Origin of the sequence: Lacrimispora sp. (assembly GCF_036758025.1) — a bacterium.
In the GTDB taxonomy this organism is placed as follows: domain Bacteria; phylum Bacillota; class Clostridia; order Lachnospirales; family Lachnospiraceae; genus Lacrimispora.
On the sequence record NZ_DAIOXM010000001.1, the window covers coordinates 115,343 to 173,013 of the forward strand.

Below are 57,671 nucleotides of genomic sequence, written 5' to 3' on the forward strand. Positions count from 1 at the left end.
AGACAGTTAAGCACAATCTTATTCCATGGCACCACAGTATCGCTTCCCTGAAGCCCCAGCACCGCAATCTTGCCGCCGTTGTACATGTGGTCGATCATGGAAGTAAATGCCTGACCGTTGCCGGACATCTCAAGCCCGATATCAAAGCCCTCCTCAATATGAAGCTCCCGCATCTTATCATCTAAGCTCTCTCTGGATACATTGACCGTGTGGACATTGCATATTTCCCTGGCCAGATTCAGCCGGTAATCATTGACGTCTGTAATCACCACATGTTTGGCTCCCACATGACGGCAAATCGCCGCAGCCATAATGCCGATAGGACCGGCTCCTGTGATCAGCACATCCTCACCCACCAGATTATAGGATAAAGCTGTATGCACCGCATTGCCCAGAGGATCAAAGGAGGAGCATAATTCCTCAGGAATTCCCGGCTCACAGATAATGACATTGGTCTGTGGAATCACCAGATACTGTGCGTATGCTCCATCACGGTTTACCCCTACGCCTACAGTGTTTTTACAGAGATGACGTTTTCCCGCTTTGCAGTTGCGGCAATGGCCGCATACGATATGGCCCTCTCCCGATACGATATCGCCGATTTTAAATTCTTTCACCAGGCTGCCGGTCTCCACGATTTCACCGACGAATTCGTGTCCGATGGTCATGGGCGGTTTTATGGTTTCCTGGGACCACTTATCCCAGTTATAGATATGCAGATCCGTACCGCAGATTGATGTGTAGTGAATCTTGATCTTCACATCATTTTCTCCTGTCATGGGAATAGGGACTTCTCTGAGTGCCAGACCTCTCCCCGCCTGTTCCTTTACAATTGCATACATCATGTTTTCTTTCATTGTAACCTCCACCTTTCACATTATTTTATATGTCTTTGTGAGACGTAAAATGTCTTTGAGTAAAAGACATTCCCCCTTTATCGTCCCTCTCTCAAAGACATAATATCATGAATGGCTTTAGATTACAATCTTTTTTCTTGTGATTTATACCAGAAAATTTAGCGTGAAACAGTAAAAAGCATAGTAATTGAACAAGAGGCTTTTGTGAGAAATTTCTCATAGAAGGAAGCTTCTCATACCTGCCAAAGAATATCCCTGTTAATGGTTTGGTAAAACAGCTCCCGTATTTCTTCCCCATCCCGGGTCTGTCCCAGAATCCACATCAGTTTAGTCACTGTGGCCTCCAGGGTCATATCATAGGCTTCCAAAAGTCCTAGTTCTTTTTTTATGGAGTGTCCTACCTCATAGACGGACATATTGCTTCCTTCATTGGTTACCTGAGTAGCCATGACCACAATTTTTCCATGGGAAATCCATGCTTCAACAGCCTTATAAAAATCCCCGGTGTCATAGGAGGGCAGGCCGCCTACTCCGAAGGATTCTATAATGACCGCGTCATAATGCTCCGCCAGATAATCCAGAACATTTGACCCCATAGAAGGAATCAGCTTCATCAAAGCCACACGCGGATTTAAGGTCTTGAAAAATTTCACCTGTCTGGGGCAGGACGCTTTATCATCTAAGTAAAACACCACTTGTCCATCCTGAACTGTGGCAATATAAGGGAAGTTGATGCTGGAAAAAGCGTTGTAGCTTTTACTTCTCTCTTTTTTACCCCGTGTGCCTGCAATGACCTTGCCGTCAAATACAATGGTAACCCCATGGGCTTTTTCCTGGCTTGCAAACCGGAGGCTGTCTGATAAATTGGTGCGGGCATCAGTATTTTCCATATCAATGGGCCTTTGGGCTCCGGTGATCACGATGGGCTTTTCCGAATTCTGAATCAGGTAGGAAAGAGCCGAAGCCGTGTAAGCCATGGTATCGGTGCCGTGGCAGATGACAAAGCCGTCGTAATCGTTATAATGGGTTTCAATGGCTTCTGCCATAGCAAGCCAGTGGTTTGGCTGCATATTGGTGCTGTCTATATTCAATATCTGCAGGCTGTCTGCCTGGCAGAAACTTGCCGCTTCCGGGACATAGGAAAGGATTTCATCTGAGGTGAGAAGGGGCTTTAAACCTTGATCGCTTCTTTTACAGGCGATGGTGCCTCCTGTTCCAAGCATTAATATTTTTTTCATCTGTGATATTACCTCCTGAGGGACATTAATATATGATTGTAGCACTGTTTCTTTTATCCGTACAGGGGAATCATACAATTATTGCCAAAAAAGAGAGAGATTTAAGAAGTTAAATTCTGGCTTTAAAAGATTCACAAGGGGCAAATTTTGTGATAGAATAATTTTGTTACCGGAATAGGAGAATCAAAAAATGTCTAATATACCAAAAGACCCCGTAATATTACTGAGTTACATTAACACTCAGTTAAGAGACTATTACCCCTCTCTGGAAGAATGCTGCTTAAGCCTTGGAATTGAGGCTGGGGAATTGTCCCATGCCCTGGCAGCTATTGATTATTATTATAACAGAGAGAGAAATCAGTTCATATGAAAACCTTAGAGGGGCGTCGCTGAAGCGGTGGCCTTTTTGCAATAGGACCCGTAAACCTACCGCCAGGACAGGAGGAATTTATGATAGAGACAATTTGGAGACAGACGGCAGATATGTGGAACTGGTCCATCGATCATTTGATTTACATTAATCTGGTTCTTTCTGTTATTATTGTGTTTTTTCAGCGGCGCGATCCCAAGACGGTCTGGACCTGGCTGCTGGCCCTTTATTTCGTTCCCGTATTCGGGATTCTCATTTATCTGCTCTTTGGGCAGGATATGCGAAAGGATAAGCTGTTCCGGGTGAAGGAAGTGGAAGACCGGATGCGCTATTCCATAAAAAGTCAGGAGGAATTTTTAAAACAGAATGACATCAGGCTCATGTCCTCCTTATCCCGCGATTATGAGGATCTGGTGGTCTATAACTTAGAGACCTCAGGATCAGTGCTGACGGTTGACAACAGCATTGAGATATTTACCGATGGAGAAGAAAAGTTCAAAGATTTGCGGACAGAGCTTTCCAAGGCGGTTCATTTCATTCATATGCAGTATTATATCATCAAGGATGACGAGGTATTTGACTCCATCATCCCTGTTTTAATTGAGCGGGCCAAAGCCGGAGTTGAAGTGCGCATCCTCTGCGACGGTATGGGCGGACGTTTTATGGCAAAGGAAAAATGGAGAAGACTGAAGGAAAACGGCGTAAAGGTGGGAATATTCTTTCCTCCCATTCTGGGCAGGCTTCAGCTCCGGGTCAATTACCGCAACCACAGAAAGATCGTGGTCATTGACAACCAGATCGGATATGTGGGCGGCTTTAATATTGGCCGGGAATACATTTCCAAGGACCCTAAATTCGGCTATTGGCGGGATACTCATTTAAAGATACAGGGAGGCTCGGTGCTGAGTCTGCAGATCCGGTTTGCCCTGGACTGGAATTATGCCACTGGGGAAAACCTGTTTAAAAATATGAAGTATTTCTGCGAAGAAGAGGATGGAAGCTGTCTGGAATGCTATGGGATTGATGAAACCTGGGAGGTGGAGAAACGGCTCGGTATCCAGATTATTGCCAGCGGCCCTGATGCCAGAAGCCGCCAGATCCGGGACAATTACATCCGGCTCTTTGCCAAGGCAAGGGACCATATTTACATCCAGACCCCTTACTTTGTACCTGATGATGCAGTGCTGTCCACCTTAAAGATCGCGGCCCGTTCCGGTGTGGATGTAAGGCTTATGATTCCCTGCAAGCCGGACCACCCCTTTGTCTACTGGGCCACCTATTCCTATGTGGGAGATCTGCTGTTTGCAGGAGCCAGATGCTATACTTATGAAAACGGATTCCTTCATTCTAAGGGTGTTATGACCGATGGAAAAGTCAGCTCCTACGGCACAGCCAACATGGACATCCGAAGCTTTGAACTGAATTTTGAGGTAAATGCAGTAATCTACGACGAGGAGACTACCAAAAAGCTGGAGCAGCTGTTTTTGGAGGACTTAAAGTCGTGCAAGGAGATCACTCCTGAGATCTACGGAGAGCGGAGCCTCTTAATCCGTCTTAAGGAACAGGGAAGCAGACTGCTGTCTCCTCTCTTATAGAATTCTTTTACAAAGTAACATAATATCTCCATAACCGGCGCATAATGAAGGTTATGAAGACATTAACACAAAACTTAAAACAACTGCCTCTTGATTTCTGCAAATGCGGGATCACAGGCTGGTGCCTGGAGGTTATTTTTACCTCCACCGACTCCATCCTGCGCCAGGACTGGCGGCTGATGGGCCATACTTCCCTTCTCATGTTTCCAATTTACGGCTGCGGAGCCCTCTTAGGTCCCATTGGAAATCTCATTGACCAATGGGTCACTCCCGGCCCAGGACTGGCGATAAAACGGGCGGATACGGCTATCCGTCATGGGTTTCTCTACATGGTCCTGATCTTTGTGGCCGAATACTTTGCGGGAACCCTGCTGAGAGGACAAGGGATGTGCCCCTGGGATTATTCGGGACGCAGCACCAACATCGACGGGCTGATCCGTCTGGACTTTGCACCTTTATGGTTTGCCACAGGACTGTTGTTTGAACAAATTACAAAAAAGAAAGGCAGGTAGTATTGTAATTACAGATTTCATTCTATATAATAGATAGGATGGAGGACTAGACTAATGATACGTTTTATTCTTGTAGCAACAACAGTAATAGGTTTTTTAGTGCTCAGCATTCCTCTTATGTTAGTGGAATGGCTGATAGGAAGAAAAGACCGGCGCCTGCGGGATATGCAGAGTCTGAAAGTAGTTCAGGCATTGTTCCGGCTGTGTCTCTGGCTTTCCGGAGTAAAGCTCACGGTAAAAGGGCGGGAGAACATTCCGTCGGACAGTGCCGTTTTATATGTAGGAAACCACAGAAGCTATTTTGATATTCTGGTGGGATATGTGACGGTTCCCGGCCTTACGGGCTTTGTGGCAAAAAAGGAAATGGAACAAATTCCTCTCCTTTCCAATTGGATGCAGTATGTAAACTGTCTGTTTTTGGACAGGCATAATATAAAAGAAGGCTTGAAGACCATTCTGGAAGGCATTGATCAGGTGAAAAAAGGGATATCCGTCTGGATTTTCCCGGAAGGAACCCGCAATGAACAGGAAGACCTTCTGGATCTTCTTCCTTTTAAGGAAGGCAGCTTAAAGATTGCTGAAAAAGGAGGATGTCCGGTGGTGCCTGTGGCGATTACGGGAACAGCCGATATTTTTGAAAAGCACTTACCCTTTATCAGACCTTCTCATGTGACCATTGAATTCGGCAGGCCCTTTCTCATTAAGGAACTGGCGCCTGAACATAAGAAGTTTCCGGGGGCCTATGTGGGAGAGCAGATCAAGGCTCTGCTGAGAGAGGAACTGGTTTCCCAGGGAAAGCTTCCCCTGGAAGAGACTTATATACAAACAGATAAGACAAAGGAATACAAAAACCTATGAAAACATTAGATTTGCAGGAAATAAGAGAAAAGCTTGACCGGATTGACCGGGAAATCGTGTCCCTGTTTGAAGAACGTATGAAGGTGGTAGGCGATGTGGCTGAATTCAAGATCACCACAGGCAAGCAGGTTTATGACGGGGAAAGGGAACAGCAAAAGATTGAAGACGTGACCGGAATGGTGGAAGATTCGTTCCGCAAGCAGGCAGTCAGGGAGCTGTTCACCCAGATGATGACCATCAGCCGCCGCCAGCAGTACAGGCTTTTGGCAGAACACGGCCTCACTGTGAAAAATGATTTCCAGCCGGTAAAAAGCCTGCCTATGGATCAGGTGCGGGTGGTATATCAGGGAGTAGAAGGGGCGTATACCCATGAAGCTGCCCTCCAGTATTTTGGAGCAGCTGGGGAAATATACCACGTCCAGTCCTGGGAGGACGTCATGAAGGCAGTGGCAGAGGGAGAAGCCGATTACGGAGTGCTTCCTATTGAAAATTCCTCGGCAGGAGCCGTCATAGACAATTATGACCTTTTGATCAAATATCAGAATTATATTGTGGCTGAGACTTTTCTCACTGTAAACCACGCTCTGCTGGGCCTTCCGGGAGCGTCAACCGAGAATATTGAGACTGTATTTTCCCATCCCCAGGCGCTGATGCAGTGTTCCCAATACTTAAATGCAAACAGGCAGTGGAAGCAGATCAGTTTGGAAAATACGGCTGTAGCCGCCAAAAAGGTGGTTGAGGAAGGGGATTTATCCCAAGCAGCAGTTGCCAGCGAGATCGCAGGAAGGATTTACGGCCTGAAGGTCTTAAAATCTTCCATTAACCACAATAAGAACAATACCACCCGGTTTATCATTCTGTCCAGGAATCCGGTATACCGAGAGGATGCGCAAAAGGTCAGCATAAGCTTTGAGCTGCCTCATAAAAGCGGTACCTTGTACAACATGCTGAGCAATTTCATTTATAACGGGGTTAACATGAGGATGATCGAATCCAGGCCCATACCGGGAAGAAACTGGGAATACCGTTTCTTCGTGGATATTGAAGGAAATTTAAGCGACTGCGCCGTTCAGAATGCTTTAAAGGGCATATCGGAAGAAGGCCTTAACATGAGGGTACTGGGAAATTATTAAGAATACTTCAGGGTCCGGCTTAAGGGTTAAGCCGGGCCTGAATTTTATACAAGGGAGAGATAGCATGAAGTCTCAGGAATTGATTTTATACAGAAATATGAAACACAAGGAATTATTTGACAAGGTAGCCGGCCTTTTAACCCTGGAGCAGACAGAAGCAGCCCCAACCCTGCGGGCCTGTGCCGGGGAGCTGATTGAACTGGCGTCCTATTACGGCTTTGAGGGCAATTTATGGCATTGCTTTCTGGCGCTGTGTCTGGCAGGCGATGAGAACGCCTACAGTACCTCCTGCGAGATAACAGGAGCTTCCCGAGGCACCTTAAATGAACTGGCAGCCCATGATTTCCGGATTATGAAGGAGCTGTTTGACTATGATATCTGCGCTCTGGACAATCTGGATCAGGGACCGGGAATCTGGTCCGCCTTATCCTGCTATCAGGCGTCAAATGGCGGCAGCAAGGTCTATAACAAGCACGTCCGGGATCAGATACTGGCCCTGGCTTCCTCTCTGGAAAAGGCCGCTGACGAAAAGGAATTTGCAGCAGAGGTGACGGAGTTTTACCGCAGGCTGGGCGTGGGAAAGTTCGGCTTAAACAAGGCCTTCCGCATCGAAGAAGAAGGGCATGAGCCCCGCATCCTGCCCATTCCCAACATCGAAGACACCCACCTGGACGATATCATCGGATACCGCCTTCAAAAGCAGAAGCTGATTGAAAATACGGAAGCCTTTTTAAATGGACAGCCGGCCAATAATGTCCTCCTGTTCGGAGACAGCGGAACAGGAAAGTCCTCCAGCATCAAGGCTGTTCTCAACGAGTACTATGACAGAGGCTTAAGGATCATTGAGGTCTATAAGCATCAGTTTAAGTCTTTATCAAAGATTCAGGAGCAGATCAAGGACAGGAAATATAAATTTATTATCTATATGGATGACTTATCTTTTGAGGATTCTGAGCTGGAATACAAATATTTAAAGGCAATCATCGAAGGGGGACTGGGCATCAAACCGGGCAATGTGCTGATTTATGCCACCTCCAACCGCCGCCACCTCATACGGGAGAAATTCAGCGACAAGAGAGAACTGGATGATGATTTACATAATAATGACACAGTCCAGGAAAAGCTTTCTCTTGTAGCCCGTTTTGGTGTGACTATTTATTACGGCTCTCCCGACAGGGCCGAGTTCAGGGAAATTGTAAGAGGACTTGCAGAGCGTTATGACCTGAACATTCCTTTAGAAGAGCTGTATGCAAAGGCCAATATATGGGAGCTGCACCACGGGGGATTATCAGGCAGAACGGCCAGCCAGTTTATCACCCATCTCCTGGGAAAAGAAGCTGAAAAAAACGGGTAAAATTTTACAGGGAATTGACACAAAGGCTGGAAAGATGTGGTAAAATAATAAAAAATCTGCCCCCACTGGGTACAAAGGAGGACAATTATGGCCATAAAACTATTTGCAGCCATTGATGTGGGATCTTTGGAGGTGGAGCTTGGAATTTATGAGGTTTCCGTCAAATACGGAATCAGGAAAGTGGACCACTTACGTCATGTCATTGCCCTTGGAAGAGATACCTATAATAATGGAAAGATCAGCTACCGTCTGGTGGATGAGCTGTGCGGTGTTATCAAAGAGTTTTCTGAAATCATGAAAGCCTACGGAGTGGAAACCTGCCGGGCTTATGCCACCAGCGCCCTGAGAGAAGCGAAGAATAACCAGATCATACTGGACCAGATACGGGTCAGGACAGGAATTGAAGTCCAGATCATGAGCAACTCAGAGCTGCGTTTTATCAGCTATAAGGCCATTGCTTCAAAAGCAGTAGAATTTAACCGGATTATAGAAAAAGGAACCGCCATTGTGGATGCAGGATTCGGAAGCATGCAGATGTCCCTGTTTGATAAGGATGCCCTGGTCTCCACCCAGAATCTGATGCTTGGAGTGCTGAGAGTCAAGGAACTTCTTGGAACCGTTCAGGCTGACCTTCGGATGCAAAAGGCTCTGATTGAGGAAATGGTGGACAATGAGCTGCATACCTTCCGAAAGCTGTATCTGAAAGACAGGGAAATCAAAAATCTCATTGGAATCGGGGAAAGCCTTCTCTATCTTTCCCAGGCCACCCACGGAGGGATGCCTGCGGAAAAGATCACAGCAGAGGAATTCGTTAAATTCTACAGCACCATAGAAACCCTGCCCTTAGACCAGCTGGAAGACCGGTTTGACCTCAATGCTGAATACGCTTCCCTTCTCCTTCCCACTGCCATCATCTTTAAGCGGATACTGGAGCTGACGGGAGCGGAGGTGTTCTGGATTCCGGAAGTCCGTCTCTGTGACAGCATGGCAGCCGAATATGCGGAGGAGATCAAGGCAGTGAAGTTCGGCCATGACTTTTCCCAGGATATTCTGGCGGCTTCCCGGAACATGGCAAAGCGCTATAAATGCCATGGAGGTCATACAGCCATAATGGAAAAGCATGTTCTTGAAATCTTTGACGCCATGAAAAAGTATCACGGCATGGGAAAGAGAGAACGGCTTCTTCTCCAGATTGCCGCCCTTCTTCACGGCTGCGGCAAATTTGTCAGCATGAAGGAACCAAGCGAATCAGCTTATCACATCGTCATGTCAACGGAGATTATCGGCTTATCCCACATGGAGCGGGAACTGGTTGCCAATGTGGTCCGGTACAATGACTCAGAATTTGACTACACCAGGCTCAATTTAAACAAGGGAATTCTCCACGGTACCAGAAACACCATATCCCGTGAGGGAATCACCATTCTGACGGCAAAGCTGACCGCCATATTGCGGCTGGCCGATGCCATGGACAGAAGCTACAAAGGAAAGCTTTCAGACTGCCGGATCAGCGTCAAGGAAGGACAGCTTGTGGTGACTGCGCCCTATGAAGGAGACATGACCCTGGAAATTGTGTCATTTGAGCAGAAGGCAGATTTTTTTGAAGAAATATTTGGAATCAGACCGGTGCTGAGGCAAAAAAGGAGGTTATCCTGATGGCAGATATCAATGAACGATTTTACAATCCTGAAAATTATGTAAACCGGGAACTGAGCTGGCTGGAATTTAACTGGCGGGTTCTTGGCGAAGCCAGGGATAAGACCATTCCCCTTTTTGAACGCCTGAAATTTTTGAGCATCACTGCCTCCAATTTAGATGAATTCTATATGGTCCGGGTGGCTTCCTTAAAGGACCTGGTTCATGCAAAATACACGAAGCCCGACATTGCAGGCTTAAAGCCGTCTGAACAGCTGGAGCGGATCGGTGAGCGGACTCATGAGCTTACATCTCTTCAGTATTCCACCTATAACCGGTCCCTGATTCCTGCCCTTAAGCAGAACGGCTTAAAAGTAGTCTCATATCACGAGGACTTAAATGAAGAGGAGGCAGCCTATGCAGACCGGTATTTCCAGCAGAACGTATACCCGGTGTTGACTCCTATGGCTGTGGATTCCTCCAGGCCCTTTCCTCTCATCCGCAACAAGTCCTTAAACATTGCGGCTCTCCTCCAAAAAAAGAGCGGAGAAGAGGAACTGGAATTTGCCATGGTCCAGGTGCCCAGCGTTCTGTCCAGAATCGTGGAGCTGCCCCGAGGGGATGACGGGGAACGGGCCGTCATTTTGCTGGAGCAGATCATAGAACGGAATATTGGAAGCCTGTTTTTAAATTATAATGTAGTTACCGCCCATCCCTTCCGCATTATGAGAAATGCGGATCTGACCATTGACGAAGAGGAAGCGGTGGACCTTTTGGAGGAAATCCAGAAGCAGTTGAAAAAACGCCAGTGGGGAGAAGCCATCCGTCTGGAAATAGAGGAAAAGATGGATAAGCAGCTCTTAAAGATATTAAAGAAAGAACTGCGCATCAGCCCCGGCGATATTTTTGAGATTCCGGGGCCTTTGGACCTGACCTTCCTTATGAAGATGTACGGAATGAAGGGCTTTGACCACTTAAAGGAGGCGCCCCACATCCCCCAGCCGGTCTGTGCCCTGATGAATGATGAGGACATCTTTTCCAATATCCGGAACGGGGACATTCTGCTCCATCATCCTTACGAAACCTTTGATCCGGTGGTGAATTTTGTCCGGTCGGCAGCCGGGGATCCGGAAGTCCTTGCCATCAAGCAGACCCTTTACCGGGTCAGCGGAAATTCTCCCATCATTGCTGCTTTGGCAGAGGCCGCTGACAACGGAAAGCAGGTGTCGGTTCTGGTGGAATTAAAAGCGCGGTTTGATGAAGAAAACAACATCAACTGGGCAAAACAGCTGGAAAAGGCAGGCTGTCACGTCATTTATGGCCTGCTGGGCTTAAAAACCCACAGCAAGATCACCTTGGTGGTGCGCAGGGAAGAAGACGGCATCCGCCGCTACGTCCACCTTGGAACCGGAAATTACAACGATTCCACAGCAAAGCTTTATACAGACCTGGGACTTATGACCTGCAATCCCCTCATCGGAGAAGATGCCACCGCAGTGTTTAACATGCTGTCCGGTTATTCCGAGCCCCTTCACTGGAATAAGCTGGTGGTAGCCCCTATCTGGCTGCGGGCCAGATTTTTAAAGATGATCCGCAGGGAAGCTAAAAATGCCCTGGCCGGAAAGCCTGCGGGCATTATGGCAAAGATGAACTCCCTGTGCGACAAGGAGATCATAGCAGCCCTTTACGAAGCCTCCTGCGCAGGAGTGAATATTCAACTGCTGGTTCGGGGCATATGCAGCTTAAAGGCCGGTATACCGGGCCTCAGCGAGAACATAGCCGTTCATTCCATTGTTGGAAATTTCCTGGAGCATGCCCGTATCTTTTATTTTAAAAATGACGGAGCACCGGAGCTTTACATGGGAAGCGCTGACTGGATGCCTAGAAACTTAGATAAGCGGGTGGAAATCATGTTTCCGGTGGAAGATGAGGAACTGAAGGAACGGGTCAGGGAAATTCTGGAGATTCAGTTGGAAGACAATGTCAAAGCCCACATCCTGCAGCCTGACGGAACCTATGAAAAGCCGGATAAAAGAGGCAAGGCCCTGGTCAACAGCCAGGAATATTTCTGCCGGGAAGCCGTTTCCATGGTAAAGAAGGAGCTGGGCCGCTTAGACCCCCTAAGCAACCGGGTATTCTACCCCATAGAGGCAGCACCAACCTCCTAAAATATAGATTTTTTGTAAGAAAATAGTAAGGCAAAGATACTTTTCTTGTGGTAAAATGGATAAGAGTCTAGGCGGTGCAGAAATATTTGCATGGTTTGTGCGTGGGAGCTTTGCTCACTAAGCACAAATAATGCGGATATTTCTATAGGGCGGAACGCCCGTCATGAATAATTTGGCAACGCCAAATTATGAATGCACCGCCGAACCTCATACACAAAACGACAAGGGAGGTATTTTTTTCATGTCCGAAACAATAAACATACTGGTCGTGGATGATGAAAAAGAAATTGCAGACCTGGTAGAAATCTACTTAGTCAGCGACGGATATAAAGTACATAAAGCCAACAACGCCCAAGAGGGCCTGGAGATCCTGGAGAAAAACCCCATCCACTTAGTCCTTCTGGACATCATGATGCCCGGCATGGATGGATTACAAATGTGCAAAAAGATACGTGAAACCAACAACATCCCCATTATCATGCTCAGCGCCAAATCCACAGACTTAGACAAAATTTTAGGCCTGGGAACCGGAGCCGACGATTACGTAACAAAGCCCTTCAACCCACTGGAACTGACAGCAAGGGTAAAATCCCAGCTCCGCCGCTACACCCAGTTAAACCCCAACAGCGCGTCCAATGAGATGGCAAAGAACGAAATCTCCATCAGAGGCCTGACCATTAACAAAGACAATCACAAAGTAACGGTTTACAACGAAGAAATCAAACTGACCCCCATTGAGTTTGACATCCTCTACCTCTTAGCCTCCAACCCGGGCAGGGTTTTCAGCACAGACGAAATTTTCGAAAAGGTCTGGAATGAAAAGGTATATGAGGCCAACAACACCGTTATGGTACATATCAGACGTCTGCGGGGCAAGATGAAGGAAGATACCAGACAGAACAAAATCATCACCACTGTGTGGGGGGTAGGTTACAAAATTGAAAAGTGATATGAACCGCCGTTTCCACACCCGTGTCATTGCCAACATTTTTTACAGTGCAGTCGTCACGGTTCTGATCGAAATATTTCTGGTCACCAATGTTTCTCTCATCGCTTCCTATATGAGAAATACCCAGAGGGACAATGCGTTTTTAGAGATGCTCACCTCCTTTGATGTGGTGGTCATCTTGATTTACGTCCTTCTGGGCATCGGCGTGTTCACCGTCACATTTCTCATTCTTCAGGAAAAGTCCATGAAATACATAGCAAGGATTTCCAATGCCATGCAGAGCATTTCCGAAGGGGATTTAAATGTTACTGTGGACATTGAGGGAGATGATGAGTTCTCCGTCATGGCTGCCAGTTTAAACAAGATGGTAGGCGACTTAAAAGAGCTGATGGATAAAGAACGAGAGGCGGAGAGGACGAAAAATGAGCTGATCACCAACATAGCCCATGATTTAAGGACTCCCCTTACCTCCATCATCGGCTATCTGGAGCTTTTATCCGGAGACAGCAACTTAGATATTGAGATGCGAAAAAAGTACACCGGCATTGCCTATGTGAAGACAAAGAGGCTGGAAAAGCTGATTGAAGACCTCTTCGGCTTTACCAAGCTGAACTACGGAAAGATTTCCATGAACGTGTCCAGGGTGGATGTGGTAAAGCTTCTGAGCCAGCTTTTAGAGGAATTTTACCCCAGCTTTGTGGATAAGAACTTATCTTATGAGCTTCAGAGCAATGTTCCGGTTCAGGTCATCACAGCCGACGGCAATTTACTGGCCCGCCTGTTTGACAATCTGATCAACAATGCCATCAAGTACGGAGCGGACGGAAAGCGGATTCTGGTGAGGATTCACGGAGGCGATGAGCTGGTGACTTTTCAGGTCATCAATTACGGCTATGTGATTCCGGAAGAGGAGCTTCCTCTGATATTCAATAAATTCTACCGGGTGGAGCAGTCCCGTTCCACCAATACAGGCGGAACAGGGCTGGGGCTTGCCATTGCCAAAAACATTGTGGATATGCACGGCGGAACCATTGATGTGACCAGTGACTTATCCGGAACTGTTTTTACGGTAAAGCTGCAGGTCAATTTTGATGTGAACAAAGAGAACTTTGGAAAGATAGGGTGACAGAGGATGAGATTCAGACAGATATCCCTGGTCTGGGCCGCGGTCCTGACTCTCACGGGCAGTGCAGTGCTGCCTGCTTATGGGATGACAGGGCCTTATGAAACAGAGACAGGGAATTCCTATACAGAACAGTACCAGGGAGAAGGCAGCTCCCCGGTCTCCATGGAGGTTTCCTACGGCTATGAGGAAAATGCCAAAAGCGGGCGCTACGTGCCTGTGAGTGTGACCTTAAACAGCCAGTCAGAGGTGTCCTTTGAGGGAACGCTGCGGATTACGGCAATGGAATCGGATTATGATATTTACGAATATGATTATCCCGTTTCTTTAGACCCCTCCGGTTCCTTAGAGGAATCCTTGGACATTCCCGTAGGCAGGGCGGATGTTCTCTATGTAAAGCTTTTGGACCCCCAGGGAAGGGAACTTCTTCGCAAGCGCTTAAAAATGAATGTGAGTCTGGATACGGCAGAGCTGTTTGTGGGAGTTCTTTCCGACAATCCCCAGGAGCTTGATTACATGGAGGGGGTTGGAGTCAATTACAGCTCAGTCCGCATTAAGACCTTTGAGATGGGCACAGAAAAGATGCCGGATAATGCCATCGGGCTGGATCTTTTGGATGTGCTGGTCATTACAGACTATGACACCAAAAATCTGTCGGGGGATCAGGTTTCCGCCGTCTGGGAATGGGTGAAGGCAGGAGGAACCCTGCTCATCGGAACCGGCGCGAGAGCCGATGATACCCTTTACGCCTTCCGTTCCTCTCTTTTGGAAGAACCTTACGCTCCGCCTGCTGAAAAAGCGGTGGACATGGGAGTGGAATATGCGGTCAATGGCCCCGGAGATTCCTTTATGAATCTGGTATGCACCAATGTGACCTTAAGCGGAGGAACGGAAGTGCTGTCCAATGACCAGTTTCCCGTTCTCACCTCTGTAGTAAAAGGAAAGGGCAGCGTAGGGGTGGCTGCTTATGACTTTATCGATATCGCCGAATTCTGCCGGGTTCAGCGTTCTTACGTGGATAAGCTTTTTACCGCCTTTTTGGGAGAGAACCGGTTAAATAATCTTTCCTCCTACCTCTATAGCGGCAATTCCAGCCAGTACTGGTCGGTCCAGAACATCCTCAACACCGGAGATACGGAAAAGCTGCCCAATCTGTCCCTTTATGCAGTGGTAATCCTGGGCTATCTGGTGATCGCAGGACCTGGTCTTTACCTCTTTTTAAAGAGACGGGAGCAGAGAACTCTTTACCGGATGGCAGTGGTGGGAGTTTCCCTGACATTTACTGCAGTGGTGTATTTAATGGGAGGTAAAACCCGGTTTAAGGATACCTTTTTCAATTACGCCACCATTTTGGATACGACAGAGGACTATGTGGATGAGTATACCTCCATCAACATAAGAACTCCTTATAATAAGGCTTACACCATTTCCTTAGATCCTTCCTATGATCTTTTACCTATCACCAGAAGCAATACCTACGAAGGAACTCCGGTGCCTAAGTTTACGGGAAATGAAGATTACAAGGTCAGGGTCTTTTATGGAGAGGCTGAGACAAAGATTTCAGTCCAGAATGCCTCTGCCTTTGATCCCAAGTACTACTCCTTAAGAAAACGGACGCCTAACACAGACAAAAAGGGGCTGGCCGGGGATATTACCTTATTTGAGGGCAAGGTGTACGGCACCGTAACCAATGAATACCCGTTTCCGGTGGAAAGGGTGGGAATCCTCATGTACGGAAAACTGGTGGCCATCGATGTCCTGGAGCCTGGAGAGACCATGGAATTAGACGGATTTCCTGCTGTCAATTATCCCATTAACAACCCGTTTCTGGTATCTGCCAGGGTGACGGGAAGCTATCAGTATCCCAAGGCGGATATTGAAGATCCTGCCTACATGCTGGCTCTTTCCAGAACCAATATACTGAGCTTTTATCTGGACCGTTTCTCTTCTTTTTACAATCAGGAGGCCAGGGTTGTGGCATTTGGCAGGGATAAGACGGAAAACCGTTTTCTTGCCAGAGGGGATTACGAAACCTACGGCATGTCCATGTTTACCTCTACCATTGACGTGAAAACCACAATGAATGGGAAGGTTTCCCGCTCTGCTCTTATGAAGCCTCCAACAGCGGTAAACGGGCAGTATTATGCGGATTCCAACGCCATTTACGGAATTGATCCGGTGTCTTTGGAGTATTCTCTTGGAAATGATTTAGAGGTGGAGGAGTTGTTCTTTGAAAATCCTTCTGAGGAATTTTTAAACAGTGAAGGCCTGTATTTTACCAATGTTTTTAAAGGAAGCATTCATTTCTATAACCACGACACCGGAAACTACGATGTAATGAACCCGGATAAAAAGGTTTACCATGGAAGAGAACTGACCCCATATCTGTCTCCGGGCAACACGCTGACAGTCAAATACGTCTGCGACAGCACGTCGGAAAACAACTGGTATGTAACTCTGCCCATGCTGAGTGTCACAGGAAGGGATAAATAATGCTGGAAATTAAAGATTTAAGAAAAAGCTTTGGCAAATTCCACGCCTTAAACGGCCTGGATATTCATATTTCCCAGGGTGCCCTCTACGGCTTTGTAGGGCCCAACGGGGCAGGGAAGACTACTACCATCAAGATCATGACAGGACTTCTGGTTGCAGACGGAGGAAAGGTGATTATTGACGGGACAGATGTGTCCGGCGGTTCCCATGAATTAAAGCTTAAAATCGGCTATGTGCCGGATTTCTTCGGAGTTTATGACAATTTAAAGGTTTATGAATACATGGAGTTTTTCGCCTCCTGCTACGGGATCAGCGGCTTAAAGGCCAGAACCAGGTATATGACTCTTTTGGAGCAGGTGGGGCTGGAAGACAAGGTTAATTTTTATGTGGACAGTCTTTCCAGAGGCATGAAGCAGCGCCTCTGTCTGGCAAGAGCTCTCATCCACGATCCCCTTCTTCTGGTTTTAGATGAACCGGCTTCCGGCTTAGACCCAAGAACCAGGTTTGAATTCAAGGAGATTTTAAAGGAACTGCGGGAGCAGGGAAAAACCATTTTTATCAGCTCCCACGTTTTGTCTGAGCTGTCTGAGATGTGTACGGATATCGGAATCATTGACCAGGGAAAGATGGTTTTAAGCGGAAGTATGGACGCCATTCTGCGCCGGGTCAACGCTTCCAATCCTCTGATCATTTCCATTCTGGGAAATAAAGAACGGGCTCTGACCATTTTAAAGAGCAGGCCCTGTGTCCAGACCATTGCGGTGAAGGAAGGAGATATCCGGGTAAACTTTATCGGTGATGATCAGGAGGAAGCCCTTCTCCTGCAAAGTCTGGTGGATGCAGAGGTGCCTGTACATGGATTTTACAGGGAGCCTGGAAGTCTGGAATCTCTGTTCATGCAGATTACGGATCACGATAAAGAAAAGGCGGTGCTTGTTCATGAAAATGAATCCGGTTTATAAACGGGAAACAACGGTCAGCGCCAGAAGCTTCCGCCTGGCCCTGATCCTCATGCTTTTTAACGCAGTTCTGGCTCTGGTAGTCATGCTCAATATGTACTCGGTTTTAGAGCGGGTAAAGCTGACTGCTGAGATCCAGTATTCTTCTTTTACCAATTTATATGTATTTGTGGCAGTGGTGGAATTCGTCATGCTGATGTTTATTATGCCTGCCCTGACCGCGGGTAGCATCAGCGGGGAACGGGAGCGCCAGACTCTGGACCTTCTCCTTACCACGGTTATGAAGCCCTGGGAGATCATCTGGGGAAAGCTGACCTCTTCCTTTGCTACCATGTTTTTGCTCATCCTATCCAGCTTTCCCCTGTTGGCCGTGTCCTTCGTATACGGAGGGGTGATGTATTATGACGTGTTCCTTCTGCTTTTATGCTATTTGGCGGTGGCTCTTTTGTGCGGAAGCATGGGAATCTGTTTTTCCTCTCTGTTCAAGCGGTCCACCATTGCGACAGTGGTCAGCTATGGAGTGCTGATCATCATTGCAGCAGGCACCTATGCGGTCAATGTGTTCGCTTTGTCCATAGCCAGAATGAACATGACCAATACCTATGCCTTATCTGCCAGCGGAATGGCCGATCAGGCCAATACCGGCGGCTTTTTGTATCTGCTTCTCATCAATCCTGTGGCAACCTTTTATGTGATGATAAACAGGCAGACGGGAGATAACCAGGTGCTGAAAAGCTTGAACAACGTATTTGGGCCCCATCCGGAAAGCTTTGTGTTAGACAATTGGGTGGTGCTCAGCATCTTCATCCAGCTTCTGCTGGCCGCTATCTTCCTTTTTGCCGCAATAAGGGCCATCAGTCCGGGAAAGGGAATACGGAAAATAAAATAACAAGGGAGATTTTTATGCTTACAATCGGCTGTCATCTGTCTTCATCAAAAGGCTATCTGGCCATGGGCAAAGAGGCAGTGAAAATCGATGCCAATACATTTCAGTTTTTTACCAGAAACCCCAGAGGAACCAAGGCCAAGGCTATGAATCCGGAGGATGTGAAACGCTATCTGGAATTTGCCAAGGACCATGGAATCAGCCGGATTCTGGCCCATGCCCCCTATACCTTAAATGGCTGCTCTGCCGATGAACACTTAAGAGAACTGGCTGCGGAGACCATGAGAGATGATTTAGAGCGCATGGAATACACGCCCGGAAACTGCTATAATTTCCACCCCGGAAGCCATGTGGGTCAGGGAGCTGAGACGGGAATCCGCTATATTGCGGATATGCTGAACCAGGTTCTGACACCGGAGCTTCATACCACAGTGCTGCTGGAAACCATGTCGGGAAAGGGCAGTGAGGTGGGACGGGAGTTTGAGGAGCTGAGAGAAATTCTTGACCGTGTGGAAAGAAGTGACCAGATGGGAGTCTGTTTAGATACCTGCCATGTGTGGGATGGTGGATATGATATTGCCGGGGATTTGGACGGCGTATTGAACCGGTTTGACCGGGTGATCGGCCTTTCCCGGTTAAAGGCCATTCATTTAAATGACAGCCAGAACCCCTTGGGAGCCCACAAGGACCGCCATGCAAAAATCGGGGAAGGCTGTATTGGTTTTGAAGCATTAAAGCGGGTGGTGTCTCATCCCGCATTAAAAGACCTTCCCTTTTATCTGGAAACTCCCAATGAACTGGACGGATATGCCAGGGAGATTGCCATGATGAGGGAAGGCTTATAGAAAGTACTATTATATTTTGTTATCCGCGCCTGTTCCGTGTGAAAAGGCGCGGAAGCTTTTTTCTTTAATCAAATCTTCTAAAATTCTCATAGCCTCCTGCTCATCTGCAAGTTTTACCATGGGCCATTGGATATCATCTTCCTGGCATATGACGGTAATTTCCCATTGCCTGTATTCCCTGCAGGCAAAGGAAATTTCCTCTGTGCCTGTTTTTCCGCCATTTAAAGGCTTTAATGCAATGGATTGAGACGGGGAAAGAGAGTCAAGGGCCGCCCTGGCCTCCTCGTATGTAAAGTTAGAGGTTGGAATTCCATCGGGCTTTACCAGCGCAAAGGCCGCGTCAGGTGGAAGCGCCATCATCTGCGGATTATCAAGGGCGTCCATGAGAAAGGCTGTATAAGCGAATACATTGCCTGTTACAATGTTGGACAGGGTCTTTTTAAGATATTCTTCCACGCTGTCCCGGTCTTCTCTGCGGGTTAAGATGGCTGGAAAGACATTTTTGTCATCATCGACGCAGCATAAGCTGTAATCATTTTTGCCGTTATCCAGGGAAAACATTCCTTTGATGCGGGATAAGCGCATGGCTGCCGGACCGAGAATCCATTCTCTTCCAATGAAAACTCCTTCAAAGGAATGGAATCCCCGCTCCATATCTGTATCAATGGACTTTAGGGCATCAGAAAAGCTTTCGTGAGTTTTGGCCTGCTGAACTATGGAAGATCCCAAAAGCGTGTGTTTGGGAATCATCTGCCATGCGTATTTTCCTGCCTGAAACAGAAAAATTGCTCCTAAAATGAGAAAGATGACAGCAACGAAAATGGGAAGCCATTTTTGTATAACAGGATATTTTTTCGAAAGAGGCAGCAGCAGGTTTATGAGCCTGATCAGACCGTGATCCCCTGTAACAGTGGATTTGGCACCTCCTGTTATGGTGGTGATTCCGGAAGGGATAAAGACAGCTGCCAGCAAAAGGCGGCGCCAGAGAAGGAAAAACGCCTGCCTTTTTTGGTTGTTTAATAAGGTTGTTGCCAGGAACATGAATACACCTCTGTCATCGTATTATTTGATGCGCTTCCAGCGCTTAAGCAGACCTGCCTGCTTATAATGCTTCATTTTTTCAATGGCTTCCGGCCAGCCGGCTTCTGCCACGATGCTGAAATAATATCCGGCGTTATGTTCTTTTACAGGCACACCCAAACCGTTTTCATAAGCATCTCCTAAATCCCAGAAAAGCTGCAGCACGTCTTCTTTCCAGTCGAACTGGGATTCTTCCGTCATATCCTGGTCTTCTCCCTTTCCGGGGAAGTTATAATCGAGAGCACTGTATAACAGGTCTGTTCCCTCATCTTCGTCCTTTTTTACGCCAAGGCCGTAGAGCAGGCAATGCCCCTTCCACATCTTTGCCAGTTCACTGACGGGATTTTTTTCATCTTCAACCTCATCTTCATTTCCTGCCGCCTGACAGAACCAGTGATATGCCTGGGATTCATCCTTTGGAACAAACTTACCCCATAAATTCAGTTTCCCCAGGCGGAGCTGGCAGGTCTGTATTCCCTGTTTTGCCCCCATTTCATAGGCGGCCAGGGCTTTTTCCGGGTTTGCCTCTATGCCCAGCCCATGCTCATACTGAAAGCCCATATCGAACCGGGCCTTGATATCCCCGGCTTCTGCCAGCCGTTCATACCAGCGAAAGGCCTCTTCATACCGTTCCTCATCGAAAAGCTGTTCTGCAAGCAGCCACTGCCATATGGGATCGCCCTTTTCAGACGCAAAATTCATGGCTTCTTCCAGTTTCTTTTCCTCTCCCAAATAGCTGTATAAGTCAGATAAGTTGACGAGAGCAAGAGTTACACCGTTTTTCAGCGCCTTTTCCAGCCAAAGCAGAGCTCCGGGAATCCGTTCTTCCAAAGCCTTATCCTGATCCTGAAACTGTTCTGTCAGCAAATACCCGCCCCAGAAGTAATACAGTCCCATGATGTACTGGCAGAAGGCATGGCCGCCCTCCGCCTTTTCCCGAACCTCTTTGGCTGCCTGTATGCACGCCTCCTGCCCGGCACTCTTTAAGGCCTTTTTTACCAGCCTTTTAAACTGAAGCATGGTCAGAAGGCCGCAGGCACTGCCAAGCTCCTGGCTTTTTTGAAGAAGTTCAAAGGCGGTGTCCATGTCTTCTTCCAGCCCATTGACGCCAAAATAAGTGCGGGCCAGAAAACAGCATGCATTCCCGTCACCTTCCTTTGCAGCCTCCAAAAGCAGCCGTTTGCCCTTCCGGGCCTTTTCTTCATCAAACTGCATCCATACAAGGCGTATGCCTTCTTCCACATTGCTTGAAAAATACTCACTCATGTAAATGCCCTCCCATTGATAAAAAATTATCTATCTTAAGTTATATCGTCTTTGAAGAAAGAAAAATAAAGCTGTTTCAAAAAATCCTTCCGGAGGACAGTATAGTCAAGGGCTTTATTATATAGTATAATAAAGAAAAATAAAATTGATTGAGGAGGAAACAACAACATGGGAATTATTAAAGCGATTACCAGTGCCGTAGGCGGTTCACTGGCCGACCAGTGGCTGGAAGTCATAGAGGCAGGCAATATGGGAGATCAGACCGTATTTACCAGCGGGGTGAAGATTCGCAAAGGGTCCAATGTAAAGGGAACGGATAATACTGTATCAGATGGTTCTGTCATCCACGTTTATCCCAATCAGTTCATGATTTTGGTGGATGGAGGAAGGGTAATCGATTATACAGGAGAGCCGGGATATTTTACGGTGAAAAATTCCTCTATGCCTTCTCTTTTTAACGGACAGTTTGAAGAGGCTTTAAGGGAATCCTTTGACCGCATACGCTACGGCGGACAGACTCCCACATCTCAGAAAGTGTATTTTATCAATCTACAGGAAATCAAGGGAATCAAGTTCGGAACCCCCAATCCTATTAACTATTTTGACCAGTTCTACAATGCAGAACTGTTTTTGAGGGCTCATGGAACGTATTCCATCAAGGTGACTGACCCGCTTTTATTTTATGGGGAAGTGATTCCGAAAAATGCTTCCAAGGTGGAAGTGGATGATATCAATGCCCAGTATTTGTCTGAATTCCTGGAAGCCCTTCAGTCTTCCGTGAATCAGATGTCCGCTGACGGCATAAGGATTTCCCACGTGTCTTCCAAGGGAAGAGAGCTGGGACAGTATATGTCCAATGTCCTGGATGAGCAGTGGAAGACGGGAAGGGGAATGGAGATCCAGTCTGTAGGAATTGCCAGCATTTCCTACGATGACGAGTCCAAACAACTGATTAATATGAGGAATCAGGGAGCCATGCTGGGTGACCCCGGTGTCAGGGAAGGCTATGTACAGGGCGCTATTGCCAGAGGTTTGGAGGCCGCAGGAAGCAATACCGGCGGTTCTATGGCAGGATTTATGGGAATGAATATGGGGATGAATACAGGCGGCGGATTTATGGGAGCAGCTTCAAGCGCCAACCAGCAGCAGATGCAGAGAAATCAGGCAGGACAGATGAATTCCCAGCCAGGGGCTGCACAAGGGAATACAGGAGGCCCAGGAGAAGGCGCCTGGACCTGCGGCTGCGGAAACGTGAATAAGGGAAAGTTCTGTTCGGAATGCGGAAATCCCAAGCCTTCCGACACCTGGACCTGTCAATGCGGAGCTGAAAACAAGGGGAAATTCTGTGCTGAATGCGGAAAGCCGAGAGTATGAGTGATGTCTTAACTTTTAAATGTTCAAACTGCGGAGGCCCTCTCAAGTTTGATCCGGAAAAACAGAAGTATGCCTGTGAATACTGTCTGTCCCAATTCACCCAGGAACAGGTGGCTGCAGGGGAGGAGGCGCCCAGGGCAGAAAAGGCAGAAAAAGGGGGCGGCGAGCCATTCCTTTACAACTGTTCAAGCTGCGGTGCGGAAATCGTTACAGACGGCACCACTGCGGCCACTTTCTGCTACTACTGCCACAATCCGGTGATTTTGTCGGGCAGGCTTTCGGGAGAATACAATCCGGATTATGTGGTTCCCTTTGCCATTGAAAAGGAAAAGGCAGTGGATATCTTCCGCCTGTGGATGAAAAAGAAACGGTTTGTGCCAAAGGCTTTTTACAGCGAGGACCAGATTGAAAAGATTTCCGGCGTCTATTTTCCCTATATGCTCTATAGCTGCCGGGCGGAAGGGCGTTTAAACGCCAGTGGGGACCGGGTGCGGGTATGGGTCAGCGGGAATCACCGGTATACAGAGACTCAGACCTTTGAAGTGAAGAGGGAAGGCTCCATGCCAGTGAAGTTTGTACCCAGAAATGCCTTGAAAAAAGCAAACCGGGAGCTGGTAGAAGGCGTATTGCCTTATGAAACGGAGAAGATGAAGAACTTTTCCATGGCATACCTTTCCGGCTTTCTGGCAGAGCGCAGGGATATGGGAGAGCAGGAGTTTGGAGATGAGGTAAAGGCAGAGGTGCGGTCCTTTGCCCAGGATTCCCTGAGAAACAGCATCACTTCCTATGACTCCCTAAGGGTTGAAAGCAGTGATATACGCTTAAAGGATGAGGCCTGGGAGTACGCTCTTTTGCCGGTCTGGGCCCTTACTTACCGGGATGAGGGCAGGGATGAGATGTATTACTTCACCATAAACGGACAGACCGGAAAGGTCTGCGGAAAGCTTCCGGTGGATAAATTCAAACTGTCCCTTCTCTTTGCGGAAATATTTGTTCCCATATTGATTGTCTTGCTGATTGTGGGGTATCTGATATGATGAAGATAAAACGGTTGTGTGCGGGCTTTTGGCCGGGAACCGCTTTTCTGGCTGTGTTTTTTCTGCTTCTGTCAGTTTTCTGCTGGAACATACAGTCCTTTGCCGGAAATCAGAAGCCGGGAAACAGCTCCGGAGAGAAACGGGTATTTGACGGGGCGGGATTGTTTTCCGGAGAAGAAAGGTCAGTCTTGGAGACCCGGATACAGGCCATGATGAAAGAGATGAATATGGATGTGGTTCTTGTGACCACTGATGATGCAGGCGGGAAGTCCGCAGAGCAGTATGCGGAGGACTTTTACATTGACGGCCTGTTCGGAGTGGGAAAGGACTACAACGGTGTGTTATTTCTCATGGATATGGATAACAGGGAGATATACATTCTTCCGGTAGGAGCGATGAACCGGTTTTTGACGGATAAGCGCTGGAATGCTATTTTGGATGATGCTTATGATAAGATTGCAAATCAGGAATATGGAGCCTGTGCCGAAAGCTTTCTGGACGGTGTTGCCAAGTATTATAAGGCTGGAATTCCCGGAGGACAGTATAATTATGACAGGGATACTGGGAAAATAAGTGTTTACCGCAGCATCAGATGGTATGAAGCCGGTCTGGCTGTTCTTGTGGCCCTGTTTGCAGCAGGGGTTACCTGCAGCGGCGTGGTCCGCCAGTATTCCATGAAAAAGGAGAGGGGCAGGGCCAGAAGTTCTCTCATGGCCTACCGTGCCAGCTCTCAGTTCCAGTATCATAACAATGTGGACCATCTGCTTAACAAGAGGGTGACCCATGTTCCCATTCCCAGAAACAACGGCGGCGGAGGCCGGGGAGGCGGAGGTTTTTCCTCAGGCGGACGGAGCACGACCCATTCTTCCTCAGGAAGGACCATGGGAGGCGGAGGCCGGAAGTTTTAATTTATATGTGAACTTGAAAAAAAGAGGAGAATACGATTATGATAATTACGCAGGCAACCATGGATGATGTTGAGGGAATTCTTTCTTTACTCAAAGCAAACCACATCAGCTATATCAGCGAAGAGGATAAACCAGACGGTTTTGTAACAACTAATTTTACAGGAGCACAGCTTGAGGCACTGATCCTTAAGGAGCGCGGTGTCACCATTGCAAAGGAGGAGGGAAAGGTTCTTTCTTTTGCAATGGCAGCTTCCTGGGATTTTTGGGAAGAGTGGCCGTTTTTTGCCAACATGATTGAAAAACTGCCTGAATTTTCATTTGAGGGCCAGGGATTGACCAGGGAAAATTCTTATCAGTACGGGCCGGTCTGCGTTGATAAATCTGTCAGAGGAACAGGGGTGTTTGAGCAGGTGTTTTACGCTTCATTAGCCAGTATGAGAGAACGGTATCCCATTATGGCTACATTTGTTAACCACATTAACCAGCGCTCCTATGCGGCACATACAAAAAAGGTTCCCCTGTCTACATTGGGAAGCTTTCCGTTCAATCAAAATAACTATTATCTGATGGCTTGTTCAACAGCACTGACCCAAAAGAACGTGTGACCGGCAAGGGCTGAACAGTCAGGCCAAGATTCTCAATGACCTGACTGGAAACTTTATTCTTCTTCGCCGGGAGGACTGATATGATTTATAAGAAAACAGGAACTGGATGGTGGATGGAAAGAGAGTTCTCCGTCACAATACAGTCATAGGCCAGAATATGAACCCCTGCCTTAGCGGCAGCCTGAAGCGCATCTCCGAATTGGGGGTGCGTTTTTATATTAGGAGTAAAAGCTTCCATTTCCTTCATCTGAATGACAAATAATATGTAAGCTTCATATCCTTCCTTGTGTGCGTGTACCAGCTCAGCCATGTGCTTGATACCCCGCTCCGTAGGCGCATCGGGAAACATGGCAAGTCCGTTTTCTTCCAGGGTGACTCCCTTTACTTCCATAAATGCGGGAACCCGTTCCGGCTCCCGGCCTTCTTCTCCTGGAAATGTAAGCTGAAAGGCCAGATCAAACCGGGACTGGTCATAGGTGACTTCCCGGCGGAGGCATTCCAAAGCGGGACTTCCTGATATCTCCCTGCCCGACCCGGAATGAAAGGGCAGAGTCATATTTCCCTCCATGGACTTCAGCCATTCATAGGCTGCCTGGTTTGGGGCCTGGGAATCCATGTTGATGAGAAGCGGCCCCTGTCCATGTTCCCGTTCTTTCCATACGCCGATCAGAGAGTATTCTGTTTTTCTTCCAAGTACTCTGGCTTCCGGATGAAACTGAACCAGTACTGTGACTCCCGGAATGAGAAGTTCCCGGCACCGTCCCGTATTTTTTACGTGGCATACAACCGTTTCTTCTCTGCCTTCTTCTGATGTAATTCGCACATGGGCGATAAAACGATTAGGACGGCTTAAAAAGGTTCCTTTTAGCATGTTCTGGTATTTCATGATTTTTATAATCCTTTCTGAAATGTCTTATATCTATTTTATCTCTCTCCCTCAAAAGCGGGGCCTATTGGGTTGAATTCTTATTTCCGATGTTTTCTAAGGACTGGCCAACCTGGTCCTGGAGAGAAGCATATTTGCTGACAGCAATGACCTGGGCAGGATAGATTCCGCTGTGCCCCGAAGCATAGTAGCTGACCAGAGCGGCAATTACATAATAAGGCATTGCATTGGTGCCGAATAATTCAATTCCAAGCATGACGGTGGTGATGGGGGCATTGGCGGCACAGCCAAATACGGCGATATAGCCCAAGGCGGCCAGAAGGGAAGGTTCTACATGAGAAGCCTGTCCGATCAATCCCCCTAAAGAGGCTCCGATGTCAAACAGCGGGGTTGCTTCTCCGCCCTGAAATCCTGCACCCAGGGATAAGACTGTCATAATGAATTTTAAGACAGGGTCAAACAGATTGACATTTCCGTCAAATCCGGCACCTATCATCCAGGTGCTCAATCCATCGTATTTAATTCCCTGAAAGGCAAACATGGCAGCCAATACAATCAGGCTTCCTGCTGCTGCCCGCAAAACGGGCCCTTTGATTTTCCCTGCGTACAATTGCTTTAATTTGTGTACGGATTTTGCAAAAAGCCTACCTGCAAAGCCAAATGCGCAGGAAGCAATTATCACAATGGCAATGATATAAGGGCTTAAAGACGGAATTGCTTTTATTTTATATACAGAATGAGAAATTCCCAAAACCTGAGTCATATAATTGGCCGTAAAAGAAGCCAGGAAACAGGGAAATATAGCTTCATAGCTCAATTTTCCCACGAAGCACATTTCCATACCAAAGAAGGCTCCTGCTAAGGGAGTGCCGAATACGGAACCGAACCCGGCGCTGATTCCGGACATAACAAGAATTATATGACTTTTTTTATCCAGCTTAAAGCGTTTGCTTAAGCTGTTGGCAAAGGTTCCCCCAATCTGCACCGCAGTACCTTCCCGGCCGACAGATGCCCCGGTGAGGTGGGACAGGGCCGTAAACAAAAAGGTCAGTACAGCCATGCGGAAAGGAACTTCAGCCTGTTTGTGCACGCTGTCGATAATTAAATTGTTTCCCCTCTGAGAGTTCTTTCCAAACTTGTGGTATACGGCCGCTGTCAGAACTCCGGCAGCAGGGAGAAATGCGATAAAAATAAGGTGGTGTTCCCTTGTATAGGTCATCAGCTCCAGCAGCTTTAAAAATCCGGCTGAGGCCGTACCCATGAAAACGCCCAAGGCTATTGTCAGAAACAGAAATATGGATAAATTTTTAAATTTGGTCATAGTTAAAATCTCCTTCTTAAAATTTCCAAAATAAAAAAGCCGACACCTTCTCTACGATTTTGTAGAAGTCATCAGCTTTCCTTGCATTTCGGCCCAAGCCATGGGAGAACTTCATTCCCATCTATATATGAGAAATCATAAATGATTTTTACAGGAAAGTCAAGGATCAGTTTGTCCGCGGTCAGCAGAAAACAGCCCTTTTTTTAAATGAAATGTCCTTGATATAAAAACATATGTGCGCTGTATGAAAACTTTTTCCTCTTTTTTCTTGCGCCATCTGATAAAGTGTGCTACAATTCTGGCAAGGTTTTTGACCATTGAATAATAAGAGAGGAATCATATACCATGGAAATATCCTATCAGAGTACAAGGGGAGGAGAGGCTGGAGTAAGGGCTTCCCAGGCAATTTTAAAGGGTTTGGCAGAGGATGGGGGACTGTTTATGCCGACCTTTATTCCAAAGCTTGACAAGTCCCTAAAAGAGCTTTCAGAGATGACATATCAGGAAACAGCCTATGAGGTTATGAAGCTGTTTCTTACGGATTACACAGAAGAAGAGTTGAAAAGCTGCATTGAACGGGCTTATGACAGCAAGTTTGATACAGAGGAGATTACACCCTTATCAAAGGCGGAAGGTTCCTATTATTTAGAGCTGTACCATGGAAACACCATTGCATTTAAAGATATGGCTCTTTCTATTCTCCCCCACCTGATGACAACGGCAGCAAAGAAAAATCAGGTAAAGAACAAAATTGTCATTCTGACCGCCACCTCAGGAGATACGGGAAAGGCCGCTATGGCAGGATTTGCCGATGTGGAGGGAACGGAGATCATCGTATTTTATCCCAAGGATGGAGTGAGCCGTGTTCAGGAGCTTCAGATGGTGACCCAGAAGGGAGATAACACCCATGTGGCAGCTATTTACGGAAACTTTGACGATGCCCAGACAGGGGTGAAAAAGATTTTTGGAGATAAGGAATTTGCCAAAAAGCTGGATGAAAAAGGCTATCAGCTGTCTTCTGCCAACTCCATCAACATTGGAAGACTTGTGCCTCAGGTAGTTTACTACGTCTATGCCTATGCAAAACTTCTTGAAAATGGGGAAATTTCCGAAGGAGAAGAGATCAACGTCACTGTTCCCACCGGAAATTTCGGCAACATCCTGGCTGCATACCTGGCAAAGCAGATGGGACTTCCTATTAAGAACCTGATCTGCGCTTCTAATGATAATAAAGTCCTTTATGACTTCTTCCAGACAGGTGTCTATGACAGGAACAGAGACTTCATCCTCACCAGTTCTCCTTCTATGGATATCCTGATTTCCAGTAACTTAGAGCGTCTGATATACTTAAGCGCCGGTTCCGACGGAAAGGCCAATGCAGAGCTTATGAAGTCACTGGGCGAAAAGGGCAGCTATGAGATAACCGGTGAAATGAAGAAATTCATGGCAGATTTTAAGGGGGGCTACAGCTCCGAAGAATCCACCAAGGCTGTGATTAAAAAGCTCTTTGAGGATACAGGATATTTAATTGACACTCATACAGGAGTGGCTGCAGCCGTATACGAGCAGTACAAAGCAGAGACAAAGGATGAGACGAAGAATGTCATCGCCTCCACTGCCAGTCCCTATAAGTTCTCCAGAAATGTTCTGGAAGCCATTGAAGGGAAGAAGGAAACCTGCGATGAATTCCAGGTCATCGACCGTTTAGCAGGAATCTGCGGAGTTCCCATTCCCCAGGCAGTAGAAGAAATCCGCACAGCTCCTGTATGTCACAATACAGAATGCCATGCGGATCAGATGAAGGAAACAGTTGAAAATTTCCTGGGAAAAATTTCTTAGGTTAACCGATGTTCCGGTGGGCGTAGCGGCACCATTTTCCATTTAAGACCCTGGTGACGAAGAAGATGGCCCGTACCAGCCAGTCAATGGTCATAGCAATCCAGATTCCCATAAGGCCAAGGCCTGCGTAAAGGCTTAAGACGTAAGCCAGCACAATCCGGCAGATCCACATGGAACAGACGGAAACCGTCATGGTGAAGCGGACGTCATTGGCGGCCCTTAAGCCGTTAGCCAGGCAGAAGGCCAGGGGATGAATCAGCATACAGCAGATGCTGTGGTAAAGCATCAGTTTTACCGCTAGAGAACTGGTTTCCCCGGACAGACGGAATACGCCGCTGATGGGTTTTAACAGCGGGATAAGGATAAGGTTTAAAACAAATATCCAGATATATGCTGTTTTCAGCATTTTCCCCATATAGCGGCGGGCCTGCTTCAGCTCTCTGGCACCGACACACTGACCGACCACTGTGACCATGGCAATTCCGATGGCACTGGCCGGTATGGTTTCCATGTTGGCGACAGTGCTGGCAACGGCATTTGCGGCAATGGCTGTGGTACCGAAGCTGGCAGTTAAGCTGGAGAGAAGCAGCTTTCCAAGCTGGAAGATGCTGTTTTCCAGACCGTTTGGTATGCCGATGTAAAGGATGCGGTGAAGCATGGTCTTATCCGGGCGAAAGGTAAATTCCACCGGGACAAAGCTGCGGCTGCGCAGGAGATACAGTATGGTCACTGCCGACATGATTCTGGAAATCAAAGTGGAAAGTCCGGCACCTGCCACACTCATATTGAATCCATAAATAAACAGCGCATTTCCGCCGATATTCAGGATATTGGCAACCAGGGAGACCTGCATGGGTACCTTCGAGTTTCCCCTGGACCGGAAAAGTGCTGCCGCACTGTTATAAAAAGCCAGGAAGGGATAGGAAAGAGACGAAAGGTAAAAGTAAATTTTCGCATTTTTCATAACTTCCGGGTCAATGGCTCCGTATATCAATCTTAAAATGGACGAATTAAAAAGAAGGGTCACTGTCATGAGAACGATGGAGAGACTGCCAATGGCCAGAAAAAGCTGTCCGGAAGCCTTGGCAACGTTGGCTTCATCTTTTCTGCCGATGTATTGGGCTGTGACCACAGAGCCTCCGGCCGCCATAGCTGCGAACAGACCGATCAGCAGCAGGCTGAAGGTATCCACCAGGGATATTCCTGATACAGCCGCTTCTCCGTTGGAGGCGACCATAACGGTATCCGCCATTCCCATAAACACGGCCAGAACCTGCTCGATGACCAGAGGGAAAATCAACTGTTGAAGCTGTTTTCCCGAAAACAGTTCCGGTTTTTCTTTTCTTACTTTGTCGCTCATAAAAATATCTCCTGTTATGTATTTAAAGCTTCTGTCATTTCATTATAGTACAAAGTTCGGATGAAAGCAAAATGTAACTTTGTTATAAATTAAACAATGTGGAAAAAATTATTCTTTCCAAATGGGACAAAATGGTATATAATGAAAGAATGTAAGATAAGTAAGATAAATAAAGCAAATGGAGGTTTGTGATATGTTAGTTTCGGCAAAGGACATGCTTGAAAAAGCAAGAGACGGACAGTACGCAGTTGGACAGTTCAACATCAACAACCTTGAGTGGACGAAAGCAGTTTTACTGACAGCAGAAGAAATGAAATCCCCGGTCATTCTGGGTGTTTCCGAAGGCGCAGGCAAATACATGACAGGCTATAAGACCGTATCAGCTATGGTAAAGGCCATGATAGAGGAGCTGAACATCACTGTTCCCGTAGCTCTTCACTTAGACCACGGCTCCTATGACGGCTGCTACAAGTGCATTGAAGCAGGATTTTCTTCCATCATGTTTGACGGTTCCCATTATCCTATCGCTGAGAATGTGGAAAAGACCACAGAGCTTGTAAAAGTCTGTGCAGAAAAGGGAATTTCCATCGAAGCAGAAGTAGGCTCCATCGGCGGCGAGGAAGACGGCGTTGTAGGTATGGGCGAATGTGCAGATCCTGACGAGTGCAAGCAGATCGCTGACTTAGGCGTAACCATGTTGGCTGCCGGAATCGGCAACATCCATGGAAAATATCCGGAAAACTGGGCTGGCTTAAGCTTTGAGACTCTGGCTGCAGTAAAGGATAAGGTAGGCGATATGCCTCTGGTCCTTCACGGCGGAACAGGCATTCCTGAGGATCAGATCAAGAAGGCCATCAGCCTTGGTGTTGCAAAGATCAACGTAAACACAGAGTGTCAGTTGACTTTTGCAGAGGCTACCCGTAAGTATATTGAAGCTGGCAAGGATTTGGAAGGCAAGGGCTTTGATCCCCGTAAGCTTTTAGCTCCGGGAACCGAGGCAATTAAGGCAACTGTCCGTGAGAAAATGGAATTATTTGGTTCCGTTGGAAAAGCTTAATAACACCGCTTATAAAAGTTTCAAAAAAAAGACTTGATTTTTTCGCAAAAATGATTTATTTTAATTAAGAACGATGGCGTTCTCCTTATCGGGGAGGACGCCTTTTCTGATTTATGCGCATATTCAGATATTTAGGATACTAGAAGAAGCACAAGGAAATCAGTAGGAGAGGATGAAAAATTTATGAGCGAAGCTGTAAACGTAGCCGAATTATTTGGTAAGAATGTATTTAACGAGACCGTCATGAGACAGCACCTGCCAAAGAATGTTTTTAAAAAATTAAAAAAGACCATTGAGGATGGAGCAGAACTGGACCCTTCCATCGCTGATGCGGTTGCCCATGCTATGAAAGAGTGGGCTATTGAGCGGGGAGCCACCCACTATACCCACTGGTTCCAGCCCCTTACCGGCATCACGGCTGAAAAGCACGATTCCTTTATTTCCGCCCCCACCGCAGAGGGAAAGGTGATCATGGAATTTTCCGGAAAAGAGCTGGTAAAGGGAGAGCCTGATGCTTCTTCTTTTCCGTCAGGAGGCTTGCGGGCCACCTTTGAAGCGAGAGGCTATACTGCCTGGGACTGCACCTCACCGGCATTTTTAAGAGAAGATGCCATCGGCGTGACCCTTTGTATTCCCACCGCTTTCTGCTCCTATACAGGAGAAGCTCTGGATAAAAAGACTCCTCTTTTACGGTCCATGGAGGCAGTGGATGAGCAGGCACTGAGAATTTTAAGATTATTCGGAAATACCACGGCAAAGAGAGTGACCCCTTCCGTGGGACCGGAACAGGAATATTTCCTGGTAGACCATGAAAAGTACTTACAGAGAAAAGATCTGATCTATGCCGGACGTACCTTGTTCGGTGCGGCACCGCCTAAGGGACAGGAGATGGAGGATCATTACTTCGGAGCTATCCGTGAGCGGGTTGCTGCTTATATGAAGGAAGTAAATGAAGAACTCTGGAAGCTGGGTGTTCCTGCAAAGACCCAGCACAACGAAGTTGCTCCTGCCCAGCATGAGCTGGCTCCTATTTACGAGCAGGCCAACATAGCGGTTGACCACAACCAGCTTGTTATGGAAACCTTAAAGAAGGTGGCAGGACGCCATGGACTTAACTGTCTGCTTCACGAAAAGCCCTTTGCAGGGGTCAATGGTTCCGGCAAGCACAACAACTGGTCCCTGACCTCAGACGATGGAATCAACCTGTTAAATCCCGGTGAGACTCCTCATGAGAACATCCAGTTTCTGCTGGTGCTCTCCTGTATCTTAAAGGCAGTTGACAAACATGCGAGCCTGCTCCGTGAATCCGCTGCTGACGTGGGAAATGACCACAGATTAGGCGCCAATGAGGCCCCGCCTGCCATCATTTCCATATTCATCGGTGAGCAGTTAGAGGATGTGGTGGATCAGCTTTGCAGCACTGGAGAGGCCACCCACTCCAAGTCAGGAGGCACCTTAAAGACAGGTGTCAGAACCCTTCCTGATTTATTTAAGGATGCGACAGACAGAAACAGAACCTCACCCTTTGCATTTACAGGAAATAAATTTGAGTTCCGTATGGTAGGCTCTTCCGATTCCATTTCCTCACCCAATGTTGTTTTGAACACCATTACAGCCGAGGCATTTAAGGAAGCAGCAGATATTCTGGAAAAGGCAGAGGATTTTGACGCAGCGGTCCATGATATGATCAAGGAAAATCTGATCGTACACAGAAGAATTATATTCAATGGCAACGGCTATGCAGAGGCATGGGTGGAAGAGGCGGAAAGAAGAGGCCTTCCACACCTTAAGACAATGGTAGATGCCATCCCCGCCCTCACTACAGATGCCTCCATAAAGATGTTTGAGGAATTCAAGGTGTTCACAAGGGCAGAGCTGGAATCCAGAGCTGAGATTGAATATGAGGCTTACAGCAAGGCTATTAATATCGAGGCCAGAATTATGATCGATATGGCTGGAAAGCAGATTATTCCGGCAGTGATCCGGTACGTATCCATACTGGCTGATTCTTTGAGCAAGGTAAAGAGCGCATGCTCCGCAGCCGATACCAGCGTACAGGAAGAGCTTCTTGTAGAGGTCAGCGAATACCTTTCCGATGCCAAGGTGGCTTTAGCAGCTCTCATCGATGCAGCAGAAGGATGTGCGGCAATGGAAGCCGGCAAGGATCAGGCAATTGCCTGCCGTGACCAGGTAGTTCCTGCCATGAAAGCTCTCCGGACTCCGGTGGATAAGCTGGAAATGATTGTAGATAAAGATTTATGGCCAATGCCAAGCTACGGAGATTTGATTTTCGAAGTGTAATAAAAGAATAGATATAGGGAGAGCCGCTGCACAGAATCGTTGCAGCGGCTCCCTTTTTATAAGTTATGATAAAGGGGTTTCATGTTTTCAAAGGTGCAAAACTGCTGAAAGCCCATGTCCTTTAATATGGATTTTACCTCCGTGATTCGGTTCCCCAAATGATCCGGCTTATGGGAATCGGAGCCGATTGTGATAATACGCCCGCCCAATTGAAGGTATTTTTTTAAAATTTCCCTGGAAGGGGTTAAGTCCTTTAAGCCGTACCGGAAACAGGAGGTATTGATTTCAATGCCCTTTCCGTCGGCAATGACCTGATTCAGTATTTTTTCCACAATATCCATAATCTTTTCATCGGGATAATTTCCGTAGGTGTCGTACCGTTTGATCATGTCTAAATGGCCCAGGACCGAATAGCTTTTAAACTTCTGAACCACATCATAAATGGCCTCATAGTAGGCTTTCTGAAATTCCTCCTGGCTCTTTCCCTCCTGAAATTCATAATTCCAGAATTCTTTATTATTGACCTGATGGTTGCTTAAAATAATAAAGTCAAAGGGATATTCCTCATAATCCTTCTGAAAGAGGGGGATGGTGTGGGTCTGGACTCCGAATTCTATCCCCGCCTTTATGGACAGCTTTCCCCTGTATTTTTCCTGCATGGTTCTCACTTCTTCAAAATACGCTTTGTAATCGCAGTTTAAATCCGTTTTCACCCCATAATCCACATGCTCCGTAAAAGCAATTTCATCAAGCCCCAGAGAAAGGGCCTGCAAAATTACTTCCTCCATGGTGCATTCCGAATCATCGCTGAAGTAGGTGTGGACATGATAATCAGCCAGCATATCGCTTTCCTCCATCTGTTTTTGTGAAAAATTAATAAGTTTCCCCGGGAAGCATCCTGCCTCCTTATAGTTAAGAGTATACAGCATTTTAAAGATTCTGGCTATTGCAAAAGAAAAATGTCTGTGCTAGTATATAGGCAAAATTTAATACAGGGGAGGATATATCATGGATGAGAATTATGCATCAGCATTTCAGCTCATTATGAATGCAGGAAATTCCAAGTCATTTTCCATGATGGCAATGGAGGCTGCCAGGGAATTTAATTTTGAAGAGGCAGAAAAGCACTTAAAGGAAGCGGAGGCAGAGATGCGGGCCGCCCACCAGTCCCAGATTGACATGATCCAGCAGGAGGCCCAGGGCAATCCGGTGGATGTGAACATCATTCTGGTACACGCCCAGGACCACCTTACCATGGCTATGATGGCAAAGGACCAGGCAGCCGAGGTCTTAAATCTTTACCGGATGATCAAGGAGCTGAAAGACAAGATAGAGGGGTAGGGAGAGGGAGGCATCATGAACGGGATTAAAATTGTCACCATTGGCGGCGGCTCTTCCTATACGCCGGAGCTGGTGGAAGGATTTATCAAACGTTATGACAGTCTGCCTGTGAGAGAACTTTGGCTGGTGGATATTGAAGAGGGAAGGACAAAGCTTGAAATTGTGGGGGCCCTGGCTCAGCGCATGGTAAAAAAAGCGGGAATTCCCATGAAGGTAATCCTCTCCTATGACAGGCGGGAGGCTTTAAAGGGTGCGGATTTTGTGACCACCCAGATGAGGGTGGGCCTGTTGGAAGCCAGAATCAAGGATGAGAGAATTCCTTTAAGCCACGGCATGATAGGGCAGGAAACCAATGGAGCAGCAGGCATGTTCAAGGCATTCCGGACCATTCCGGTCATTCTGGATATTGTAAAAGATATGCAGGAGCTGTGCCCGGAGGCATGGATGATAAACTTCACAAACCCGGCCGGAATGATTACGGAGGCTGTGCTGAGATATACGGATTTTAAAAAGGTAATGGGCCTTTGCAATGTGCCCATCAATATGGTCAATGGCTTTGCCAGACTGTTAAATGTAGAGCCGGAGCGGGTGACCATGGAGCTGTCCGGCTTAAACCATCACGTGTTTGCAACCGATATTTTTGTGGATGGGCAGTCAAGGCTGGAGGAAATGCTGGAGATTTACCAGAATATCAGCGCAGAGGATGCCGTGTCCATGAAAAACTTTTCCACCCTTCCATTTTCACCGGAATTCATCCGCGGGCTTCATTGCATCCCCTGCCCTTACCATAATTATTACTTTTTTACCAAGGAGCAGCTGGAAGAAGAGCTGGAGCAGTACAGGGAGGGCCGGGTCCGGGGAGAAGTGGTGAAACGGACCGAGGATGAATTGTTTGAGCTGTATAAAGATGAAAATCTGGATGTGAAGCCGACACAGCTTGAGATGAGAGGCGGAGCCAGATACAGTGATGCCGCCTGCAGCCTGGTCTGTTCTCTTTATAACAATACCGGGGATATTCAATATGTGGATGTGAGAAACAACGGCACCATCTCCGACCTTCCGGCGGACAGCGCCATAGAGGCCGCCTGCATCATTACCGGCGGCGGGCCGAAGCCCATTGCAGTGGGAGAGTTAAAACCTCAGATCAGCGGAATCATACAGAACATGAAGGCCTTTGAGCGTCTGGTCTGTGAAGCGGCGGTGACAGGAAGCCGTGACCTGGCCGTGACTGCCTTAAACATGAATCCCCTGTGTGCCAGCGACAGGGATGCCGTTGCAGTGGTGGATGAGCTGCTGGAGGCCCATAAAGAATATCTTCCCCTTTTCTTTAAAAATTGAATACCAGAATATCAGACCGCTGTAAAAGATGGCTTAAAAGGCTGTTTTTTACAGCTTTTTTTTGCTGATATAGACCGGACAAAAAGGCAGGAAAGCAAGAAGAGTGAAAAAATAGACAAAAGAAATCTTATTTTAAAGAATATACTTGTATTTTTGCATATGATATAGTAATATAATGGCAAGAGGAGTGGTCTAGACCACGGAAAGGGGTGCGGTATGTATCATATATTATTAGTTTGCTCCGCAGGAATGTCCACAAGCATGCTTGTCAAAAGAATGCAGGATGCAGCGTCAGAAAAGGGAGTGGAGGCTGAAATCTGGGCAGTAGGGGATTCAGAGTCTGTGGAGGAAGTGGGAAAGGCAGATATTGTTTTATTAGGGCCTCAGGTCCGCTATCTGGAAAAGAAGATGAACGAGAGAGTGAACCATGAAAAGCCGGTGCAGGTCATTGACATGGCGGCCTATGGAACCATGAACGGAGCCAAGGTTTTGGATCAGGCACTCAGCAAGCTGAACGGATGAGTATGTGAAAGATTATTAAAGGAGGGAGAAAGTTTATGGGTGCATTTAATTCATTTATGGAAGCAAGGTTTATGCCGATTGCAGCTAGAATCGGTTCTCAGAAGCACCTGGTTGCCATCAGAGATGCATTTATCGCCATTATGCCGATCACCATGGTTGGCTCCATTGCGGTTTTGCTCAACGTATTTTTAAGAGATCTTCCCAATCAGGCAGGAATGACCGGTTTTGTTCAGGCCATGAGCCCGGTTATCAGCGTCAACGGCAACGTGTATTTCGGTTCTATTGTAATTCTCGCCCTGGCATTTGTCTTTGCCCTGGGTTACAACCTTTCGAAAACTTATAACGTCAATGCCATTGCAGGCGGCGTAATTGCATTTGCCAGTCTGGTTACCTGCATGGGACAAAGCGCAGTTTTTGACTATGAGCTTCCGGGCGTGGCAGCCTCTGCTGTTGACCAGTTAAAGGGTCTGGGGCTTGATGTTGCGGCTACTCCAGCAGGGGGAGTTGCTTTAAACGGAGTCGGCGGCTGGGGTTATTTAGGCTCTGCATACACCGGTTCCGGCGGTCTGTTCACCGCTTTGATCATGGGCTTTATCTGTACGATGATCTACATAAAGCTGATGCAGAAGAAAATTATCATCAAGCTTCCGGACTCCGTGCCTCCGGCAGTGAGCAAGGCCTTTGCGGCTATCGTTCCGGGAGTCATTGCCATTTATTTTGCAGGAATAGCAACCCAGGTTTGTATTTCACTGACAGGCTCCACCATTAATGAGATGGTTCTCAGGTATATTCAAAGACCTCTTCTCAGTCTGTCACAGGGCTTTTTCAGTGTAATCCTTATGGTATTCCTGGTTCAGCTTTTATGGTTCTTCGGTCTCCACGGACATAACGTACTGGCACCTGTTATGGACGGAATTTATTTAACTGCATTGAATCAGAACATAGAGGCATTTACTGCAGGACAGAGCACTTCACAGCTTCCCTATCTGTGGACCCGGGGCTCCTTTGACGCCTACTGCCAGATGGGAGGCTCAGGAATCACTCTGGGACTGATCATCGCCATTTTCCTGTTTTCCAAGAGGGAGGATCAGAGGGCTATTGCCAAGCTGTCCTGGCCTATGGGAGTATTCAATATCAATGAGCCGATTACATTTGGTATGCCCATTGTATTGAATCCGGTATATTTAATTCCATGGCTCATTGTTCCGCCCATATGCGCAGCCATTGCATACGGTGCAACGGCCATCGGCCTGATTCCTCCGGTATTTGTTGCCGTACCCTGGGTAATGCCTGCAGGTATTTACGCATTCCTTGCAACAGGCGGAAACTTTATGGCTGCTCTGGTATCATTGCTGAACCTGTTCCTGTCCTTTGTCATCTGGGCCCCATTTGTACTGATGGCAAATAAGATGAAAACCGAATAACTGTAAAAAGGAGCTGCCAGACCAGTTCACAGGGATGTCCTGACAGAGCTGACTGGCGGCTCTTCTTTTCCATTCAGAAGGGAGGGCAGAAACTCGTATGAAAAGCTGGACCGTATTTTTAATTGCCATAGGCTTTTTGCTGATTGCCGTGTCGCCCCAGCTTCCGGCCCCTGTTCTGTACAGGACGGCAGGACTGGCGGCAGTGGCAATGGGATTGCTCATGTTAAGAAAGAAAAAATAGGAGGGAGATTGTATGAGGGTCGTATTTCCGGAAGGATTTTACTTTGGCAGTGCCACCAGCGCAACCCAATGCGAAGGGGGAAGTGAGGGGGACGGAAGAGGGGAAAATATCTGGGATCTGTGGTATGAAGAGGAGAGTTTTAAGTTTCATGGAAACATCGGTCCGGGAACCACTTCCTCCTTTTATGAGAATTACCGGGAGGATGTGAGGCTTATGAAAGAGACAGGCCATAACTCTTTCCGCACCTCTATCCGTTGGTCCCGCTTATTTCCCCAGGGCAGGGGAGAAATGAATCAAAAGGCGGCAGATTTTTACCGCAGCTTGTTTCAGGAGTTGAGGAACCAGGGGATTGAACCTTTTGTGAACTTGTATCATTTCGATATGCCGGTGGCGATGCAGGAGCTTGGGGGCTGGGAGAACAGAAGGGTTGTGGAGCATTATAAAGAGTATGCAAGAGCCTGTTTTGAACTGTTTGGGGATCTGGTGAGCCACTGGTTTACCTTTAATGAGCCCATTGTCCATGTGGAGTGCGGATATCTTTCCGGATATCACTATCCCTGCAAGGTGGACCCTAAAGCTGCGGTTTTGGTGGCTTACCACACGGCGTTAGCCAGTGCCCTGGCTGTCAGGGAGTACCGAAGCTTAAACCAGGGAGGGAAAATAGGAATCATACTGAACCTGACTCCGGCTTATCCCAGAAGCTCTCATCCAGAGGATGAAAAGGCGGCCAGAATTGCAGAGCTGTTCCAGAACAAAAGCTTTCTTGACCCGGCTGTAAAGGGAATCTATGACCCGGAGCTGGTGGAGATGATCCGGGAACATGGGTTGATGCCTCAGACGGAGCCGGAAGATCTGGAAATCATCAGGCAGAATCCAGTGGATTTTCTGGGAGTCAACTATTACCACCCATTCCGTGTCTGCGCAAAGGCCCATGTGCCAAACCCTCTGGCTCCTTTTACCCCGGAATATTATTTTGATATTTACGATATGCCGGGCAAGCGGATGAACCCCTACAGAGGCTGGGAGATTTATCCCAGGGGATTGTATGACATTGCCCTCAATATCCGGGACAATTATGGAAATATTGAATGGATGGTCACGGAAAACGGCATGGGAGTGGAACATGAAGAGCGCTTCAAAGAAAATGGAATCATACAGGATGATTACCGCATTGAATTTTTCAAAGAGCATCTGACCTGGCTTCACAAGGGAATCCAGGAAGGAAGCCGCTGCGTGGGATACCACGCCTGGACCTTTATAGACTGCTGGTCCTGGCTCAATGCCTATAAAAACCGTTACGGCCTTGTGGAGCTGGACTTGGAAACACAGAAGCGTACCATTAAAAAATCGGGATATTGGTATGGAGAGCTGCTGAAACACAATGGTTTTGAATAGAGAGAAACAGGAGACGGAATATGGAAGTGAGTCAAAAACTGAATGTAGAGGCAAAGGAATTTTTCGATACTCTGGCGGCTTCTGTGGCTTATGACGTGAGCCAGTCACAGGAAAAAACAGTGGAACCGGACCAGATTTATTCCGGCTTGTGCTATAAAAAGAAGATGAAAAACAAGCTGGGCCAGGAAAGCGGAGTGGAGGTTGTGATCAAACAGTTTGTTCCTCCATCCTGCTATGAAGCAGAATTCCGCTCCTCCCAGGGAACCACTGCAATACTTTACCGGATTGAAGCTGGCGGAGAGGGGAATATTATGGTACACTATACAGAAGGATTTGAAGGAAAACATGGTTCCAGTTCCGCCAATTATAAAGTTGTTTCCTGGTTTTATGCCAGAAGTGCTAAGAAGCGGATTTCCAGGATGCTTTCATCTATGGAGGGATTTATCAAGGAACGCAGGAGAGGGTGATAAGAGGTGATACAATGGGAGCTCCCAAATATCATAAAATAAAACAGGAGCTTATGGAAGAAATCAAGGATGCTGCCGTCAATACGCCCATTGCATCAGAACGGGAGCTGGCTGTCCGGTATAAGGCCAGCCGGATGACGGTGCGCAATGCGCTCAATGAGCTGGTGGAAGAAGGCGTATTGTACCGGGATAAAAACAAGGGAACCTTTGTGGCAGACCAGAGGCTGATGAAGAAAAATACGTCGGCAGAAACCTTGGGAAAGCCTGCAGACGACACCTTTGATTACAATGTGATTTATTTCAGCACCTGTTTCTCTGATAAGGAGATCGCTTCCCATTTAGAGATTGACCCGGAGGATTGGATGATCCGGATTGTGCGGGTGAACCGGAGAAATGGAAAGCCCATAAGCGTGGAGGAAATCTACCTGATCCAAAGCCTGATCAATGACAGCGATTACAATAACTTAAATAAGCTTCTGGATTTAAAGGGCTACATTGACGAGGGCTCTGTTACGCAGCGGTTTCTTCCTATTATAATACCTGTAAAATATATTAATCTGCTTCATATAAAGCTGAACTCTCCCATTATTATGGTAGAAAGCACCATTGTGAGCAAGAGCGGCAGCCCTGTTGTATACATCAGGGAATTTAACAACCCGCTGGAAAGGATCATAGAGATCACCACATAACAAAGAGGAGGCTGATTATGGGACGACTGGGCATTTCCCTGTATCCGGAGCATTCCACTTCGGAGCGGGACAAAGAATATATCTGTCTGGCCGGAAAATACGGATTCAAGCGTATTTTCACCTGCCTGTTAAGCGTTGGAAATAAAGAAAGAGCAGAGATCATCAGGGAATTCCGGGACATGATCCATACCGCACATGACCATGGGCTGGAGGTGATTCTGGATGTTGCCCCCTCTGTTTTTGAAGTATTGGGAGCTTCTTATGAAAATCTGGCTCCTTTTAAGGAAATGGATGCGGATGGAATCCGGCTGGATGAAGGGTTTGACGGAATCAAGGAAGTGGCCATGAGCTATAACAAAGAGGGATTGAAGATAGAGCTGAACGCCAGCACCGATCCCAGCTATGTGGCAAATGTGATGAACCACCATCCGGTACCGGAAAAGATCATTACCTGCCACAATTTTTATCCTCAGAAATATACGGGCATCAGTCTGGAGCATTTTAATTACTGCAACAGGGAGATGAAAAAACATGGCTTAAAGGTTGCAGCCTTTGTATCCAGCAACCATGAGAACACCTTTGGCCCATGGCCCGTCAATGAGGGCTTATGCACCCTGGAAATGCACCGGGGCCTGCCTATTGATGCCCAGGTGCGGCATTTATTTGCCACCCGCATGGTGGATGATGTGATCATTGCCAATGCTTATGCCTCAGAGGAAGAGTTAAAGGCATGTGCCTCGGTGACACCTGGGAAGCTGATGTTTGGGATTTGTCTGGAAAAGGAGCTGACGGAAACAGAGCGCAGCATTCTTCACTATGAAGACCAGCATGTAATCAGGGGGGATTTAAGCAGCTACATGATCCGTTCCACCTGGACCAGAGTGGCTTTTGCAGAACGGGAAATCCTGCCGGATAATACCCGTGACTTAAAACGGGGGGATGTTGTCATTTTAAATGACGGCTATTCCCGTTATAAAGGAGAGCTCCATGTAGTATTAAAGGATATGCCCAATGACGGGAGGAAAAATGTGATCGGCCATATACCGGATTATGAACTGGTGCTGCTGGATTACATTGAGCCGTGGAAGGTGTTTGGATTTACAGAAGTGTGACCGTGTTAAAGAGGCCGGAAGGGAGCGGTAAAAACGTTCCTTTCCGGCCTTTTTGAAATTTTTCCTAATTGTGTTTCTTTGGTTCCTGCCCCAATACAAACTGCTCAATGGCCCAGGCCACTCCATCCTCTTCGTTGGATTTGGTATGGTATTTTGCAGCATCACGGATACAGGGCATGGCGTTAGCCATGGCAACAGTCCAGCCGAATTCCGGTGTGAACATGGAGGAATCGTTGTCACTGTCTCCAAGTGTCATCACATCGTCCAGAGAAATTCCTCTTAAATCCGCATAGGCTTTTAATGCAATTCCCTTCTGGGCGTTTGCGTTTGTCAGCTCAATATTGGTGGGAAAGGAAGAGGCGGCGGCCAGCTCCGGGTGATAGGAAAATGTTTTTTTCATTTCCATCACTGTTTCAGGAAGGATGTCATTGCCGCATACCTTGAACACTGTTGCATATTCAGGCAGCTTTTCCATAGACTCAATAAATGTGACGGTTTCCAGGTATTGTTCGATGACCTGCTCCAGTTCTGCGGGAGAGGAGGTCCGTCTGGAAAGAAAAGAACGGGCGATTTTTGCTTTCTGCTCCCTTGAGCAGGTGGTATACCGGCCGTGGGAAGTCAGGATGTCCATATTGATGGAATAGGAATTGAAAATCCGCTCTATGTCTGCGGCATTTCCCGCTGTCAGGGGGATTTTCGTTTGAGCCCGGCCATTTTTGTCGTGGACGGTAGCTCCGCTTAAGCAGATGTAGCCGCATGTAATGCCTTCCGCCTCCATAAAGGCTTTGGCATCGTGATATTCCCGTCCGGTGCAGATCAGAAACTCTGTGTCCGTCTGTTCCAGCTTGCGTATTGCTTCTATATTAGCCGCTGAGATGCGGGCCTGAGGATTAAGTAATGTGCCGTCCATGTCGGAAGCGATCAATCGGATGCTCATGTCAGATCATTCTCCTTTTCTCTCTAAACATATTCTTATGGTTAAGCTTACCCTAAAATCTCCGGTTCGTCAACAAAGGGGTGGTAAGCTTATTTTATCTATTTATAAATCAGAGCAGTTGTATGCTTGACAAATGAACAAGATGTATGCTAGACTAACAAATAGTTAGATGGAACTAACATATTGAGTTATTCATTTTACAGAACAAGGAGGCTTGGCATGTATAACATGGAAAATAATCCTGGCCGTTATTACAAGATGATACATAACTACCAGGAAACCCAACTGCTTTTTTCAGCAATCCGTTTGAATATTTTTTCCTTTCTGGATCAGCCTGTAACATCCAAAACCATTGCTGATGAGCTGAAGTGTGATGAAAAGCAGATAGAATTACTGCTTCTGTCCCTGCTTTCCTGCGGCCTCATAAGCAGGCAGGGGGAGTTTTATGTAAATACGGCAGAAACCAGGGATTTTTTATCCCGCAACAGCCAGGTGTTTTTAGGAGATGCCTTGCTGTTCAGGGAGAAAATGACCTCTCTGGAGCATTTGGATGCGAAGGTGAAGGCTGGGGATACGGCCCCAAAATCAGCCTATGATTTTTCTCAGCTGGCAAAGGTGTCCATTCCCGAAATGTATACCGGACGGGTGCAGGCATTTATCAGTGAGATGGAGCAATTATATCCTGATAAGAAACGTCCTTTGCATATCCTGGATTTAGGGGGCGGGACAGGAATCCTGTCCATTGAATTTGTCCGGAATTTTCCAAACAGCAAAGCAACTGTTTTCGAAGCTCAGGAAGTGGCTGATGTTACAAAGGAAATTATCCGCCAGCATGGCGCGGAATCAAATGTTGATGTAATATCAGGTGACTTTAATACGGATTCTCTGGGTGGTCCCTATGACTTGATTATTGCTTCCGGAATTTTAAACTTTGTATCAGGTGAATTGTCCGGCTTTATGCAAAAGCTGGCAGCAGCTTTAAAAAATGGCGGTTATCTGCTGGTAATCGGAAGGTTTTCCAGCCAGGACTACAATATCCCTCCCAACATGCTGGGCTGGTTATCAGGCTTTTTAGACGGAGTTCCCCTTCCTCCAAGCGGCAGGGAAGTGGCTGAAACCATACAAAAAGCCGGATTAAGTGCAGTAGATACCATGAAGGACAATTTATTTGAAGGTCTGGTCTACCGCAAAGGCGATGCTGATTTTTCCGTATGTACCGGCGACGTGATCCTTTCTTTCATTGAACTGACGGAGCAGATTGCCAACAGCAAAACAAATATTCTGGATTTTGGAAGCGAAGATATGACCTTTTATAGGGGTGAAATCCACATGATTAAAATGATTGGTGATTTTCCCGGCCTTCACAGTGCCGAGCTGGCGCGAAAATTCGGCATCACCCGTCCTGTTGTCCATAAGACACTGCAGAAATTAAGTGAACGGGGGCTGATCTCAAAGAAAGAAGATTCTGAAGATAAAAAGCGGTCCCTCCTTTACCTGACGGAAAAGGGACAGAAGGCTTACCACCTTCATGCAGAATACCATGCAAAATATGACAAGGCCCTTTTTGATTTCCTGGCAGATACACCGGGCGATCAACTGGCATCCATAAAGGGATTCCTGGATCATGCCATCGGCTTGATTCAGAATCATTCATAGGATTGAAAGGCCGGGTGATAACATGGAAAAAAGGGAATGGATCGGGTGCCCCTTATGCGGGCACAAAACCCGTGTGCAAATCAGAGCGGATACAATGCTTGTAAACTTTCCCCTGTTTTGCCCTAAATGCAAGAAGGAAACTTTAATTACAGTAAAAAATCAAAAAGTTCATATTATTACAAGGCCAGACGCCAAGACGCAGTGCTGATAAGACATGTTATTGTTTTATCGGTGCTGCATTTTTTATATGAAATAAGGAGGACTTATACATGAAAAATAAAATCATTGCTTCGATGTTAGCCGCCGGTTTATGCTTATCACTGGCAGCCTGCGGACAAAAGACTGTGAATCAGACCGTATCCCCTGAGTCTCAACAATCTGCTGCTGAATCCCGGCAGCCGGTCACTTCTGAGCCTCAGCAGCCTTCCGCTCCTGAATCTAAAGATAAGAGGACGATCACCGACTTGGGAGGAAATGAAGTTGAGATACCGGCTGTCCCGGAAATTCAAAGGGTTGTAGTGATCAGTCCTCCGGTCATGTCATTTGCCGTTCAAACAATTCCTGATACGGAAATGATTACCGGAATCAATTCCCGTGCATTTACCACTTCCAATGTGGAAATTGTAAACAAGGTGTTTCCCAACTGGCAATCCGTTGATACCTCTTTTATCGATGCAAGCTTCGCGGTCAATACAGAATCTTTGCTGTCACTTGATCCGGATATTATTTTCTATTACGGAAATGTCCAAAAACAGGGACTTGGAAATATAGATATTCCCAGTGTGGATTTCTTTTCAAAAGGGCTGAACGGACCGGAAGCAGTATCAGTTGCCTGGGATAATCAGCTAAGAGAAATCTTTGGTTTAGATACCTCAGGCAGCTTACAGGAAGAGTGGGACCGGACCAACGGGAAAATTTCTCAATTGCTTCAGAACCAAAATCAGGAGAAAACTGCGCTCTGCATCTTCTCCAATGCGGCAGGCAGTATCACTGTAAGCGGTACGGATTCCTTTGACGCTTACGCACAAAGCTTTTTTGATATGGCAGGAATACAAAATGCTGCCGCTGATATCGAAGGCACAGCAGAGGTCAGCATGGAGCAGATCTATCAATGGAATCCGGATATGATTATTGTGTTCCATGACGCTCCCGCCCAGAAGATTCTGGATAATTCCATAGAGGGACAGGACTGGTCACTGCTGAAAGCCTGGAAAGACAAAGCCGTTTACGATGTACCCAGAACCACTTATTCATGGATCACTCCCTGTGCGGATTCTCCCGTGCTGCCGTTATGGCTGGTTTCAAAAGCATATCCTGATTTGATCAGCGATTCTGAGCTGAAAACAGAAATTTCAGAGTATTATCAGAGAAACTATGATATCACCCTGACAGACGATGACATCAACTCGATTCTAGGATATCGAAAGGCATCGGGATCATGAGGAAAGAAAAAAATAAGCATTACAGCAAGGTTATGTTTATCAGCATCATGCTTTTGGTTGGTGCTGCTGTAGGTTCTATGCTTATGGGACAATATGCCATCAGCTTTTCCCAATTTAACACCATTATTTCGTCGGGATTCTACGGGGATTTGGACAAGTCCCTTGAAACCGCCGCATTTGTAATTTTTCAGGTGCGCATTCCCAGAGTCATATTAGCTGCTATGGTGGGAGCCGGATTGTCAATATCCGGTTCCGCCTTGCAGGGGACGTTCCAGAATCCCCTGGTAAGTCCTGACCTGCTGGGCGTTTGTTCTGGTGCCGGATTCGGTGCGGCGCTGGGGATTTTACTATCCGGAGGAATGGGCCTGTTTACGCCTGTTCTTTCTCTGGTCTTTGGTCTGGTGGGTGTACTGCTGGTATTTTTTCTGGCAGGAGCTAAAAACAATGCTGAAACTCTGTCTGTTGTTTTAGGAGGAATCATTGTTTCTTCGATTTTTTCTGCCTTAATTTCCTTGATTAAATACGCTGCCGATTCCTCTGAAACCCTTCCGGCCATCACCTTTTGGCAGATGGGTAGCTTTGCCAATGCCTCCTATAAAGATATATGGATTGCATCTGTTCCGGTCATATCCGGCATGACAGGTCTATATTTGCTGCGCTGGAAAATCAATTTGCTTTCTCTGGGAGATGAAGACTGCTATACCCTGGGAATTAACCCCAATACAACACGCTGGCTGGTTATTTTGTTTGCAACGCTGACAACTGCCGGATGTGTGACGGTTTCCGGAGTCATTGGCTGGGTCGGTCTTGTAATACCCCATATCTGCAGAAAGCTGGCAGGCGTAAATCATGGCTATCTGCTTCCCAGTTCATGTCTGACAGGCTCTGTTTTTATGATACTGGTGGATACCGCAGCAAGAAATTTAACATCAGCCGAGATTCCTATTGGGATTTTAACCGCTTTGATTAGAGCTCCATTTTTTGCGGTTATCTATAACAGAGGAAAAAGGGGGCGGTAAAACTATGGCAAATATTTTAGAAGTACATAAGGGCTGCTTCTCTTATCCTCAGAAACAGCCTCTCTTAAAGGATATTTCCTTTTCGCTCAAAGGCGGTCAGATCATGGCAGTGATGGGGAGAAATGGAATTGGAAAGACAACCCTGATTAAATGCATTGTGGGCATCTTAAGCTGGGACAGCGGATACTCTGCTGTTGGGGGAAAGGAAAGCCGAAAAAATAAGCCTGTAAAGGAAATCGGATATGTACCCCAGGCCCATAAGGTATCCTTTTCTTATTCTGTCCGGGATATGGTGGTATTTGGAAAGACCGGACACAACTCCCGTTTTCCAGCACCGGGCAGGCAGGACTATATACTTGCTGATGAAATCCTGAAAAAGGTGGGAATTTTCCACTTGCGGGAACAGCCCTGCAATGAACTGAGCGGAGGCCAGCTTCAATTGGTGTTCATTGCCCGGGCGTTGATAAACTCTCCCAAGCTGCTTGTTTTAGATGAACCTGAATCCCATCTGGATTTTCGCAATCAGATACGTTTGCTGAAATTGATTCAAAACGTTGCGGCTGAGAATAATATAGCCTGCATGATTAATACTCATTATCCCAATCATGCACTTCGCATAGCCGATCAATGTTTTTTGCTGGGTGACGGGGATTATATGACAGGGAATACGGATGAAATAATGACAGACGGAAATATTCAAAAGTATTTCGGGGTGTACTCCCATTCTGTAAAATTTCAATATAAGGATGAAATGATTACTTCGTTTTCGTTTTTGGATGAAGTGCAGGAAAAACAGAATATTTGAAAGAGCTTGTTCAAAGTTTTAAAATAATACGATCTCTCCAAAGCAGACATGATAAATATCTGAGTCTGCTTTTGAGGGATTTTTTTCTGCTTAAATATGTTCGCCAGGATTACTTTTCAAGACCGGATTCCGGTAGCTCATAATATTACGAAATCTTTAAAAGTTCGTAAAAACAAAATAATGAATATGGTGGAATGTTCTGTGGTTTTTATGGTATAATCATAGCCAGACTATGAAACAATCCAAGAGGATACCGATAAATATGAAACCACATGCATTTGCAATCTGCGCATACAAGGATTCTCCTTATCTGGAGACGTGTATCCGCTCCTTAAAAAATCAGAGCAGAAAGTCAGATATTATATTGTGCACATCAACTCCCAGCCCTTACATTGAAAACCTGGCAGAAAAATATGATATTCCCTTATTTGTAAGGGATGGAGCCAGCGGCATAGGAGAGGACTGGAACTTTGCCTACCACATGGCTGATGCCCGCTTTGTCACCATCGCCCATCAGGACGACATTTATCAGAAGGATTACGTAAAAACACTTCTGGAGTGCTATGAGAAATACCCGGATATGACTCTGTTTACAGGGGGATATGCGGTTATAAAGGGAAATAAGCCGGTTTTCTTTGAAAAGGTGGAATTTATAAAACGATTTCTCCGGCTGCCCCTTCGTTTTCGGGGGCTGAGTCATTTATCCTGGATAAAAAAAAGTGTTCTGATATTTGGAAATTCCATCTGCTGTCCGGCCTGTGCCTATAACAAGGAACAGTTAGGGGAGCCGCTTTTTGCGTCCTCCTACCGGTTTGCTTTGGACTGGGATGCGCTTTTTAATCTTGCCGAACGCCCGGGACGATTTATCTGTGTGGAAAAACCGGTTCTGTTTTACAGGGTTCACGATGGGGCAGCCACAAAAGCCTGCATTAAGGATAACAGCCGCGCTAAGGAGGAGGCCCATATGTTTTCAAAGATATGGCCCGGCCCGGTTGTGAGGATTATCATGCATTTTTACCGGAAGGCATATGAAGAATACACTTCTTAACAGTGAAATACATTTGGAGGAAAAAGCAATGAAAGTAGTATTGTTAGCAGGAGGATTTGGTACAAGAATCAGCGAACAGAGCCATTTGAAGCCAAAGCCCATGATTGAGATTGGGGAAAAGCCGATTTTATGGCATATTATGAAATATTATTCCCAGTACGGTTTTCACGATTTTGTCATCTGCCTTGGATATAAGCAGTATGTGGTCAAGGAGTTTTTTGCGGATTACTTTCTCCACACCTCAGACGTGACCTTTGATCTTGCCAATAACAAGATGGAGGTTCATAACAATTATTCCGAGCCATGGAAGGTGACCCTGGTTGATACGGGATTAAATACTATGACAGGAGGCCGCATTAAGCGGATTAAGTCCTATGTAGATGATGAGCCCTTTATGCTGACCTACGGTGACGGTGTCTGTGATGTAAACCTGGATGAATTGTTGGAATTTCATCAAAGCCACGGAAAAATAGCTACTATGACCACTGTGAACATCACCCAGCTAAAAGGTGTTTTAGACATCAATGAGAATAATGTGGTCCGTTCCTTCCGGGAAAAGGATGAAGCTGATGCCAGCCTGATCAACGGCGGATTCATGGTGCTGAATCCGGAAATCTTCTCTTATTTGAAGGACGACACCACAATACTGGAACAGGAGCCTATGCAGAAGCTGGCAGCAGAAGGACAGCTTATGAGTTTCCACCACCCCGGTTTCTGGCAGTGCATGGATACCCAAAGGGAAATGAAGAAGCTGGAAGACTTATGGCAGTCAGGACAGGCTCCCTGGAAAATATGGGAGAAATAATATGACCACTTGGACAAGCGAGAAATGGAATGAATTTTGTGAATTTTATAAAGGGAAAAAGGTCCTTGTAACGGGGCACACCGGCTTTAAAGGCTCCTGGCTGAGCCGTATGCTGGCAAATGCGGGAGCCCAGGTTACGGGCTATTCCCTGAATCCCCCTACAGACCCCAGCCTTTTTTATATTGCAGGGCTTTCTGATACCATGGATTCCGTTATTGGAGACATCCGGGATCTTGCTCATTTAAAAGAAGTGTTTTTAAGAACCCAGCCGGAAGTGGTATTTCACCTGGCAGCCCAGCCCATTGTCCGGGATTCCTATAAAGACCCGGTTTACACCTATGAAGCCAATGTGATGGGAACAGTCAACATCCTGGAATGTGTCCGCCTGACCCCTTCTGTACGGTCCTTTTTAAATGTGACTACAGATAAGGTTTATGAAAATAAGGAATGGGAGTACGGCTACCGGGAATGTGATCCCCTTGACGGCTATGATCCCTATTCCAACAGCAAATCCTGTTCCGAGCTGGTGACACACAGCTATGCCAAGTCCTTCTTTTCAGAAGGGCAGACAGCGATTTCTACCTCCCGTGCAGGCAATGTGATCGGAGGAGGGGATTTTGCCAATGACCGGATCATACCAGACTGCATCCGGGCTGCAACGGCTCATGAGGATATTGTTTTGAGAAATCCTCATTCCACCAGACCCTTCCAGCATGTGCTGGAGCCCCTTTCCGTGTACATGACCATTGCTATGAAGCAGTATGAAGATACCGGCTTCCAGGGATACTATAATGTGGGGCCTGACGATAAAGACTGCATCACCACCGGAAGCCTGACCGATTTATTCTGTGAAGCATGGGGCCAGGGAGTGAAATGGGAGAACCGGTTTGAAGGAGGCCCCCATGAGGCTAATTTCTTAAAGCTGGATTGCTCCAAGATCAAAAAAGTTTTTGGCTGGACACCCAGATACGGGGTAAAGGAAGCGGTGGGAAAAACCGTGGAATGGACCAGGGCTTATTTAGATGGAGAAGATATGCTTCAGGTCATGGATGGCCAGATAGAAGAATTTTTTAATAGTTAAGCATGAGAGGATATAAAAAATGTTTGAGCACAAGACAGAAAAAGAAGCCCGCGAGGAAATCCTTGGGCTGGTAAAAGAATATTGCACCACCTATCATAATAAGAAAAAGCCTTTTGAAGAAGGCGACCGGATTCCCTATGCCTCCCGTGTATACGATCATGAGGAAATGGTAAATCTGGTGGACAGCTCCCTGGAATTCTGGCTGACTTCCGGGCGCTATACGGATGAGTTTGAGAAGAAACTGGCTGAATATTTAAATATCAAATACTGTTCCCTGGTAAACTCCGGGTCCTCCGCCAATTTACTGGCATTTATGGCTCTGACTTCTCCTTTATTAAAGGAACGTCAGATTCAGCGGGGAGATGAAGTGATCACTGTTGCAGCAGGATTTCCTACTACAGTGACTCCTATGATTCAGTACGGAGCTGTGCCTGTATTTGTGGATGTGACCATTCCCCAGTACAATATCGATGTAAATGCTTTGGAAGCCGCCCGTTCAGAAAAGACTAAGGCAGTGATGATTGCCCATACTTTGGGAAATCCCTTTGACCTGGGTGCTGTAAAGGCTTTTTGTGAGAAATACGGCTTATGGCTGGTAGAAGATAACTGCGATGCCTTGGGAACCAGGTATACCATAAACGGAGAAGAACGCTTTTCAGGAACCATCGGAGATATCGGAACCTCCAGCTTTTATCCTCCCCACCACATGACCATGGGAGAAGGCGGCGCAGTCTATACTGACAGTGCCCTGCTGAATAAAATCATCCGCTCCTTCCGGGATTGGGGAAGGGATTGTGTCTGCCCCTCCGGAGTGGACAACTTGTGCGGACACCGTTTTGACCGCCAGTATGGGGAACTGCCTCTGGGCTATGACCATAAATACGTCTATTCCCATTTCGGATATAATTTAAAGGCAACTGACATGCAGGCAGCCATTGGCTGTGCACAGATTGAAAAGTTCCCATCCTTTGTAGAACGGAGACGTCATAATTTTGACCGCCTTTATAACGGACTGAAAGAAGTTTCAGACAAGCTGATTTTACCGGAGCCATGTCCAGACTCCAGGCCAAGCTGGTTTGGATTTCTTATCACTTGCAAGGAAGGGGTGGACCGGAATCAGGTGGTTCAATACGTGGAATCAAAGGGAGTTCAGACCAGAATGCTTTTTGCAGGCAATTTGACCAAGCATCCCTGTTTTGACCAGATGAGGGAATCAGGAGAGGGATACCGGATTGCAGGTGAGCTGACCAATACCAACAGGATCATGGAAGACACCTTCTGGGTAGGAGTGTATCCGGGAATGACGGATGCCATGATTGACCATATGGCAAAAACCATAAAGGACGCATTGAACGCCCAGTGATCATGACTTGGTGAGAGAAAGCACCCTGCGGGCAGAAAAGAGGAAGCACCCTGCGGGTATACCTTAATGCCCGGAGAGCATGGGCAGAAAAGAGGAAACATGGAAGAATACGACTTAAGAGAAGTACATCAGGCCAATTTGACCATTTTAAAGGAAATAGACCGGATCTGCCGGAAATACAAGATCAAATATCTTCTGGATGCGGGAACCCTGTTGGGAGCTGTAAGGCACAAGGGATTTATTCCCTGGGATGACGATGCGGATTTGGCATTTACCCGCCCCAATTATGATGCCTTTTTAAAGGTGGTACGCCGGGAGCTGCCTCCTGAGATGGAGCTTCTGGAGCCGGGAGATTTCAGGGGAGGAAAGGCCTTTTACGACTTTACTGCCAGAATCCTTTATAAAAAAAGCCGGACTCATGAAGACTCTCCGGAAATGGATTTCTATGAAGGGAAGTTAAACCATCTATGGGTGGATTTATTTATCATTGACGAGCTTCCGGAAAATAAAGCGGCCTCCACCGTGACTCTGCTGCTTCATACAGTAATTTATGGCTTATCCATGGGACACCGCTATAAGCTGGACTTTAAAAAATACAGCCTGGCCAATAAAATCGCCGTGGGAATCCTGGCCCTTGCAGGCAAACTGATTCCCATGAAGGTTTTGAGAAAATTGCAGCACATGGCAGCTGTCAAGGATAGAAGAGGAAAGAGCAGCCTCCGGTACTACAGCAATTACCAGCCGGATTATCTCTACGTGACTTTAAAAAAGGAATGGTGCGAGGAAACAGTGGATCTGGAATTTGAAGACACCAGACTGATGGCCCCTAAAGGCTGGCATGAGGTTCTCACCTGGATTTATGGAGATTATAAGGAGCTTCCGCCTAAGGAAAAGCGGGTTCCCACCCATTCCAGCACAAAGATCAAGATTTACCCTTAGATGCTCATAAAAAAGGTCTGGCAGCAAGGTTTTGATTAACCTTACTTCCAGACTTTTTTCTATTTATTATCTAAATATTCCTTTGCATCTTTAAAGAAGCTGAAGACGATGAGAAGAATGATGATTCCTATGGGAAAGGCTGCAATAATCGATACAGTCTGCAGGTTCGTCATGGAATTTTCGGAAAAAATCAGGGCAATAGGGAAAAGCATCAGCAGCAGGGACCAGAACAGTTTTACATGCTTATGGGGCTCTTCATCTTCCTTGAGCTCTTTATAGGAATAGGCGGAGGCCACCAGAGCCAGAGCATCAAAAGTAGTAGCGTAAAAAGCGATCATCGTAACTGCCAAAAGGATCAGTCCCAGCTTTGCAAAGGGCAGGGTATAAAAGATTTCTATAATGGTCCTGTAAAGATCTCCGGTTGCATTATAAATCCCCATGACATCCAGGATCCCCTTTGTCTGCAGGGCAAGGCTGTAATTTCCCAATATGATAAAGGAGGTAAAGGTGCCGGAAAGCCCGAAGATATATCCGCCTAAAACGGTCTGCTTCACAGTACGGCCCTTGCTGATGGAACCGATAAAAAACGGGGTTGCCACACACCATACCATCCAGTAAGCCCAGTAAAAGATGGTCCAGTTCTGTGGAAAGGAGGAAGTCCGCAGGGCATCGGTCCAGGTGGACAGCCCAATGAAGTTTTGAACCACATTTCCTACCGCAGTGATTCCTGTTTCAATGGTATACCTGGCCTGCCCTCCGCCGATAAGCACATAGAGAAGGAGACCGAAAAATAAGTAAGTACAGGAGGCTGCCAGTCTGGCAATGCCCTTCATGCCAAAGTAAACAGTAACTGTATAAACAATACAGATGATGACCAGGATAGCAATGGTTAAAAGCCTGGAATCCGGAAGCCCCGTGGCACGGCTGATGGCCATGGAAAGAAGGGGAGTTGCCAGGGAAAAGGTGGTGGCTGTTCCTGCCAGCAGGGCGAATACTGCAATTAAGTCAATGAGCTTTCCCGCAGGTCCATCTACATGCTTTCCCAAAAGAGCGCGGCAGGCTTCCGAATATTTCTGCTTATTCCGCTTTCTCACGTGAAGCATAAAGCCGAATGCGACAGCTAACACTAAGTAAAAACTCCATGGAATAGGACCCCAATGGAACAGGGGATAGGTGGAAGCCCAGTCCTGCATGGCTCCCATATCTGTGATATGTGGTTCTCCCGCATAGAGAAGCCATTCACAAAGAGAATAAAACAGGATATCGGCAGCCAGCCCGGCCGTAAACATCATGGATCCCCATTTAAAAAAGGAATACTGGGGCTTTTCTAAATTGCCCAGCTTAATGGAGCCGTACCGGGAAAATGCCATGTAAAGGGAACAGAAAAAGGTGAAAAGCCCCATAAGCAGGTAATAGCTTCCCAGCTCATCTCCTACAAAGGACCGGATCGCAGCAAGTGCATTGGCTGATTGAGTGGGCATTATAACGAAGATAAGGCATAAAAGAACAACGATGATAAAGGGAACCTGCGTTGTTGTCCAATCCAGTCTTTTTAGTAAGGGCTCTTTTTTATTATTGTCCATTGAAATCTTACCTCCTGAGTATGTTCAAAAAAGTTTTTATAATAATGATATTGAACATAGTATCATGGATGCCTGAAAAATGCAAGAATAAATTGGAAATATATGATTGGTAAAAGAAACCTTGACTTATTTGTGAAGATTTTATGACTTTTTAAAGAAACTACTACAAAAAAAGTCTTACATCCTATATAATGTGGATGTTCAATGATGAGGAGGAATTATAATGAAAAACAAAGCATTAATAATATGTGCAATGACAGCTCTCATGCTGAGCGGCTGTACCAAGAGCAATATCCTTGCTTCAGGAGGGCCTGCTGAGCCGGTTCTTGAAACACAGCAGGGAATTGTTTTGGACTGGCCTCAGATCGGAAGTGCTCTGGATGACGAATTTTTAAATAATGAAGAATACCCCATGGCATTGGAAGAAGGCAGCATCAATTACAGCGTTGATCAGAACGAGAAAACAATTGAATTAAACCTGGTGGTAAAGAGCGGAACCAATGCAGAGGAAGCAGTAAGATTTGCAGATGCCGTAATCCGGTATTTAAATGATGAAGCAGCCACTCAGGACTTTTCCTATGAACGGTCAAGTGATACCTCTTACGGTGGTTTTTTCAAGGAATACGACATGCATCTGATTGTAATGCCGGAGTATACCATGGAGCAAAAGCAGTACTGGCTGGTGGATATGGACATTCCCAAGGGTTCTGATGAAAAGATCGTCCCGAAGGAAGGGGCAGTGCTTACAGAGCCTGAATCAGAGGTGGAAGAGGACGAAGACCAGGCTGAAGATGAAGCAGAAGAGAGCGTAGAAGAGACAGAAGAGACAACAACAGCGAAATAAGATTTTACAGCCCTTTGGCTGAAAACAGGTCAAAAAAGAAACATGATTGGAAAGCAGATATAAGGCCGCTTTTCAATCATGTTTCTTTTTAGTCGGTGCTGACTGCCAGCCCGCTGTGATATGAGTAGTTCCCAAGTTCTTTTAAAAGCTTGTTATGATCTAAGTTCTTTAAAGGAATTGTTGAAGTCAGCTCTTCATTTAAAAGGAAGAAGGCATCGTTGCATTTTGCCATGGAAAGGTAAAACAGCTCCGGGAAGGAGGCTTGTGATGCCAGCCGCCTGTTCCAGGGGTTACACCAGACCTCGTGATTTAAGTTCATTGTCGTAACGGGATCGGGCGGAATGTCTGTGACCAGCTTCCGGGAGGCAATGGGATTCCTGAAAAACAGGGATTCCACAAATTCAATGCTGTTTTTCTTGCGGCTGGAGGGATCGGCAAGGGTCCGGCAGCCTAAGCGCATAGCCAGAATAGAACGGGATACCATCCTGGGGGTTACGCTGAAATTGTTTTTGTAGTTTTGCGGATAATATGTTTCATTGATGCATGCGGATAGAAATCTGGAAATAAACTGCATTTCCTGTCCGTTTAAGCAGATGGTAGCCGCCTGGTTAAACTGAGAGGGCTTTTTCTTTTTGTATTTCATCAGAAGCAGCGCATCAATATCATTTTCCAGGGTAGCGTGAAGGCCGTGGTGATAATTGCTGGCGTTTTTCACATCATACTCAATCCTGCCGTAAACGTAAGGGTGGCAGATGGAATCGCCGATGTAGTGGCAGAAATATCCGCTCAAATAAGAAATAGCCTGCTCTCTCTGCTGTCTGGATTCGATCTGGGACAAATGATTTAAGCAGGAGAGGAAAAAATCATTGACATGATTTTCGTGCATGTAGGAGCCCACATTCCGGTAATCCCGGTGACGGAGAATGGGGATATTATAAAAAAACATATCCGGTCCCTGAAGGCCAAGCTGATAAAGCCAGCGGTGTTTAGCGATAATACGCTTTAAAGGATTATTGGGCATATCGTTAAAAACTCGGACTCCTAATAAGTAATGGGTGGTAAAACCGGGCATATTGTTCACCTCGCATTTTTTTAAATACAGTACAGATAATTGTATTATGAAAATAAACTTCTCATAAGCAATATTATACCATAGGATTATTTATTTTGTATAAAAATCATTGGAAATTTTCATACTCTCCGGCTTGGGTGAATAAGTGTTAAGGAAAGCGGTAAGGAGCGGATATTATGATACATCGCATCCATGAACTGGTATGGGGGCCCTGGCTTTTGGTTTTGTTTTTGGGCATGGGCATTATTTATACCATAAAATCGGGATTTTTTCAGATCAGAGGGCTGTCCTGCTGGTGGAAGGAGACTATAGGAAGCATAAGAGAAGATGAAGACGGGAAAAGCGGGGAAGTGACCCGGTTTCAGACGGCCTGTACGGCTCTGGCGGCCACCATTGGAACGGGAAATATCGTGGGAGTTGCCACAGCTTTGACAGCAGGCGGCCCTGGGGCTATATTTTGGATGTGGGTGTCTGCTGCTATCGGAATGATGACAGGCTATGCGGAAACCATGCTGGGAATCCGTTACCGCTATAAGGAC

53 protein-coding genes and 1 riboswitch (2 of these 54 running past the window's edge) are annotated in these 57,671 nt (G+C 46.7%); of the genes, 42 read left to right on the forward strand and 11 right to left on the reverse strand.

Annotated features, from left to right (window positions below; genetic code table 11):
• Both tdh and V7M78_RS00490 read right to left on the reverse strand, forming a co-directional pair.
• A protein-coding gene (gene tdh / locus V7M78_RS00485) for an L-threonine 3-dehydrogenase (protein ID WP_333645487.1) crosses the window boundary here: on the reverse strand, positions 1–857 show its 5' portion. The gene continues 190 nt to the left of window position 1, outside the view; 857 of the gene's 1,047 nt are visible here — the first part of the coding sequence; the start codon lies at positions 855–857; the stop codon falls past the left edge of the window.
• A gap of 233 nt (positions 858–1,090) precedes the next feature.
• On the reverse strand, positions 1,091–2,095 hold the full coding sequence (locus V7M78_RS00490; protein ID WP_333645488.1) for an asparaginase: 1,005 nt from the start codon (positions 2,093–2,095) through the stop codon (positions 1,091–1,093).
• A 190-nt stretch (positions 2,096–2,285) separates the two neighbouring features.
• Between V7M78_RS00490 and V7M78_RS00495 the strand changes: the two genes are divergently transcribed.
• The 14 genes from V7M78_RS00495 to V7M78_RS00560 all read left to right on the forward strand — a co-directional run bounded on the left by V7M78_RS00495 (position 2,286) and on the right by V7M78_RS00560 (position 18,975).
• A complete protein-coding gene (locus tag V7M78_RS00495) occupies positions 2,286–2,465 on the forward strand; it encodes a DUF4250 domain-containing protein (protein WP_333645489.1) in 180 nt (59 codons plus the stop codon).
• 83 nt (positions 2,466–2,548) lie between these two features.
• Positions 2,549–4,060: a cardiolipin synthase gene (cls, locus tag V7M78_RS00500; RefSeq protein WP_442914614.1), complete on the forward strand. Its 1,512-nt coding sequence runs from the start codon at positions 2,549–2,551 to the stop codon at positions 4,058–4,060.
• A 44-nt stretch (positions 4,061–4,104) separates the two neighbouring features.
• Positions 4,105–4,572, forward strand: a complete 468-nt coding sequence (locus V7M78_RS00505; RefSeq protein ID WP_333645491.1) for a putative ABC transporter permease — start codon at positions 4,105–4,107, stop codon at positions 4,570–4,572.
• Between the two features lie 54 nt (positions 4,573–4,626).
• On the forward strand, positions 4,627–5,430 hold the full coding sequence (locus V7M78_RS00510) for a lysophospholipid acyltransferase family protein (protein WP_333645492.1): 804 nt from the start codon (positions 4,627–4,629) through the stop codon (positions 5,428–5,430).
• The gene (gene pheA / locus V7M78_RS00515; RefSeq protein WP_333645493.1) at positions 5,427–6,563 is read left to right on the forward strand and encodes a prephenate dehydratase; all 1,137 of its coding nucleotides are present in this window, start codon (positions 5,427–5,429) and stop codon (positions 6,561–6,563) included. Before V7M78_RS00510 ends, pheA begins: the two co-directional genes overlap by 4 nt.
• Before the next feature lie 64 nt (positions 6,564–6,627).
• Entirely contained in the window at positions 6,628–7,917 is a 1,290-nt protein-coding gene (locus V7M78_RS00520) for an ATP-binding protein (protein ID WP_333645494.1), read from the forward strand.
• Between the two features lie 87 nt (positions 7,918–8,004).
• Positions 8,005–9,573: a Ppx/GppA phosphatase family protein gene (locus V7M78_RS00525; protein ID WP_333645495.1), complete on the forward strand. Its 1,569-nt coding sequence runs from the start codon at positions 8,005–8,007 to the stop codon at positions 9,571–9,573.
• Positions 9,573–11,720: an RNA degradosome polyphosphate kinase gene (locus V7M78_RS00530; RefSeq protein ID WP_333645496.1), complete on the forward strand. Its 2,148-nt coding sequence runs from the start codon at positions 9,573–9,575 to the stop codon at positions 11,718–11,720. Before V7M78_RS00525 ends, V7M78_RS00530 begins: the two co-directional genes overlap by 1 nt.
• A 241-nt stretch (positions 11,721–11,961) precedes the next feature.
• The gene (locus tag V7M78_RS00535) at positions 11,962–12,669 is read left to right on the forward strand and encodes a response regulator transcription factor (RefSeq protein ID WP_333645497.1); all 708 of its coding nucleotides are present in this window, start codon (positions 11,962–11,964) and stop codon (positions 12,667–12,669) included.
• Complete coding sequence (locus V7M78_RS00540; protein WP_333645498.1) at positions 12,659–13,795, forward strand: sensor histidine kinase; 1,137 nt, start codon at positions 12,659–12,661, stop codon at positions 13,793–13,795. The genes V7M78_RS00535 and V7M78_RS00540 overlap by 11 nt, the downstream gene beginning before the upstream one ends.
• Positions 13,796–13,801: 6 nt before the next feature.
• Positions 13,802–16,285, forward strand: a complete 2,484-nt coding sequence (locus V7M78_RS00545; RefSeq protein ID WP_333645499.1) for a hypothetical protein — start codon at positions 13,802–13,804, stop codon at positions 16,283–16,285.
• A complete protein-coding gene (locus V7M78_RS00550) occupies positions 16,285–17,247 on the forward strand; it encodes an ABC transporter ATP-binding protein (RefSeq protein WP_333645500.1) in 963 nt (320 codons plus the stop codon). Before V7M78_RS00545 ends, V7M78_RS00550 begins: the two co-directional genes overlap by 1 nt.
• Complete coding sequence (locus V7M78_RS00555) at positions 17,225–18,133, forward strand: ABC transporter permease (protein ID WP_333645501.1); 909 nt, start codon at positions 17,225–17,227, stop codon at positions 18,131–18,133. The genes V7M78_RS00550 and V7M78_RS00555 overlap by 23 nt, the downstream gene beginning before the upstream one ends.
• A gap of 14 nt (positions 18,134–18,147) precedes the next feature.
• On the forward strand, positions 18,148–18,975 hold the full coding sequence (locus V7M78_RS00560; RefSeq protein WP_333645502.1) for a deoxyribonuclease IV: 828 nt from the start codon (positions 18,148–18,150) through the stop codon (positions 18,973–18,975).
• Between the two features lie 9 nt (positions 18,976–18,984).
• On the opposite strand, the gene V7M78_RS00565 is transcribed toward V7M78_RS00560, so the two are convergent.
• Positions 18,985–20,016 carry a hypothetical protein gene (locus tag V7M78_RS00565; protein WP_333645503.1) on the reverse strand — a complete coding sequence of 344 codons (1,032 nt, stop codon included), beginning with the start codon at positions 20,014–20,016 and terminating at the stop codon, positions 18,985–18,987.
• 21 nt (positions 20,017–20,037) lie between these two features.
• Positions 20,038–21,321 (reverse strand): tetratricopeptide repeat protein, encoded by a 1,284-nt coding sequence (locus V7M78_RS00570; protein WP_333645504.1) that lies wholly within the window; start codon positions 21,319–21,321, stop codon positions 20,038–20,040.
• A gap of 168 nt (positions 21,322–21,489) precedes the next feature.
• On the opposite strand from V7M78_RS00570, the gene V7M78_RS00575 reads away from it, so the two are divergent.
• From V7M78_RS00575 to V7M78_RS00590, 4 genes are read left to right on the forward strand one after another with little or no spacing between them, the layout of a single operon-like run.
• Entirely contained in the window at positions 21,490–22,695 is a 1,206-nt protein-coding gene (locus tag V7M78_RS00575; RefSeq protein WP_333645505.1) for an SPFH domain-containing protein, read from the forward strand.
• Entirely contained in the window at positions 22,692–23,732 is a 1,041-nt protein-coding gene (locus V7M78_RS00580; RefSeq protein ID WP_333645506.1) for a TFIIB-type zinc ribbon-containing protein, read from the forward strand. Before V7M78_RS00575 ends, V7M78_RS00580 begins: the two co-directional genes overlap by 4 nt.
• Positions 23,729–24,640 carry a TPM domain-containing protein gene (locus tag V7M78_RS00585; protein ID WP_333645507.1) on the forward strand — a complete coding sequence of 304 codons (912 nt, stop codon included), beginning with the start codon at positions 23,729–23,731 and terminating at the stop codon, positions 24,638–24,640. Before V7M78_RS00580 ends, V7M78_RS00585 begins: the two co-directional genes overlap by 4 nt.
• Before the next feature lie 38 nt (positions 24,641–24,678).
• Positions 24,679–25,245 (forward strand): hypothetical protein, encoded by a 567-nt coding sequence (locus V7M78_RS00590; protein WP_333645508.1) that lies wholly within the window; start codon positions 24,679–24,681, stop codon positions 25,243–25,245.
• 85 nt (positions 25,246–25,330) lie between these two features.
• Here the strand turns inward: V7M78_RS00590 and sfsA are convergent, their stop codons facing one another.
• Positions 25,331–26,131 carry a DNA/RNA nuclease SfsA gene (sfsA, locus tag V7M78_RS00595; RefSeq protein ID WP_333645509.1) on the reverse strand — a complete coding sequence of 267 codons (801 nt, stop codon included), beginning with the start codon at positions 26,129–26,131 and terminating at the stop codon, positions 25,331–25,333.
• Positions 26,132–26,195: 64 nt separating this feature from the next.
• A complete protein-coding gene (locus V7M78_RS00600) occupies positions 26,196–27,452 on the reverse strand; it encodes a chloride channel protein (protein WP_333645510.1) in 1,257 nt (418 codons plus the stop codon).
• Positions 27,453–27,507: 55 nt separating this feature from the next.
• A riboswitch (Fluoride riboswitch) is annotated at positions 27,508–27,580 on the reverse strand.
• 217 nt (positions 27,581–27,797) lie between these two features.
• Here V7M78_RS00600 and thrC point away from each other — a divergent pair.
• Positions 27,798–29,291: a threonine synthase gene (thrC, locus tag V7M78_RS00605; protein WP_333645511.1), complete on the forward strand. Its 1,494-nt coding sequence runs from the start codon at positions 27,798–27,800 to the stop codon at positions 29,289–29,291.
• 1 nt (position 29,292) lies between these two features.
• Here thrC and V7M78_RS00610 read toward each other — a convergent pair whose 3' ends face one another.
• Entirely contained in the window at positions 29,293–30,651 is a 1,359-nt protein-coding gene (locus V7M78_RS00610) for an MATE family efflux transporter (RefSeq protein WP_333645512.1), read from the reverse strand.
• Positions 30,652–30,844: 193 nt separating this feature from the next.
• On the opposite strand from V7M78_RS00610, the gene fba reads away from it, so the two are divergent.
• Positions 30,845–31,708, forward strand: a complete 864-nt coding sequence (gene fba / locus V7M78_RS00615; protein ID WP_333645513.1) for a class II fructose-1,6-bisphosphate aldolase — start codon at positions 30,845–30,847, stop codon at positions 31,706–31,708.
• Positions 31,709–31,891: 183 nt separating this feature from the next.
• Positions 31,892–34,009 (forward strand): glutamine synthetase III family protein, encoded by a 2,118-nt coding sequence (locus V7M78_RS00620; RefSeq protein WP_333645514.1) that lies wholly within the window; start codon positions 31,892–31,894, stop codon positions 34,007–34,009.
• Positions 34,010–34,065: 56 nt separating this feature from the next.
• On the opposite strand, the gene V7M78_RS00625 is transcribed toward V7M78_RS00620, so the two are convergent.
• Entirely contained in the window at positions 34,066–34,851 is a 786-nt protein-coding gene (locus V7M78_RS00625) for a histidinol-phosphatase HisJ family protein (RefSeq protein ID WP_333645515.1), read from the reverse strand.
• A gap of 166 nt (positions 34,852–35,017) precedes the next feature.
• Here V7M78_RS00625 and V7M78_RS00630 point away from each other — a divergent pair, with 166 nt between their 5' ends.
• The 9 genes from V7M78_RS00630 (at position 35,018) to V7M78_RS00670 (ending at position 42,538) form a co-directional block, all read left to right on the forward strand.
• Positions 35,018–35,350: a PTS lactose/cellobiose transporter subunit IIA gene (locus V7M78_RS00630; protein ID WP_333645516.1), complete on the forward strand. Its 333-nt coding sequence runs from the start codon at positions 35,018–35,020 to the stop codon at positions 35,348–35,350.
• A 15-nt stretch (positions 35,351–35,365) separates the two neighbouring features.
• On the forward strand, positions 35,366–36,688 hold the full coding sequence (locus tag V7M78_RS00635; protein ID WP_333645517.1) for a 6-phospho-beta-glucosidase: 1,323 nt from the start codon (positions 35,366–35,368) through the stop codon (positions 36,686–36,688).
• 216 nt (positions 36,689–36,904) lie between these two features.
• Positions 36,905–37,210 (forward strand): PTS sugar transporter subunit IIB, encoded by a 306-nt coding sequence (locus tag V7M78_RS00640; protein WP_333645518.1) that lies wholly within the window; start codon positions 36,905–36,907, stop codon positions 37,208–37,210.
• Positions 37,211–37,245: 35 nt separating this feature from the next.
• Entirely contained in the window at positions 37,246–38,634 is a 1,389-nt protein-coding gene (locus V7M78_RS00645) for a PTS sugar transporter subunit IIC (protein WP_333645519.1), read from the forward strand.
• A gap of 97 nt (positions 38,635–38,731) precedes the next feature.
• Positions 38,732–38,875 (forward strand): hypothetical protein, encoded by a 144-nt coding sequence (locus V7M78_RS00650; RefSeq protein ID WP_333645520.1) that lies wholly within the window; start codon positions 38,732–38,734, stop codon positions 38,873–38,875.
• Positions 38,876–38,887: 12 nt separating this feature from the next.
• Entirely contained in the window at positions 38,888–40,270 is a 1,383-nt protein-coding gene (locus tag V7M78_RS00655; protein ID WP_333645521.1) for a glycoside hydrolase family 1 protein, read from the forward strand.
• Positions 40,271–40,290: 20 nt separating this feature from the next.
• Complete coding sequence (locus tag V7M78_RS00660; RefSeq protein ID WP_333645522.1) at positions 40,291–40,737, forward strand: DUF3284 domain-containing protein; 447 nt, start codon at positions 40,291–40,293, stop codon at positions 40,735–40,737.
• Positions 40,738–40,751: 14 nt separating this feature from the next.
• Positions 40,752–41,426, forward strand: coding sequence for a GntR family transcriptional regulator (locus V7M78_RS00665; protein WP_333645523.1), 675 nt, complete (start codon positions 40,752–40,754; stop codon positions 41,424–41,426).
• Positions 41,427–41,443: 17 nt separating this feature from the next.
• The gene (locus tag V7M78_RS00670) at positions 41,444–42,538 is read left to right on the forward strand and encodes a DUF871 domain-containing protein (RefSeq protein WP_333645524.1); all 1,095 of its coding nucleotides are present in this window, start codon (positions 41,444–41,446) and stop codon (positions 42,536–42,538) included.
• Positions 42,539–42,602: 64 nt separating this feature from the next.
• Here V7M78_RS00670 and V7M78_RS00675 read toward each other — a convergent pair whose 3' ends face one another.
• Positions 42,603–43,475: a Cof-type HAD-IIB family hydrolase gene (locus tag V7M78_RS00675; protein WP_333645525.1), complete on the reverse strand. Its 873-nt coding sequence runs from the start codon at positions 43,473–43,475 to the stop codon at positions 42,603–42,605.
• 219 nt (positions 43,476–43,694) lie between these two features.
• On the opposite strand from V7M78_RS00675, the gene V7M78_RS00680 reads away from it, so the two are divergent.
• From V7M78_RS00680 to V7M78_RS00725, 10 genes are all read left to right on the forward strand, one after another.
• Positions 43,695–45,131, forward strand: coding sequence for a methyltransferase (locus V7M78_RS00680; RefSeq protein ID WP_333645526.1), 1,437 nt, complete (start codon positions 43,695–43,697; stop codon positions 45,129–45,131).
• Positions 45,132–45,153: 22 nt separating this feature from the next.
• The gene (locus tag V7M78_RS00685; protein ID WP_333645527.1) at positions 45,154–45,339 is read left to right on the forward strand and encodes a cysteine-rich KTR domain-containing protein; all 186 of its coding nucleotides are present in this window, start codon (positions 45,154–45,156) and stop codon (positions 45,337–45,339) included.
• Positions 45,340–45,400: 61 nt separating this feature from the next.
• A complete protein-coding gene (locus tag V7M78_RS00690; RefSeq protein WP_333645528.1) occupies positions 45,401–46,573 on the forward strand; it encodes an ABC transporter substrate-binding protein in 1,173 nt (390 codons plus the stop codon).
• Positions 46,570–47,592: a FecCD family ABC transporter permease gene (locus V7M78_RS00695; RefSeq protein WP_333645529.1), complete on the forward strand. Its 1,023-nt coding sequence runs from the start codon at positions 46,570–46,572 to the stop codon at positions 47,590–47,592. Before V7M78_RS00690 ends, V7M78_RS00695 begins: the two co-directional genes overlap by 4 nt.
• Positions 47,593–47,596: 4 nt before the next feature.
• Positions 47,597–48,397 (forward strand): ABC transporter ATP-binding protein, encoded by an 801-nt coding sequence (locus V7M78_RS00700; RefSeq protein WP_333645530.1) that lies wholly within the window; start codon positions 47,597–47,599, stop codon positions 48,395–48,397.
• Positions 48,398–48,659: 262 nt separating this feature from the next.
• Positions 48,660–49,445: a glycosyltransferase family A protein gene (locus tag V7M78_RS00705; RefSeq protein WP_333645531.1), complete on the forward strand. Its 786-nt coding sequence runs from the start codon at positions 48,660–48,662 to the stop codon at positions 49,443–49,445.
• A 28-nt stretch (positions 49,446–49,473) separates the two neighbouring features.
• Positions 49,474–50,250: a glucose-1-phosphate cytidylyltransferase gene (rfbF, locus tag V7M78_RS00710; RefSeq protein ID WP_333645532.1), complete on the forward strand. Its 777-nt coding sequence runs from the start codon at positions 49,474–49,476 to the stop codon at positions 50,248–50,250.
• Position 50,251: 1 nt separating this feature from the next.
• On the forward strand, positions 50,252–51,331 hold the full coding sequence (gene rfbG, locus V7M78_RS00715; protein WP_333645533.1) for a CDP-glucose 4,6-dehydratase: 1,080 nt from the start codon (positions 50,252–50,254) through the stop codon (positions 51,329–51,331).
• A gap of 19 nt (positions 51,332–51,350) precedes the next feature.
• A complete protein-coding gene (gene rfbH, locus V7M78_RS00720; protein WP_333645534.1) occupies positions 51,351–52,694 on the forward strand; it encodes a lipopolysaccharide biosynthesis protein RfbH in 1,344 nt (447 codons plus the stop codon).
• 99 nt (positions 52,695–52,793) lie between these two features.
• On the forward strand, positions 52,794–53,633 hold the full coding sequence (locus tag V7M78_RS00725; RefSeq protein WP_333645535.1) for a LicD family protein: 840 nt from the start codon (positions 52,794–52,796) through the stop codon (positions 53,631–53,633).
• A gap of 59 nt (positions 53,634–53,692) precedes the next feature.
• Here the strand turns inward: V7M78_RS00725 and V7M78_RS00730 are convergent, their stop codons facing one another.
• Positions 53,693–55,216 carry a BCCT family transporter gene (locus V7M78_RS00730; RefSeq protein ID WP_333645536.1) on the reverse strand — a complete coding sequence of 508 codons (1,524 nt, stop codon included), beginning with the start codon at positions 55,214–55,216 and terminating at the stop codon, positions 53,693–53,695.
• A 223-nt stretch (positions 55,217–55,439) separates the two neighbouring features.
• On the opposite strand from V7M78_RS00730, the gene V7M78_RS00735 reads away from it, so the two are divergent.
• Complete coding sequence (locus tag V7M78_RS00735; protein ID WP_333645537.1) at positions 55,440–56,060, forward strand: hypothetical protein; 621 nt, start codon at positions 55,440–55,442, stop codon at positions 56,058–56,060.
• An 88-nt stretch (positions 56,061–56,148) separates the two neighbouring features.
• Here the strand turns inward: V7M78_RS00735 and V7M78_RS00740 are convergent, their stop codons facing one another.
• On the reverse strand, positions 56,149–57,132 hold the full coding sequence (locus V7M78_RS00740; protein WP_333645538.1) for a zinc dependent phospholipase C family protein: 984 nt from the start codon (positions 57,130–57,132) through the stop codon (positions 56,149–56,151).
• A 176-nt stretch (positions 57,133–57,308) separates the two neighbouring features.
• Here V7M78_RS00740 and V7M78_RS00745 point away from each other — a divergent pair, with 176 nt between their 5' ends.
• Positions 57,309–57,671 carry the 5' end (the start) of an alanine/glycine:cation symporter family protein gene (locus V7M78_RS00745; protein ID WP_333645539.1) on the forward strand. The gene runs 987 nt beyond the window's last position, so only the first 363 of its 1,350 coding nucleotides appear in the window; the start codon lies at positions 57,309–57,311; its stop codon lies beyond the right edge, outside the window.

Excerpts from the sequence above, each read along its gene's own strand:
- V7M78_RS00535 (WP_333645497.1), top strand. The coding sequence starts at position 11,962 with ATGTCCGAAACAATAAACATACTGGTCGTGGATGATGAAAAAGAAATT.
- V7M78_RS00525 (WP_333645495.1), top strand. The coding sequence starts at position 8,005 with ATGGCCATAAAACTATTTGCAGCCATTGATGTGGGATCTTTGGAGGTG.
- thrC (WP_333645511.1), top strand. The coding sequence starts at position 27,798 with ATGGAAATATCCTATCAGAGTACAAGGGGAGGAGAGGCTGGAGTAAGG.
- V7M78_RS00600 (WP_333645510.1), bottom strand. The coding sequence starts at position 27,452 with ATGACCAAATTTAAAAATTTATCCATATTTCTGTTTCTGACAATAGCC.
- V7M78_RS00505 (WP_333645491.1), top strand. The coding sequence starts at position 4,105 with ATGAAGGTTATGAAGACATTAACACAAAACTTAAAACAACTGCCTCTT.
- V7M78_RS00645 (WP_333645519.1), top strand. The coding sequence starts at position 37,246 with ATGGGTGCATTTAATTCATTTATGGAAGCAAGGTTTATGCCGATTGCA.
- V7M78_RS00630 (WP_333645516.1), top strand. The coding sequence starts at position 35,018 with ATGGATGAGAATTATGCATCAGCATTTCAGCTCATTATGAATGCAGGA.
- V7M78_RS00625 (WP_333645515.1), bottom strand. The coding sequence starts at position 34,851 with ATGCTGGCTGATTATCATGTCCACACCTACTTCAGCGATGATTCGGAA.
- V7M78_RS00545 (WP_333645499.1), top strand. The coding sequence starts at position 13,802 with ATGAGATTCAGACAGATATCCCTGGTCTGGGCCGCGGTCCTGACTCTC.
- V7M78_RS00585 (WP_333645507.1), top strand. The coding sequence starts at position 23,729 with ATGATGAAGATAAAACGGTTGTGTGCGGGCTTTTGGCCGGGAACCGCT.
- V7M78_RS00640 (WP_333645518.1), top strand. The coding sequence starts at position 36,905 with ATGTATCATATATTATTAGTTTGCTCCGCAGGAATGTCCACAAGCATG.
- V7M78_RS00620 (WP_333645514.1), top strand. The coding sequence starts at position 31,892 with ATGAGCGAAGCTGTAAACGTAGCCGAATTATTTGGTAAGAATGTATTT.
- V7M78_RS00655 (WP_333645521.1), top strand. The coding sequence starts at position 38,888 with ATGAGGGTCGTATTTCCGGAAGGATTTTACTTTGGCAGTGCCACCAGC.
- V7M78_RS00550 (WP_333645500.1), top strand. The coding sequence starts at position 16,285 with ATGCTGGAAATTAAAGATTTAAGAAAAAGCTTTGGCAAATTCCACGCC.
- V7M78_RS00660 (WP_333645522.1), top strand. The coding sequence starts at position 40,291 with ATGGAAGTGAGTCAAAAACTGAATGTAGAGGCAAAGGAATTTTTCGAT.
- V7M78_RS00705 (WP_333645531.1), top strand. The coding sequence starts at position 48,660 with ATGAAACCACATGCATTTGCAATCTGCGCATACAAGGATTCTCCTTAT.
- rfbF (WP_333645532.1), top strand. The coding sequence starts at position 49,474 with ATGAAAGTAGTATTGTTAGCAGGAGGATTTGGTACAAGAATCAGCGAA.
- rfbG (WP_333645533.1), top strand. The coding sequence starts at position 50,252 with ATGACCACTTGGACAAGCGAGAAATGGAATGAATTTTGTGAATTTTAT.
- V7M78_RS00690 (WP_333645528.1), top strand. The coding sequence starts at position 45,401 with ATGAAAAATAAAATCATTGCTTCGATGTTAGCCGCCGGTTTATGCTTA.
- sfsA (WP_333645509.1), bottom strand. The coding sequence starts at position 26,131 with ATGAAATACCAGAACATGCTAAAAGGAACCTTTTTAAGCCGTCCTAAT.
- V7M78_RS00490 (WP_333645488.1), bottom strand. The coding sequence starts at position 2,095 with ATGAAAAAAATATTAATGCTTGGAACAGGAGGCACCATCGCCTGTAAA.
- V7M78_RS00665 (WP_333645523.1), top strand. The coding sequence starts at position 40,752 with ATGGGAGCTCCCAAATATCATAAAATAAAACAGGAGCTTATGGAAGAA.
- V7M78_RS00565 (WP_333645503.1), bottom strand. The coding sequence starts at position 20,016 with ATGTTCCTGGCAACAACCTTATTAAACAACCAAAAAAGGCAGGCGTTT.
- V7M78_RS00555 (WP_333645501.1), top strand. The coding sequence starts at position 17,225 with ATGAAAATGAATCCGGTTTATAAACGGGAAACAACGGTCAGCGCCAGA.
- V7M78_RS00570 (WP_333645504.1), bottom strand. The coding sequence starts at position 21,321 with ATGAGTGAGTATTTTTCAAGCAATGTGGAAGAAGGCATACGCCTTGTA.
- pheA (WP_333645493.1), top strand. The coding sequence starts at position 5,427 with ATGAAAACATTAGATTTGCAGGAAATAAGAGAAAAGCTTGACCGGATT.
- V7M78_RS00730 (WP_333645536.1), bottom strand. The coding sequence starts at position 55,216 with ATGGACAATAATAAAAAAGAGCCCTTACTAAAAAGACTGGATTGGACA.
- V7M78_RS00675 (WP_333645525.1), bottom strand. The coding sequence starts at position 43,475 with ATGAGCATCCGATTGATCGCTTCCGACATGGACGGCACATTACTTAAT.
- V7M78_RS00580 (WP_333645506.1), top strand. The coding sequence starts at position 22,692 with ATGAGTGATGTCTTAACTTTTAAATGTTCAAACTGCGGAGGCCCTCTC.
- V7M78_RS00650 (WP_333645520.1), top strand. The coding sequence starts at position 38,732 with ATGAAAAGCTGGACCGTATTTTTAATTGCCATAGGCTTTTTGCTGATT.
- V7M78_RS00700 (WP_333645530.1), top strand. The coding sequence starts at position 47,597 with ATGGCAAATATTTTAGAAGTACATAAGGGCTGCTTCTCTTATCCTCAG.
- V7M78_RS00740 (WP_333645538.1), bottom strand. The coding sequence starts at position 57,132 with ATGCCCGGTTTTACCACCCATTACTTATTAGGAGTCCGAGTTTTTAAC.
- V7M78_RS00520 (WP_333645494.1), top strand. The coding sequence starts at position 6,628 with ATGAAGTCTCAGGAATTGATTTTATACAGAAATATGAAACACAAGGAA.
- V7M78_RS00680 (WP_333645526.1), top strand. The coding sequence starts at position 43,695 with ATGTATAACATGGAAAATAATCCTGGCCGTTATTACAAGATGATACAT.
- V7M78_RS00590 (WP_333645508.1), top strand. The coding sequence starts at position 24,679 with ATGATAATTACGCAGGCAACCATGGATGATGTTGAGGGAATTCTTTCT.
- V7M78_RS00560 (WP_333645502.1), top strand. The coding sequence starts at position 18,148 with ATGCTTACAATCGGCTGTCATCTGTCTTCATCAAAAGGCTATCTGGCC.
- V7M78_RS00530 (WP_333645496.1), top strand. The coding sequence starts at position 9,573 with ATGGCAGATATCAATGAACGATTTTACAATCCTGAAAATTATGTAAAC.
- fba (WP_333645513.1), top strand. The coding sequence starts at position 30,845 with ATGTTAGTTTCGGCAAAGGACATGCTTGAAAAAGCAAGAGACGGACAG.
- rfbH (WP_333645534.1), top strand. The coding sequence starts at position 51,351 with ATGTTTGAGCACAAGACAGAAAAAGAAGCCCGCGAGGAAATCCTTGGG.
- V7M78_RS00495 (WP_333645489.1), top strand. The coding sequence starts at position 2,286 with ATGTCTAATATACCAAAAGACCCCGTAATATTACTGAGTTACATTAAC.
- V7M78_RS00735 (WP_333645537.1), top strand. The coding sequence starts at position 55,440 with ATGAAAAACAAAGCATTAATAATATGTGCAATGACAGCTCTCATGCTG.
- V7M78_RS00670 (WP_333645524.1), top strand. The coding sequence starts at position 41,444 with ATGGGACGACTGGGCATTTCCCTGTATCCGGAGCATTCCACTTCGGAG.
- V7M78_RS00510 (WP_333645492.1), top strand. The coding sequence starts at position 4,627 with ATGATACGTTTTATTCTTGTAGCAACAACAGTAATAGGTTTTTTAGTG.
- V7M78_RS00725 (WP_333645535.1), top strand. The coding sequence starts at position 52,794 with ATGGAAGAATACGACTTAAGAGAAGTACATCAGGCCAATTTGACCATT.
- V7M78_RS00635 (WP_333645517.1), top strand. The coding sequence starts at position 35,366 with ATGAACGGGATTAAAATTGTCACCATTGGCGGCGGCTCTTCCTATACG.
- V7M78_RS00695 (WP_333645529.1), top strand. The coding sequence starts at position 46,570 with ATGAGGAAAGAAAAAAATAAGCATTACAGCAAGGTTATGTTTATCAGC.
- V7M78_RS00575 (WP_333645505.1), top strand. The coding sequence starts at position 21,490 with ATGGGAATTATTAAAGCGATTACCAGTGCCGTAGGCGGTTCACTGGCC.
- V7M78_RS00685 (WP_333645527.1), top strand. The coding sequence starts at position 45,154 with ATGGAAAAAAGGGAATGGATCGGGTGCCCCTTATGCGGGCACAAAACC.
- V7M78_RS00610 (WP_333645512.1), bottom strand. The coding sequence starts at position 30,651 with ATGAGCGACAAAGTAAGAAAAGAAAAACCGGAACTGTTTTCGGGAAAA.